Consider the following 57,671-nt stretch of genomic DNA (forward strand, 5'->3'; position numbering starts at 1 on the left):
ATTGTGTTCATTTCGCCGGAGCGTCATGTCAGCGGATACGACTGGTTGCCGGGGTATGAGCATGAGAAAGGTGACCTGGTGAATTACGATATCGTGCTGGACCAGATTCATAGCCAAAATATAGAGCATGTCATCTACACCGTATCCGGGTTTACGTTTTTGAAGATGTTTTTACCGAAGAGTGTATTGTTTCCGCATAGTTTCCCTGATCCCGCACTGACGGGATATGAGATGATGAAGCCATTTTATACGATGGTGGATAAAGCGATTGTACAGACTGAGTTTTTGAAAACAGAACTGGGCCGCAATTTCGGCGTACATGACGTGAACGTCATCCCGATTGGTTTTAGCGAAGAGCTGGCGAATCGGCACTATGACCCGAGCCAGGTTGTGCATAATCGGGTGCTCTGGATCGGTCGGGATGAAGCAAACCGTCGACCGGATCTGGTTTTGGAATATGCTCGGCAGAACCCGGACAAGGAAGTATATATGGTGTTTGGCGGTGTTCGCTATAAGGAAACCATGAAGAAGTACGACATTCCTGCCAACGTGAAGCTGAAGTTTGCGCTCACACAGGATGAGATATTTACGTTGATGAACTCTGCCAAGGTGTATTGGAACTGTTCCGCCTTTGATACGTTTGCGATGCCACTGACCGAAGCGATGGCGATGGGCAAAATGGTCGTGAAACCGGAGCATGCCTGCTACGGGCACATTCGATCCACACATGCCTTTGCAGGCAATGAGGACAATTGGTTCGAACTGGTGAACATGGCTGCGGCTGCGCCGCGCAGTGTGTCGGAAGACAACCGCGAGTATGCGTTTGGTGCCTTTTCGCGCACGAAGATGAAAGAAGGGTACCGGAACTTTTTCTCCGATTGGTTGAAGTAACGTTAAGGTCTGTAACAAAAGGGCTTAATCCATCCAGCAACAGGAGGGGAACCTTATGGAAGTATTGATCTTGTGGACATTGGGAATGTGGGCGGTGCAGCTGCTGATTGAATGGCTTATCTACCGGTTGCAAGGACGCCGAATGACGTGGGTACAATATATATTGCCATGTGTGGCCTTGCTTGGCGGTGCCGTTGTAATCATGATCAGCATCGATATTGGCGGGTGGAACGGCATCGGATATGCCCTGCTCGGTGCATCACTGGGTGCCGCGGGAATGTTAACACTTATTACGGTGGCGATTAGGGATGTGGTGCTTCGGCGACGGGGCAGGAACTAATCAGAGCAGTAGCTACTGTACAGGTAAGGGTGAATTGGGCGATGGGCTGGTTGCAGGAACGCATCCGTCTGTGATATATTGACATTAATTATGACAAGGGAGGTGAAGACAGGTGAATCACGAGATGCTTAACAACCGTATTAGCCAGCTGCCGATTGCTATGGCTGGCATTGTTCATACTTTTCTGACCAACGGGAGAAGTCTGTCCAATTTTGAATATACGGAAGTTAACATTTGCGAGAAGATGCCTGCCTTGACCTCATTCGGACGATAAGCGATATTGCTTGAATTCTGAAGGGCCGCGGAGCTAACCTCCTGCGGCTCTTTTTGTGTTGCGGTCAGGATCTTCCATACCATAGGAGGAACCTTATTATGATGATTATTAGCGCGCAACAACTGACTCAATACCACGGAGCACATCTGGTGCTGGATGGCATTACGTTTGAAATTATGGAAGGTGACAAGGTCGCTCTGATCGGCCGCAACGGAAGCGGAAAGACAACACTTATGCGCCTGATGGCAAGGCTGAATAAGCCGGATGAAGGGCAATTGATGATAAAAAAAGATACACGGACCGGTTACGTGGCACAAGTTCCAGAAGGACTGGATGACCATACCGTTCTGGATGTGCTGAGCCTTGGATTCAAGGAGCTTATGATATGTCGCACGCAAATGAAGGAAATGGAGCAGCAGATGTCCGATCCGGCATGTGCAGCAGACCCTAATCAATTGGAGCGCCTGTTGAAACGTTATGCAGCGCTGCAAGACCAGTTCGAGCGTGAGGGTGGATACGAAATGGATGCCCGCATCGATCAGGTGGCGGACGGTCTGGATATCGCTAAGGCTCATTATGAATGGCGCTTTGGTTCACTGTCCGGTGGGGAGCAGACCCGGGTGGTGCTGGCCTCGCAGCTGATCGTAAAACCTGATCTTTTATTGCTGGATGAGCCAACGAACCATCTCGATCTGGAGCGGGTCGAGTGGCTGGAAGGATTTTTACGAGAATACCCCGGCACCATTGTCCTGATCTCGCATGATCGCTATTTTCTGGATCGGGTGGTGAATCGAACACTGGAGCTGGAGGATGGTGAGGCGCTAACGGCAGCGGGTGGCTATACGGAATATATGGCAGTGAAAGAACAACGGCTGTTGCAGCAATTCGAGGAGTTCAAGGAGCAGCAGAAGGTTATCAAGAAAATGAAGGAAACGATCCGCCAGTTAGAGGAGTGGGGCCGAGTTGGTGGGAATGAAAAGTTCTTCAGACGGGCGGCTTCTATGCGTAAAGCCATCGAGCGGATGGAACAGGTGAAGCGTCCTGTACTGGAGCGCCGCAATGCCGAGTTCGATGTGCGCCCTACGGATCGAACGGGGAAGCGGGTAGCGGTATTGGAACAGGTCGAGAAGAGCTATGGTGAGCGTGAAATCCTGCGCGGAGTCTCGGGTCTGCTGGAATATGGGGATAAAATTGCACTCATTGGCCGCAATGGCTCCGGCAAGACGACCCTGTTCAAGCTGTTGCTTGGTGACGAGCAGCCCAATGCGGGCAAGCTGGAGTGGGGGGCGCGTGTAGATGTGGGGTATCTGGCTCAACAGGAGGAACCCACGAATCCAAAGCTGAATGTGCTTGAATACTTCCGTCTGGAAGCAGGCGTGGAGGAAGGAGAGGCTCGCGGAATTCTGGCCCGATATCTGTTCTATGGAGCGGATGTATTCCGCTCTGTCGGGCAATTATCTGGCGGGGAATGGACGCGCCTGCGGCTGGCACTGTTGGTGCAGCGCAAACCTAATGTACTGCTGCTCGATGAGCCGACGAACCATCTGGATATCGCATCGAGAGAAGCGCTGGAAGAGTCGCTGGTTGATTTTGAAGGTACCGTACTTGCCATCTCACATGATCGGTACTTCGTCAATCGCCTCGCTTCCCGTGTCTGGGAACTGGAGGACGGACAGATGACCGCTTATCTGGGAGACTATGAGGCGTATCGCGAGAAGAAGCTTGATTTGCAAGCTCGTGTTGCGGCGACAACTCAGGCTACAGCAGGAGGGGGAGTTTCTTCTCGTGGGAACGCCAAGTCAGAGATGAAGTCAGGCTTAACGTCCGCGTCGAGCGGGGCTGTCCGATCAGGGGAGAAGCCAGAAGCTACCTCGACAGCAAATGCATCGAATTATAGAAGTGGCAATGGCAACAAACCGTCTGCGGAGAAGCTGGAACAGACGTTGGCTCGTCTTGAGGCACAGATTCAAGTGCTGGACCAACAGTTGGAAGTTGTGCAAAACAATCCGCTTGAACTGGAACAAATCTGGAATGATCGGGAGCAATTGTCTGCTGAATACAATGATCTATTGGCCCAGTGGGCTGAGTTATAAGTCCGAATGGCATAAGCATAAGATTGAACAAGCGAGGTCGGAGAATCTTCTCCGGCCTTTTTGGGACCGGAGATACATACTAAACGCGGAATTTGCTTGTTTTTTCAAGCTTTGTTGATCCGAGATCGGGCGATAACCTGTTCTTATTTTTACATGTCATGGGGAATAGTGTAACTTTTTACCTCCACGTGCGTTAAATACGTTTGTATGAATTGAAACGGCTCACCTAAGAGCTCGCAAAAAGGGAGGTTATCGGTATCTATTATTCATTGACGTATCGAAGTTGGTCGGATGATCGACAGGCGGAGACGGGGGTGCTGGAACAGACTTCAGTCACACGCGATGAACTGTTCATGCGCAAACTGGTGGATGCCACTCTGGTGAAAAACAAACTCTGGGCGCACCTGTCCAATGAATGCCAGGATGGGCGGGAACATGCGGTATACGTGACGGCGTATGACAAACAGATGCCGGACGAGTACGGTGCAGCTATTGCGGATGCTGCGCTGGCGATGTGCAAAATGTCTTCCATGTACAGTGCAGAGTATATGTTGTGGAATGGACGTTCATTTCAGGAGTTGGAACTCACAGCGTCATCCACCTATACGATGGAGCTTGCCGAGCAACTGCTGGACCATTACATGGTTCGCGATGGCAAGACGTATGAATTCCTGTATTCCGTGCTGGATGCGGATCGCAAGAAAGTATTGTTTTATATGAAAGAGGTGGATCTGTGATGAGTGACCAAGAGCGGGGGCAAGCATCGAAACCCGGATCAAAAGCAAAGCTGGTTGCTTTCTCCCTGATGCTGGCGGTTCCTGCCGTGTTATCCGGTTGTGGCAGCAACAATGATGAATGTGACCCCGAGTATGATACCGGATGTGAATATGATTCCAGCAGTGGGCACTATTACTACGGTGGGTCGTCGTATCGAAGCAATAAGGACAGTAACAGCTCATATAGCAAATCCAAGTCCAAATCAAGCGGCTTCGGTAGCTTCTTCCGCAGCTCGGGAGGATAACCGGATGAGGCAAGTGGTTCAACTGCCGTATAGTCACGAAGAGGTATTTCAGGGTGAAACGGAACAACAGATTCCATATCATCGAATGTATGGGAAGCAGTATTGTGTGCCTGCATTGACGGTCTATTCTCCCACGGAGATACAAGAGCTGCGTAGTGCAGCTGAGGCGGTAGACGGCATTTACTGTAAAGTGATGCGATTTATCCAGCAATATATGCCGGATTCTTTTTTGGAGCATCAGTTGGGTATCCATCCCGGGCTTATTCCGACGGCACGTATGGAGATGGTGACTGGAGGCATTACCCGTCAGGACTGGATTATTGGAGAAGCTGGACCGAAGTGTATTGAAAATAATACGGACACCCCTACGGGTATACCGGAGGTTGCAACACTGGAAGATATTCTGGTCGGTCTTGCTGAGGATACTACGCTAACTGGGCCATCTGCCGAGATGGATACACGTATTCGGGAGTGTTTCAGGATGTGGCTGGAATTCTATGCAACCCAAGGATTGCAGGGTCCGGTGACATTCACTTCTTTTGGCGAACATGTCGAAGATCGAACAAATACGGAATACCTGATGAGACGTTGTCAGGAAGCGGGATACGAAGTTTTCTATGCTCCACTTGAGGAACTGGAGATTGTTCCGGGAGAGGCGCTTTACCATAAGGGGCGGGAGATTAACCTGTTGTACCGTCTCTATCCGCTGGAGTATCTGATTGATGATCGGGATGAGACGACAGGGGTGGAGATTGGTGCTGCGCTGCTTGATCTTGTACAGGAGGGACGACTAGGCCTGATGAATCCGGTTCAGCATGTACTGATGCAGAGCAAAGGCTTCATGGCGGCAATCTGGTCGCTCTACGAGCGGAACGAGCAAACCCCGGAATATTGCGGGTTTACCCTCTTTGATGAAGCAGAAATGGATGTGATTTCCCGATATCTGCTGCCCACCTATTTTTCGGCTGAGCCATTCGAACTGGACGCCATACCATATGTAGCCAAAAGCTACTGGGGGCGCGAAGGCAGAGGAACTCTTTTGCTGGATGGAGGAACGAACAATGCCTTTGGAAAGCAGGATATGGAGCATCCTCTTAACGAGGCGCTGGAATCCAATCTTGCAACTGGGGCAACAGACGAGGATGAAGAGATTGCAGCATATTACGAAAACCAACCCAAAATCTATCAGCAGCTGGTTCCGATGGAACAGGCTGTGATCGAGACGGAAGATGGGGCGTACAGCGGTTATCTGCTTACAGGGGTGTTTGTTATCGCTGGGCGTTTGGCTGGGTTGTTACCACGGGTCGGGGAGAAAGTAACTGGAGATATGGCCTATTATTGCGCGGCTACAGTTCGTGAACGGATGAATGATGAGGAGGAGAAGAAGGAATGGAGAACTTGGGATTAAACCTCGTGAATGTGGCGGTGGGTGTAGGCATTTTGCTGGTGGTATTGGTATGTGGATATTTCGCTTTTAGCAAATTAACCCGGTATAACGATAGTGAGGAGATTGCCAAAGGAAACGAAGCGGCGGGCATGTACATGGGCAGCAAATTGTTGGGACTGTGTATTATTGTGGGAATGGTATCTTTCTCAACGCATTCGTGGTTGGATATGCTGCTGTGGTCGGCGTTTGGAATTATTGTGCTGTGCCTGGTCTATATTATATTTGATTTCCTGATTCCGAAAATGCGGGTATGCGACGAAATCGCACGTGGCAATATGGCAGTAGCACAACTGCTGCGTTCGATTATCATCGGCGTTTCCATCGTCATCGGTACATTTTTGATGTAAAATAAGACATAGTGTTTTATGGAGTTTACTATCAAATGGAAGAAGGAGCGCGGCATCATGAGAAGAGTCATCATCGATACAGATACAGCAGGAGACGATACGATTGCGATCCTGACGGCATTGCATCACTTTCAGGTGGAAGGCATCACCATTACGGGCGGTAACGTACAATTCGACCAAGAGGTTGAAAATGCCCTGTACACGGTACAGGTTGCTGGACATGGCGGCAAGGTGCCTGTATATAAAGGTTGCGAGCGTCCGCTAATGGCCTATGGAAAGGCTCAGCACCGCACAGTGGAAGATGTGCATGGCGATGACGGCATGGGCGGCGCGCATTTTCCCAAGGCGGATCAACGTCCCGAGAGCGGGCACGCGGTTGATTTTATCATTGAGAAGGTGCATGCACATCCAGGTGAAATTGAACTTCTGGCGATTGCCCCGTTGACCAATATTGCAATGGCGATCCAGAAAGACCCAACCATTATTCCGGAGATTGCTCACCTGTACATCATGGGCGGAACGAATAATGCACTGGGCAATATCACACCAGCGGCGGAGTATAACTTCTACGTGGACCCGGAAGCAGCGAAAATTGTACTTCATGCGGGCATTCCGATTACGATGGTTGGCTGGGAGATGTGTACCCAATATTCAGTGATGGACGATGACGATCATGCAGAGATTGCGGCTCTCGGAACATCTGGTGCGGATTTCTTCACCGCTATTAACAAAGTGGTTATGCAGTTCAACAAGTCGGTACATAAGCTGAATGGCACCACTCATCCGGATACGTTGTTGATGGCTGTTGCGGCAGATGAATCCATCATGACCAAGTCGGGTCAATATTATGTGGATGTAGAAGCAGCAGGAGAACTGACACGCGGATACAGTGTGGTTGATATCAACGGACGTTTTGGCAAAGAGCCCAATGTACGCGTCTGTGAGGCCATTGATCGGCCGAAATTTAAATCGATGCTACTGGACGTTCTCTCAGCGATTCAATAAACGCAGTAATTTAACTACAGGAAAAAAAAGAAAATCCGTGCCTATCCCAGGTACGGATTTTTTTATGCCCATTTTAATTTAATTTAATTTAATTTAATCTAATTTAATCTAATTTAATCTAATCTAATCTTGCTGCAACAAAAACGAGCGGATGCCTGTCGTGACCAGATCATGGTCTTCCTCATCAGGCAAACCCGATACCGTAATGGTGCCGACCTGTCCCTCATTTTTCAGAATCAGCGGGAAAGCGCCACCAGCCAAAACATAGTCAGCTGCAGGCAGGTTGAAATCCTGCTCAAGCGTTTGGTCCTCGTTTCTCAACCGCAGGGCGGTATGCCAAGAGCTGAAAGAGAAATGATTCACCACGTTGTTCTTGCGTCGAATCCAGTCTTCGTTGTCGGGATGAGTGCCTTCCATAGCATGCAAAAAGAGACGATGTCCTTTCAGGGTAATGTCGATGGTCACGGCTTGGGAACGACGCTTCGCTTCTTCAACCAGATGCAGGCCAAGGTTAAGTGCCATTTCAGAATTAAATGTGCCAAATACCAAGTCATTTTCTTCCTGCTGCATTTCCTTTAATTTCTCTGTCATGATCAGGTTCAAATTACAGGCAGCCCCTTTACATATATGATTGATGTCTACATTCGACATGAATGGGTATAGTACCTTCCAAATGCGGACTGAACGATGTTAGTGCGTGTTATAGGCGTGGTTGAAGACGGCTCATTTGGAGAGCGTACATCGGCTGTGTTAAAGTGAAAGGAACCTAATATACTCAAAACTCTTAAAGTTAAAATAAGTTATCGCTAAGTAGGCAGGAGGAGAAGCACGATGCTGTTTTATTTTGTAGCACTGCTGGTGACTTTGGTGGATCAGGGGACCAAGATCGCAGTGAGGATGTATATGGAAGTTGGCGACGTCATGAGACTGGGTAACTCAGGCATGCAGTTACAGCATTACGAGAACAGTGGAATGGCGGGCAGCATGTTTCAGGGAAATGCACGGCTGTTCGGTGTGATTGCTGTTCTGTTCATAGCGGGCATGCTGTATTACCGGAGTAAGGGTGAGATTCGCGGTTTCTGGATGCAAGCTGGCGCGGGTTTTATGGTCGGTGGGGCTTTAGGAAATGCGATCGATCGATTTATCTATGCCCGGGTAACGGATTTCCTCGTATTTCCGTCAGGACGCGGGATTTTGAATCTCGCTGATGTCGCAATTAACATCGGCGTGGTCATGATTATCATTGGCATGTTGATTCGTGCATATCAGAGTTATCGAGCCAAGCGTTTACGCAATGCTTTGCCGAAGGTTGAGCGTTCGTAATAGGTTGGATAAAAGCGTTACAGTGGCTGAATATAAGCTTATTGAATGAGGGACATTGGATATCATCCAGTGTCCTTTTTGTTATGCCCGATTCAGGTCATGGGAAGAAATGTCTTGATTCATTTTTATCGAAACCGTTTTAGGAATAATAAAGGCTTATATCATCCATTCAGATTGAAGTTAGTTTGGAAGGATTAACCAAATGGTTATTTCGCCATTTGGATGGGTAAATCTTTACGTATATAAAGTGAAACTAAGATATACACGAACACGGAGAGTGCAGAACCAATCTGAAGAAGTGCAGCTAAAAGCTTTCTGAAAGAAAGCTACTTCGAAAGCATACGCTAAAAACCGGATTTTCCCTTTTAGGAAGGGAATCAAAAAAAATCTGGGGATAATAACGATCGGAAGATGGTACTGCAATCAGAGTGACACTGTGTAAATCACATTAGTTCAATTTATAAAGCTGAGGGAGGTACAACATGAGAACAACGCTTACCAAGGCTCTCGGGACAATGTTGCTGTGTGGAACGATGGCTGTACTTTTATCTTCCTGTACCAGTGGAGATAGCGCGAATGGCAAAGTGCAGATTGAATTTTTCCAGAACAAGCCTGAAGCCAAAACAACCTTTGATGAATTGATCAAGACGTTTAACGCGGAGCATGACGATATTCAGGTGACACAGGTGAATCCGCCAGATGCGGAGACGGTATTGAAGACACGTGTTGTCAAAAATGATATACCGGATATTATGGCCATGGGGGCAACGGATACGTATTCAATCCTGGCCCAGAGTGATATTTTCACCGATCTGACGGATAGTTCACTACTCCAGACGATTGATCCAAACTACATACAAATGCTCAACGATCTCACAGGCATGGACGAAGTGACTGGTATTCCTTACGCGACTAATGCAAACGGCATCATGTACAACAAAACGTTGTTTAAGGAAATGGGATTGGACGTGCCCAAGACGTGGGATGAACTCATTGCGACCGCCCAAAAGATTAAGGATGCAGGTGAGATTCCATTTTACTTCACATACAAGGATGACTGGCAGACGAGCCTGCCCTTCAATGCACTGGCCTCCAATCTGGTCGGTATTGATTTCTACCAGGAGCGGCGCGATAACAAAGTGACGTTCAAGGAGAAGTACCGCGAGGTAGCTGAGAAGCAACTGGAACTCATGAAATACGGTCACGGCGATAACTTTGGTAAAGCTTATTCGGACGGTAACCGTGCTTTTGCTAACGGTGAAGCCTTTATGTACATCCAGGGAACCTGGGCAATCTCGGAGATTCGCAAAGCGAACCCAAATGTTGACATCGGTTTCTTCCCATTCCCAACGGGCAACGATGCAAGCGAGATCAAGCTGGTGAACGGGATCGACTCTCTGTTTACCATTGCGGCGGACACGCCTAATCGCGAGCAGGCAGAGACGTTTATTGCGTTCCTGTTAGAGCCTGAAAATATCGGAAGATATATTGACGAACAGACGCTATTCTCTGCGGTAGAAGGCGTGAAGCAGGATGATCCTGCCGTACAGGAATTGATGCCATACATTGAGCAGGGCAAGGTTATTGACTTTCCCGATCACTATATTCCGGCTGCGGTGCAGCTGAATTCCATTGTACAGTCCTTTTTGCAGAACCAAAACATCGACAACTATCTAGATACACTCGACAAAGAATGGGACAAGGTTGCTAATCGGCGCTAAGCCTTGTCTGAAGGAGGATGGAGTATGAACAAACGTATCGCACCTTATTACTGGATGACGGTTCCGGCGGTAGTATTGTTCTTTGTATTTATGACACTGCCGGCCCTCCAGGGCATCTATTATTCATTTACGAATTATAACGGATTCGGGAAAGAGTATGATTTTGTTGGTTTAAAAAACTATTTCAACTTATTCCAAGATGACAACGTGGGTAACGCCTACTGGTTTACATTCAAATTTGCGATCGTGGTGACAATCCTGACCAATATCCTGAGCCTGCTCATTGCACTCGGGCTGAATGCCAAGATCAAGTTCCGTAACTTTTTCCGGGGCATCTACTTCCTGCCCAATATTCTGAGTGTGCTGATCGTAGGTTACATATTTAACTACCTGTTCTCCAACGTATTCCCAATCTGGGGACAAAATCTGGGCATCAACGCGTTATCCACCAACATTCTTGGCAGCGAGAGTCTGGCTTGGATTGGTATCGTCATTGTTGCAGTATGGCAATCCGTGGCCCTGAATACGATTCTGTATTTGGCTGGTCTGCAAACGATACCAACGACACTATACGAGGCATCCAACCTCGACGGTGCAGGCAAATGGCGTGAATTCTGGAGTATTACATTCCCGCTGATTGCACCTTTCTTCACCATTAATATGGTGCTTGCGATGAAAAACTCGCTTATGGTCTTCGACCAAATCGTAGCCTTGACCAACGGTGGTCCCGGACGGGCGACGCAGTCCATCTCCCATCTGATCTACACCGGAGGATTTGAAGGCGGCGAATATGCATATCAATCTGCGAACTCGGTTATTTACTTCATCGTTATTGCGGTGATTTCAATTCTGCAAATCCGGTTCCTGCAAAGAAGGGAGATGGATCTGTAATGAGAGGTCGTACACGAATCAATTGGCTCGTTATGCTGCTCGTTGTGCTGGGTACCCTGTTTATCCTGTTCCCACTGTATATGACCGTTACGATTGCTTTGAAAAATCCGGAGCAGATGGCCCAATCGGTCTTTGCCATTCCAACAACGCTTCACTGGGAGAATTTCGCGAGGGCCATCGACATGACAAACTTTTTCCAATCGTTCCGTAACAGTGCGATTGTTACTGCATCAACCGTACTTTTGACGTTGCTCAGTAACTCGATGGTGGCCTATGCCATTGCGCGAAATATGGAGAAACGCAAGTTTTTCAAAGGGCTGTATTATTACTTCGTCAGCGCGATGTTCATTCCGTTCCCAATCATCATGCTGCCGATTGTTAAGCTGACCGCATCCTTGGAGATGACGAATCTGGTAGGTCTAATCCTGCTGCACACGGTCTATGGTCTGGCATTCAACGTATTTGTATACGTTGGATACATCCGGTCTATTCCGGTAGCGCTGGAGGAAGCGGCTTTTGTAGATGGGGCGACAACCTGGGGCACGTTCTGGAAAATCATTTTCCCACTCATGGCACCCATCAGTGCCACGGTTGGTATTCTGACCTGTCTGTCCACGTACAACGACTTCTTGCTGCCACTCATTATTATCAGTGATCCGGGACAGTACACGTTGCCGCTGGTACAGTATGTATTCCAAGGACAGTTTAATACCGAGTTTAACCTTGCATTTGCATCATACCTGCTCGCGTTACTGCCGATGATTATCATCTACCTGTTTGCACAGAAGTGGATCATCAACGGGGTGACTCAAGGGTCTGTGAAATAACTGAAGATGTGTCACAGAAAAGGATATGTTGTGAAGGGATATGAACAAAGAGAGGTGGACTTTAAAAGTCCCCTCTCTTTTTTTGATCCTTGTCATTTAACGTTTGGGAACTCTTCGGAGGATTGATTAACCTGTAAAACTATGCTATTTTTTAGTCGTTAGTTTAATCGGTAAACAAAGACTAAGAGAGAAGAAGAGTAAGGTTCATTTCTGCAAGCGCTTTAACTATATAAATGAACTAAACATTTACACGAGAACGGAGAGGGCAGAAATAACCTGAAAAAGCGGAGCGTTCGCCTTTATCCCCGGATTTTCCCCTTTAAAAGGAAATCAAAAAATCTGGGGATAACAGCGATTGGAAGGTTAATCTGTCATCGTAGTGGCTAGTGTAAATATTCTTTCGTTCATTTTATATGAGGAACTGAATACGTAGATAAATCCGGCATCGTTTGTACCCAGTCTTCAAGAGCACGGGCGTAAGGTGGTGGGTTCTTTTACATGCCAAAAAGAGAGGAGATTGGGGAAGTTGCACGGGAAAAAAGGACATTTTAACTCACTTCGGAATCAGATCTTCATTGGTTTTGTTATGGTGATGCTTGTTGTTCTGCTGCTCGCAGGCATATCGGCCTATGATCGGGTAGCTGCTCTGCTGAAAAGCAATGCGGAGAAACATATTCACCAAACCGCCGTCCAAGCCAGTGGCAGATTGGATGCACTCATTGCACAAGTGAATTCGCTGACCGCCCAGGTGGCGGATGATTCATACGTGCAGCGTCTGCTTAGCGATGAGAAGCAAGGCAACCCAGCTACCTTTAATCAGCGCCAAGCTCTCTTGCAGATTGCAGGCAGTTATCAGTCTTTCATCAACGGAGCGCAAAGTATGGAGATATACACTACGGGTTATAACCGCATATTTCCGATGGATGACCGATCCCTCGATCTCAGAGTGGAGCGCAACTGGATCAACCTGGCGGATGAAGGAAAAGGCAGACTGGTATGGGCAGGCGCTGACCCTGAAGATCCGGGTGTGCTTCTGGCTATTCGTCGGATTAACCTGCTGGATCATTCTTTCGAACATGGAGGTTATGTGGTGGTACGGATGCAACGCAGTTTTTTTCAACTCAATGATTCGAATGGGTCAGATGGTTCGCAGGACTCTATCATGCTCTTGGATGGTGCAGGAGAAGTGGTGACTTCCGATCTGGAGATAAATCTCGATCCCAAGGCCATATTGGACAGCGGATCAGTCGTGCAAAACGGGGAGGAATCCTACATCGTCGTCCGGCAAAAATCGGAGTTAACGGGATGGACACTTGCTGTCCTGACCCCGCTGCGGGAGACAACGGAAGGTGTATCCATCCTGAGGACGGCGCTGCTCGTCTCGGGAATGATTGGTGTTGTTCTGTTCCTCATCATGTCCTTCTTTCTGTCCACGATGATTACACGTCCGCTCATACGCCTGATGCGGGCCATGCGCAGTGCACAGCCGGGAGCAATGAGACCTAATCTAATGGTCAGCTTTACTATGGAGATCAATGAACTCAACGACGTGTATAACCAGATGGTCTACAGGCAGAACGAATTGACCCGTGTGGTTCATGAGAAGGAAGTCATGCAGTCCCGGGCCGAGCTGAAGGCGTTGCAGTCTCAGATTAATCCCCATTTCCTATTCAACACCCTGGAGGCGTTCTATTGGTCCCTTGAGGAAAAGGGAGACGAGGAGATGGCACGTATGGTTGTGGCGATGTCCCGATTATTTCGCTACATTATCTCCAGTTCGCAGCAGGATGAATGGGTTACGATGGCCGACGAGCTGGAACACGCCGAGCGTTATCTTCAAATTATGCAGATGCGGTTGGGAGAGAGAATGCAATGGGAGATTCAGCTGAGTGATATGGTGCGTAAGGTCGCAATACCGAAACTTCTTATACAGCCCTTGGTCGAAAATGCGATTCTTCATGGGATTGAAAGTAAACTGGGACCGGGAAAGATAAGCATCCATGTGGATGCTTCGACCGAAAAAAATCTGGTTCGCATTGAGGTTCGGGATGATGGTCCCGGTATGGATGAATTACGGCTTCAATCTGTCATTCATGCTTTACATGGCGGGCCGGCTGTGTCCAAGAAGGGGACAGGTGTAGGTCTAATCAACGTACATCGGCGACTGATGCTTTACTTTGGCAGCCAACTTGGCGAACGTTGCAGGCTTTCCATAACAAGTAAGGTTGGGGAAGGAACTGTCATTTGCTTTGAGATTCCCATGGGAACGGAGGGTGCATATGATTCATGACAAAACAATTCTTATCGTGGATGATGAGCCGCGTACAAGAGAGGGTATTCGCAAAACACTGGAAGGATGGTCGGCAGGACGAAATCACATTCAGACTGCAGAAAGTGGCGTCGAGGCTGTCGAATGGCTCAAGAAAAAGCCGGCAGACCTGTTAATAACGGATGTTCGCATGCCGGAATTCTCTGGCTTGTCTCTGATTGAAGCCATTCAACATTTTTCGAACAAGCCTGTTGTCCTGATTATGTCGGGACATGCCGATTTTCAATACGCCCAGCAGGCCATTAAGTTGGGTGTTGTGGAGTATATGTTGAAACCGATTGATAAGGAACAATTGCTGCAGACCGTCGAAAAAGCCCTAAAGTTCGGCGAACAACAGCGACGTATTCAAACAATGCAAGAAATGGTTGACCCCAAGCTGCTGGATGTTAAGGAGCGAGGGGAACAAAGGCTCAATAGCCAGATCAGTGAAGCTTTGACCTATGTGGATGCTCATCTGGGTGAACATGTGACCATGCGTGAAATCGCTGATTTACTCCATCTCAACTCCAGTTACTTCAGTGTATTGTTCAAGGAACAGATCGGCATCAATTTTAGTGAATACCTTACCCGCAAACGCATTCAGCGCGCGAAGGAGTTGCTTGTGCAGACAACGATGCCCATCTCGGAGATTGCGGAACGGGTGGGTTATCAGACGGATAAGTATTTTATCACGGTATTTAAAAGCCTTGAGGGGCTAAGTCCAAGCAAATATCGGCATTCTCTATCTGAACGAGATAACAAATAACCTCAAAAAAGTGGAGTTTTTCCAAATTACTCTGGTCTTATAGGTGTGATAGGCCCGTGCTACAATTTGGTTAAAGCGGTTACATTAACCGAACAAACCAAGGGGGTTGGAATAATGAGCAAAAAGACGATGGCCATTCTTCTGTCATGGACGCTGGTTCTCGCCATAATTTTATCCGGATGTAACAGTTCAAGTTCGGATCAAGAGGGTGAAACAGGCAGCAACGGCACAGATGGGAAAGTAACCCTCAAATTCATGCACCTCTGGCCAGCAGGCAGTTCCGCACAGCAAAACAAACTGGTCAACGATATCATCAAGCAGTATCAGACGGATCATCCCAATGTGACCATTAAGCAGGAAGTGCTGGAGAATGAACAATACAAGAACAAATTGAAAATCCTGTCGGCATCCAATGAACTTCCCGATGTTGGTGTAACTTGGGCTGCTGGATTTCTGGAGCCTTATGTGAAGGGGAATCTGTTCGCACCGGTCGATGATCTGCTCAGCGGCTCGCTGGGCGACAAATTCATAGCCGGAACAACAGAAGCCTATGCCATAGACGGCAAAACATATGCGCTACCAATCGAGTTGAATATCTCCCCCATTTATTATAACAAAGCCATTTTTGCGAAATATAATTTGCAGCCGCCAGCAACATACGATGAATTCCTGAGTGTGCTGAAGACACTGACAGATAACGGTGAGGTTCCGATCGCACTGGGTAATAAAGACCGCTGGACTGGCTCACTCTGGTATATGTATCTGGCGAATCGGTTAGGTGGAGATGCACTGGAAAAGGCGATCAATGGCTCCGGCAAGTTTGACGATCCTGCGCTGACTCAAGCTGCTGCCGAGGTACAAAAGCTGGTGGATATGAATGCCTTCAACAAAGGCTTCAACGGGTTGTCCAACGATGAGGGCAAATCCGAATTCATGAACGAAAAGGCGGCCATGTACCTGATGGGCACCTGGGAACTGCCAAACTTCACGACTAACCCGGACATCCCGCAGGAATTCAAGGACAAGATCGGATTTTTCAAATTCCCAACGATGGAAGATGGCAAGAGCGATATTAACAGCTGGGTAGGTGGACCAGGCGTAGGGCTGTTCGTGGCCCAGAACTCCAAAGTGAAGGAAGAAGCGGCGAAGTTCGTGCAATACTTTGTAGAAAAATGGGGTGAGAGTTCGGTGACTGAAGCAGGCGTCATCCCGGCAACCAAAGTGGATACGGCTGCAGTACAGCTGCCACAGCTCTATATTGACCTGCTGAACGAATTGAATCAGGCCAGCAGTCTCACACTCTTTGCAGACGTACAGATGAAACCGGCAGCCGCTCAGGCTCATCTGGATATGATTCAGGCGTTGTTTGGCAAAGCGGTAACACCGGAGGACTTTGTGAAGAATCATCAGGCTGCGATTGATAAAGGCAATTGACGTACACACGTTTGAACGCTTGAAGGGAGGATAATGTGATGGACAAAGTCATGTCCAACCGTCTCGTTGCTGCGTTGTACGTGCTTCCTGCACTGCTTCTGCTGCTGGTCTTGGTTTACATCCCGATCGTGCTCACCGGGTATTATGGTTTGATGCAATGGGACGGGATCGGTGCAATGACCTATATTGGATTGGATAATTACGCCAGACTGCTTCAGGACGGAACATTCTGGCAGAGTGCGGGTCATACTTTTTTGCTTGCTTTGTTCTCTGCGCTGAGTCTGATCGGTTATCTGATGATTGCTTTGGTGCTGTCAGGCAAAATCAAGGGTGCCAATCTGTTCCGCAAAATATATTTGATCCCGATGCTGCTGTCTTCGGTCGCGATCGCCCAGTTATGGCTGAAGATCTATCATCCCAGCAATGGTGTGCTGAACACTTTTCTGGAAGCGATCGGCTTCAGCAATCCGCCAGCCTGGCTGGCGGAACCATCCCTGGTGCTGTATGCATTGTTTGTACCGATTCTGTGGCAGTATGCAGGCTTCTATATTTTGATCTATTATGCGGCCCTCAAAAATATTCCGGAATCTCTGGTGGAAGCAGCCCGGATTGATGGAGCAAGCCCTTGGCAGATCGCTTTTCGAATCAAGTTGCCCCTTATTACAGAAGTCATCAAGGTGACTGTGGTACTGGCTGTGGTAGGCTCGCTCAAGTATTTTGATCTCATCTACGTGATGACCGATGGCGGACCGAATGGTTCCAGCGAAGTGATGGCCTCCTATATGTATCGTCAGGCGTTCCGTAGCTTCGACTTTGGTTACGGCAGTGCTGTAGGTTTCTTCCTGCTCTTGATCTGTCTGCTGGTTACCTGGCTGCTTCGAAAAGCGACGGCATCCAAAGATACGATCCAGTATTCCTGACGTAAGTGAAATGAAAGGAGGTCCATCCCGGTGAAGACGGATACGGCCGTTAGATTGCCAACGTACCCGGGGACAAGCCGAGGTTCGGCATGGTTAAGGAGATTCGGATATGTTCTGCTGTATTTCCTCTTGTCCCTGGTAGCTTTGCTGCAAATTTTGCCCTTGGTATGGCTGCTGTTGTTCTCGCTTAAAAATAATCAGGAAGTATTCGACATGGCGCCTTTTTCCCTTCCTGCTACTCCACGTTGGGAAAACTATGTCAAGGTATGGACAGAGGGAAATATCAGCTTATACTTCTTCAACAGTGTATGGATTACGGTGGTCTCAGTTGTGTTCACCGTGCTGTTTGCCAGTCTGGTGACCTTTGCCATTACACGTATGCGCTGGAAGGGTCGTTCGTTGGTATTGGGGTTATTCATGGTGGGTCTAATGATCCCTGTACACTCCACGTTGATTCCGCTGTTCAGCTTGTTCCTGAAGCTTCATCTCACCGATCATCCTTTGTCAGTCATCTTGTCTTATATTGCCTTTAATATGCCAATTACCATTATGATTCTACTCGGATTCTACTACGCCCTTCCCCGTGAAGTGGAAGAAGCCGCAGTGATGGATGGCTGCTCCGTGCATCGGATTTTCTTTCGGATTGTGCTGCCGATGACGTCTTCGGTCATTTCAACAACGGCGATCATCAATATGATCTATAACTGGAATGAATTCATCTTTGTTAATACGTTCATCAGTACAGATTCGTACAAGACCTTAACTGTTGGGGTACAGAACTTTATCGGTCAATATACAACAGATTGGGGAGCCATTGGTGCGACGCTAATGATTAGTATTTTGCCGATCCTCATTGCATTTCTCATCCTGAGTAATCGAATCGTGGAGGGAATTGCTGCGGGTTCTGTTAAAGGTTAAAGGGCTGAGGGTCTAAGGTCCTTCCATTACTTGCTTAAAAGCGAGTTGGGAGGGGCCTTTTTTGTCTTCTACAACCTCTGGCAGGTGTACAGACACGGAGCTTGATGAAAACACTGAAAATACCTATTTATGGAATTGCAAAAAACTTTCAACTATTTTCGCAAAACTACTGCATTTTCAAACTACCTGTGCTAACATACCCTAAGAATTAAAGCCCACATGGGAAAGGTGAGAAAATGACAGCAATATCCTCAACCAAAGAGTCCCTTCGTTCTGATGCCAAGGATCTGAATCTGATTCGACTGACATGGCCTATTTTCTTGGAACTCTTCTTATTTATGTTGATGGGGAGCGTGGATACGCTCATGCTCAGCTCGGTATCCGATAATGCGGTCTCCGGCGTTGGAGCAGCCAATCAGATTATTTCTATCGCTATCCTTGTACTGGAAGTCATTGGACATGGTGCTGCGATTGTAGTCGCACAATATATCGGATCGAAAAAGTTAAGTGAAGCAGCACAAGTTACAGGTAATGCGATCACACTGAATCTTATCGTAGGTCTGGTCCTGAGCGGGATCTTCCTTCTGTTCGGAGGACAATTGCTAACACTTCTGAACATTCAAGGCGAAATTTATGATTTTGCCCGTTCGTATATAAATATCGTCGGTGGCGGTATCTTCCTCCAGGCACTCATTAATGCGCTGGCTGCGACGATTCGTACACATGGTTACACCAAAGAAACGATGTATGTTGCTGTATTCATGAACGTGATTCACGTTGTTGGTAACTATGCATTGATCTTTGGTCACTTCGGCCTGCCGAAGCTTGGGGTGGAAGGGGCGGCCATCTCCACGGTGGGAAGCCGGTTTATCTGCCTGCTGATCTTCTTCTGGTTGTTGTATCGTGTGAGCGAGGTACGGGTGGATTTCGAATACTACATTAAGTTGTCCAAACATTTTATTGGCAAAATTCTGCGGATTGGCATTCCGTCTGCGATGGAATCCATGGTATATCATTCCTGCCAACTCGTGTTCACGCTGTATGTGACCTATCTGGGCGCAGAAGCTATGGCAACCAAACAGTATGCGGGTAATATCTCCAGCTATATCTACTTGTTCAGCATGGCGATTGGTATGGGGACATCGATCATTGTAGGCCGGCTTGTGGGTGCGCGGCGCAAAGACGATGCGTACAAACGTGTTTTTGACAGTGTAAAATGGGCCCTTCTGGCCACGGTTATCATTGATGTAATCATCATTTTTTTCCGTGTGCCTCTGATGAGCATATTTACGGATAATCCGGAAATTATCAAGCTGGGGGCTCAAGTAATTTTGCTCAGTCTTTTGCTCGAAACCGGACGTACCTGCAATATTGTAATCATTGGTTCCCTGCGTGCGGCAGGGGATGCAAAATTCCCGGTATACATGGGGCTGATCTCCATGGTCTGCATGAGTCTGCCACTGGGGTACCTGCTCATATTCCAGCTTCATCTGGGGCTCGCTGGTGTGTGGCTTGCCATTGCGGCGGATGAGTGGACGCGTGCGGTCATTATGTACTTCCGCTGGAAGAGTAGAGCTTGGGAGAAACATGAATTGGTGGAGCATGATGACGAAGAGGTTGGTGCACAGCCGGTACCGGCTGTCTGACGAAGAATGTTGTGCGAATAGATAAATGGAGAGTCAATTACGGATAGGATTCCTTCCGTGATTGGCTCTTTTTTGCGTTCCGGGATAGAGGCAATCCGAAGTGAAGATAGCAAAAATGATCAAAACGGTGACGACATCATTCACGTATAGTAAGGATATGGAAGGGGGCTTTACCTCAGTTGAGCCGTTACCGTGCAATGATTCAGCAAAGTTTGTTCTATATTGAGACTCATCTGCATGAGCAGATCGGGCTGGAAGAAGTGGCATCCGAGGCGTTGTTGTCGCCATATCACTACCACCGGGTTTTCCGTAATGAGGTGGGCATGACCGTGGTGGATTATATCCGCAATCGCCGGATGAGTCTGGCGTCCACGACTCTCCGATCGACGGAGACGGGCATTTTGGACATCGCTCTGGCATGTGGCTTTGAGAGTCAGGAAGCCTTCACCCGTGCATTTCGTAAATTATATGGCATGCCACCAGGACGTTTTCGCAAATTGTTCGATCTGAAATTATTCGAAGGAAGAACCAGAGGAGGAGAACTACAGATGAATCAGACGTCAACGATTACAGGTTGGATGTTAACCGGAAGTCATCCGCAAAATTATGAGATGGGCATTGATCCGGCCGAAGTGCATCAGGGGAAAGCTTCAGGATATTTGAAGGCAGTTACGCCGATGGAGCCTAACGAGTTCGCAACAATGATGCAGCAGTTCAGAGCGGACAAGTATGTGGGTAAGCGGATGAAGTTATCGGGATTTGTGAAGACCGAACGTGTGGAGGCGTTCTGCGGATTATGGATGCGTGTGGATAATAACGTCCATGACGTACTTCAATTTGATAACATGCATGATCGGCCAATTACGGGTACGCAGCCATGGAATCAGTATAATATTGTGCTTGATGTGCCGGAGGGCAGCGCAGTCATTTCATTCGGGGTTATTTTAAACGGTAAAGGAAAAGTGTGGGTCGACAGCTTCCGCTTCGAGGAGGTTGATCTGAACACACCGCTGACACATATGGAGACAGAGTACGAGATGTCGGACAAGCCGCTGAATCTGTCATTTGAGGAGTAAATGCAATATATGTGCAGATCCATTATCAAGCTGAGGCTATATGGGAACTATGATATAATGCTGGTGAGAATGGAGCTGATGCTGAGTGAAGGAATTACTCGATCCACGAGTAGATTTTGTGTTCAAACGCATTTTTGGAAGTGAGCAAAACAAAGATGTTTTGTTAGCTTTTCTGAACAGCACGTTTATAGAGACCGGCGAATCTCCTCTTACGGAGATCAATGTGGTTAACACGTATACAGATAAGGATAGCCCAGAGGATAAACAATCCATTCTGGATATTAAAGCAAAGACGGTAGAAGGCAAACTAATTAACATTGAAATGCAGCTGTTTAACCCGTATAACATGGAGAAAAGGACGTTGTTTTATTGGAGTGAGATGTACTTTCATCAGATAAAAAAGGGCGAAAACTATAGTCTACTCAAAAAATGCGTGACTATTAATATCCTCAATTACTCCTGTTTGGATAATGAGCGATATCACAATGTTTTTCATTTACGAGAAGATCATACAGGTATTGGTTTGACAGATGATATCGAAATACATGTGATGGAACTAACCAAATTAGATCAGTATTCTGTTCCGATGGAAAAAGGCGGACTCGTGAATTGGTTATTATTCCTGAAGGGAATAGATACATCAAACTGGGAGGTGTTGGCCATGAATGAACCGATGTTGAAAAAGGCGATGGATACGCTGGAATTTCTGAGTCAGGATGCGTCCACCAGAATGGCCTACGATGCTCGAATGAAAGCATTGAGTGACGAAAAATCGATGATTGAAGGCGCACGAGCTGAAGGTGCAGCCAAGGGTAAGTTGGAAGGCAAGAGAGAAATGGCCCGTGAATTACTTACACTTGGCGTAGATCTCTCTGCTATAGTTAAAGCATCTGGACTCTCCGAAGATGAAATTAAGAAGTTGTTGCCTAAACAGTAACATGAATTGAGAATCTATAGATTAAGGGCTGATCCAAACATGGGTTGGCTCTTTTTGTTGCCTTTAGGGTATAAAGAAAGTAGAGCCAAGTCCAAGCTGAGAAGATGCAAGTCTCTCATACAAATTGCAAACTCATCCATAGATAATTCCCACGGACCTTGCTAACATAGACCCATAAACTAACTCATGACATAGATAAAGAGGATGAATCCCATGAATAAAAAAGTGCTCGTGGTAGATGACGAATCAAGTATCGTCAGTGCCATTGCTTACGCGCTGCGGCGCGAAGGATATGAAGTAGATACTGCGAGTGACGGTGAAGAGGCCTTGGTTAAGGTCGCATCGTTTCACCCACAGGTCCTGATTCTGGACGTGATGATGCCAAGGCTTGATGGATACGGCGTATGCCGCAGGCTGGAGGACCGCGAGGATATCGGCATTATTTTGCTGACCGTCAAAAATGATATCGTGGACAAAATCGTTGGCCTGGAAATGGGCGCCGATGATTACATGACCAAACCATTCGAGATCCGTGAACTGCTCGCAAGGGTGAAAGCGCTCATGCGCCGTGTCGAGAAAAGCAGTCCACCACCTGACGATTCGAAGAATCAGGCCATCGTGAATGGCACACTGCGTATTCATGTTGCTCACCGCACAGTGACCGTGAATGAGGAGAAGCTGGATCTGACACCAAAAGAGTTCGACCTGCTGACCATTCTCATGTCCAATCCCGAGCGTGTGTACACACGAGACGATCTGCTGGACCGGGTCTGGGGCATGGAATATGCAGGTGGGACACGGACCGTGGACATTCACATCCAGCGTTTGCGCAAGAAAATCGGGGATACAGATCAGCAAAAATTGCAGACCGTGTACGGGATTGGTTACAAAGCTTCTGCGCCTGAAACAGGCGGGGCCATATGAGAGTCAGCATCAAGCTGAAGTTCAGTGTTTTTCTGGCAGCCTTGCTTATCCTGACCGTGGTTGTGCTTAGTTCACTGGTTCTGCGCGGTATTGAACGCAATCAGCAGTCACAGATTGAGGGTATTCTGTCCCAACAGACACGGCTGGTCAACTTGAACGTGAGACAAGCCTACTATACGGAGTCCGTTCATCTCGAACAGGACGTTTTTTTACAACAAAACGGCCGCAGGCTTGCACAGGAACTAGCCAATTCTACCGGATTGCCGATAGCGCTCTATGATATGAATGGCCAGCAAGTCGGTTCATCGATCAGCTCCGGGGAGAGTGCGATTGTTCAGGATACGCTTAACTATGCACTGCAAAATAAAATTGCCTATCATGAACAAGGGGATACCTTGCTCTATGCCGCACCACTGGACGGTCCGGATGGACAGATGGGTGCTGTATGGATGCAATATCCGGTCCAAAGCTACCATGAATTCTATACTCGCATCCTTCAATTGTTCATATGGGCCGGAATTACTGTTGTTGCGCTGAGTTTCATATTAGGTTATCTGTTCTACAATCGGTTTGCCGTTGCGATTACCCGGCTGAAGAGGTCCGCAGATTTCATTCGAGAAGGGAACTACATTACGGAGTCTCCTGTAAGGCGCAAGGATGAATTGGGAGAGCTGGGGCAGGGCATTTATTATATGAGTACATCCATTCAGCAAAATATCACAGCCATGCATGCGGAGCAGCAGAAGCTGCAACTGGCGATAGAGAAGTTGCAGGCGCTGGAACAGCAGCAGAAACAATATATCGGTAACATCAGCCATGAGTTCAAGACACCGCTGACATCGATCAAAGCTTATGTGGAGCTGCTCGACATGTATAAGGATGATCCGCAACTGCTTGATGATGCCACGAGTAACATTGGCAAAGAAACGGAGCGGCTGTACGAGATGGTCGAGAAAGTACTACATTTATCTGCTATGGAGAAGTATGACTTCGAGAACCAGGCCGAAGATGTTGAGGTCAGTGCTCTGCTGGAGGATGCCTGTGGCCGGATGCGTGGAAAAGCGGAGAAGTTCGCGCTGAATATGGAACTGGATCTTGAACCGGCGGTGATCCGCAGCGATCGGGAGAGTCTTATGCATATTTTCATCAACATGCTGGATAATGCGATCAAATATAACGTTCCGGATGGTGTGATCCGGGTGGAGAATGAACTGCGGATGCAGGAGCGTCAAGCGGTCATTCGCATCTATAACTCGGGTACGCCGATTCCGGCAGAGGCGCGGGAGAAGATTTTTGAACCCTTTTATACTGTGAACAAAGACAGGGCCAGAAAAACCGGTGGAACCGGACTGGGACTATCTCTCGTAAAGCAGTTTGTTGAAAAACAGGGCGGTACAATCACCTTGTTACCAAGCAATCCGGGCGATTCAGAGGATAGTGAAGGTGTGACGTTTCAGCTCATTTTCCCTTTGGCTGATTCAAGTTTACAAGTTCGAAACAAGTCTGAATAACTTTGGAAGTATGCCATGTGTATGCTTGGTCTTATAGAAGAGAAACCAGGGGGGGACCATGATGAATTGGAAACAAGCAGCTTTGGGGACGTTCGGGGCCATTGCTCTGTTAACAACAGCAGCATGTGGGGGAACAACAGAGCCGGGGGGCAATGCACAAGGCGGGAAAACGGGCACCGATATTACAGTAAAAGATAATACCAACACGTCCGTGTACCAGAGCTTCAAGTTGGAGAAAATTGATAAATTGCCGAATATGCGTGGAATTGCATGGCTTAGTGATGATTGGATTGTATCCGACAAGGAGAACAAGTCCTTGAAACCCGTCACGGTTGAAGGTCAGGAAAGATACCCGCATAACTTATATATGTATGATCTAACCAAAGGTACAGATACGCCGCTCAAGGAAAGTGAAGTCAGCCTGGGTGCACCGCTGGTGTCACCGGATGGTCAGTACCTGTTCTACCGGGAGCCGGAGGAAAATACGGGCAAAGGCTACTTCCTGAACCTGCATAACGGGGAGACAACCCCTGCTGGTAAGGAGGATGGCTTCATTCAAGAGGGCGCGTGGCTGGATAATGAACATGTCGTTTTCCCCGATATGAAGGGTGATCTGATCTCTGCAAGTGTGGACGGTACAACGAAAGTACTGGTGGAGACGGGCAATTTCAATGTGCGGAGTATCAAAGTGTCAGGCAATATGCTCTATTATATTACGGGCGAGGACGGCCAGTTGAATGCATACGATGTGAAGACGGGTGACGTGAAACAGGTGCTGAAAAGTGTGGAGTGGGTCATTCCTTCTAATGATGGAACAAGGCTTGCGATTGTGAAAAGAACAGCGGATACCAAACGGGCGCTGGTGCTCACCGATCTGGAAGGCAATGAAAAAGCCACGCTTGCCAGAGGCACGCAGATCTTCGGCACAAGCTGGTCGGGTGATGATTCCAAGATTGCGTATACGATCAATTCTGAGAATGATAATGAGAAAGGACTATTTGTCTCCAACACGGAGTCGGCAGAACAGTTCCAGATCTCAGCGGATATGGATAACGCCTCTGACCCGCTCGCCTGGAGTCCGGAAGGCAATAAAATCCTGTTATCGCAGGCGGTATTGGAGAATGAATCGTATCACTTTGTAACCTCGGTCATTACGATCTCGGAATAAAACAATCAGAAAAGCCTGTTCCCGGAAGGAACAGGCTTTTAGATATATGCACTAATTTTTTGCGTTCAACAGTAGTTTGACTGCTTCTGCACGCGTGGTTTTATCACTTGGAGCAAATGTATTCAGCCCTTTACCGTTCAGTATTCCGGCTTTTTGCATGCCAGCGACAGCTGCTTTGGCCCAAAGCGGAATCTGTGCGTCGTCTGTGCTGTCCCCTCATTAAAGGTGATGGTCGGGCTTGCATCGTATATTCCATCATTGATGACACCCGTTACAACAGGAGGGACCGTATCAATGGAAAAGTGGACTGTTGTACTGCCAATGTGGTTGGTTACCACCAATGTGTAATCTCCATCTTCTGTAACCGGAGTGCCGCTAGTGAATGCAGAACCATTCAGGAGTGCTGTACCGCTATTAAATGTAGGCGTGACCGTTTGATTATATATACCCTCGTCTGTTACCCCGCTGACGATCGGCACCAAGTCCTGCTGAACTGTTATGGTAACTAACGCAGGATTACTCGTACCCCATTGATTGGTGGCACTATAAGTAAAGCTGTCATTACCCACATAATTGTTATTCGGCGTGTATACAAACGAACCGTTAGCATTAAGGGTCAGAGTACCGTTCATGGGCGCACTTCTCAGTACGGCAGCAGAAGAATCACGATCATTTTCTAGTAGACCCGGAGAGTTGATGGTCAGCGGGGTGTTCTGCTTGGTTGTGTAACGATCCTCTACTGCATTGGGCAGGGGATTATTGCTAACCGAAGGGAATACGCCTGTCTTGGAAACGTAGTAGACCAATGGCGACTGGTCACTATTTAATTGAGGCAATTTAAAGTCGGTTAAACCATTGCCTCCAAATTTATTGCCTATTAGGCTAAACAAGGGTTGGTTATTGGTGGTGGCAAGTAAGGATCCATCCGCCAATGCCCAGTTGTCTAGTGGGATCTTTACCAATAAGGGAATGATTTCACCTATATATTCATAGTAGTCAGTTCCCCTATTCTCGGCATGGTAAGTCGGATCAACAGATATGGCATAATGGATGATATCACCCTTGATTTTGGGTAACGTGGGTAACCGGAATGTCTCCAGACCGTCTCCACCGAAGGTTGTACCAATCATCTGATACAAATCGTTGTATTGAGAGATAGGGAGATATTGACCATCGGCAGCCAACCAGCCGCTGGGGGTAAAGTAATACGGGAACAGGCGAACCTCACCAAGCACAGCATTTCCTGCACCGTACATACCCTCTTCACGGGAAGGGAACTTCTCTCCATTAATGGATATGTAATAGCCCATTCCCTCGGGTGCGGCGTCTGTAAGGTCAGGTAGTGCAAATGTGCTTTTGCCGTCCCCGCCATAGTTGACGCCCAGCAACGAGAAAAGGGCCGTATTCTGAGTGATAGACATGTTCTGTCCGGCAGCATACATCCAACCGGAGGGAGCCCCATTGTAAGGGAATAACTGAATTTCACCAATATAGGGTTTTGCTCCTGCTGCATCGACCTTTTGGACAAGGTAGGAGTTGGTTCCCAACCCACTCAGTCCAATTAGAACGACCAGACATATCATGCTTACTTTTCTGAACAGTGTTAAACTCACGTTCTCATCCCCATTTTCCTCCTAATATGTTCACCGTATGCTTGCTCCCATCCACTTCTTTTGCTAGTCGGTGTGGGTAAGCCATATAATGATGAGCATAGTTTAATGGATATGAAAGCAAAAATGAATACGATTTTAGTTCAAATTCGAAATATTTTTTTTGATTTTCCAGAGACAAATCATTTATGGTTGAAATGTTCCATATCTTTCATCCCTTTCTATACATTTATATTGACTAAGCTATTCCGCTTCCGATAAACTAGAATGCAGGAATAAAAGTCGAATGTCAGGCAGCAGTTCGAGACGATGTTTCGGGCGGCTGTTTATTTTCTTTTTAACAGTAAGGGTGCAACGTAGTCGTCTTGCCGGATGATCCGGCTAATAACAACATGGAATAGGAACAGGTGATATACATGTGTAACAGCGCGTACCGCGTGCTTTTATATTATAAGTTCGTGAAGATTGAAGACCCTGAGACGTTTACACAAGAGCATCTGCAATACTGTAAGGACCTCGGTGTGAAAGGCCGTATTCTGATCGCATCCGAAGGCATTAACGGTACGGTATCCGGAACTCCTGAACAGACGGAACAGTATATGAAAGACATGCATGCCAACCCGCTGTTCAGCGATATGGTGTTCAAGATTGATGATGTGGAAGAGCATGCGTTCAAAAAAATCTTTGTCCGTCACAAAGCAGAGCTGGTTACGTTCCGCGTGGACGAAGACCTTGATCCAAATGTGATTAGTGGCAAACGCCTTTCACCGAAAGAGTTCCATGAACATCTGCAACGTGATGACGTTATCGTTATCGATGGTCGCAATGATTATGAATACGAAATTGGTCACTTCCGCGGGGCTATTCGTCCAGATGTTGAGTCATTCCGTGAGTTTCCAGAGTGGATTCGGGAGAACCTGGGTGACATGAAGGACAAAACGATTATTACCTATTGCACGGGCGGCATTCGCTGCGAGAAGCTGACTGGGTTCATGATCAATGAAGGATTCCAGGACGTGGCTCAATTGGACGGCGGTATTGTCACGTACGGTAAAGATCCTGAAGTACAAGGCCATCTGTTTGATGGCAAGTGTTACGTGTTTGACGAGCGAATCTCTGTACCGATTAACCGGACAGACGAGGATATTGTCATTGCCAGCTGTTATCACTGTGGAACGACACATGACCGATATATTAATTGTCCAACCTGCAACCTGCAGCATGTAAGCTGTGAGGATTGCGAAGAGACGCATAACCGCTTTTGCTCGGATGCCTGCCGGGAGGCAGCACCGGTACACGCATAAGCAGGAGAGCAGGTGCTGATCGTGAAGCGCGAAGAGGAACGAACGACGCGTGAACGGATTTTGTTCATGCTGAAGCAGCAAGGTACATTGACCGCGAGGGAAATGACAGCTGATCTGGGTCTGACCGGCATGGCCATTCGCCGTCATCTGACGGCACTGGAGCAGGACGGATGGATCGAGGTTCGGGAGGCCCGGGCTACGGCCGGACGTCCGTCCTCGGTGTACCAATTGACGGTACGCGGGGACAGCTTTTTTCCAAAATCATATTCGTCCCTTACGCTGGAACTTCTTGAAGAATTGTCTGACTCTGCCGGTAGCGGTGTGGTGGATGCATTGTTCGAGAGTCGCCGGGACAAGCTGCTTCGTAGCGGATTGCCACAGATGGAGGGCCAGGATCTGGCCGGACGGGTGGAGGAACTCGCGCGAATCCAGAATACCAACGGATATATGGCGGATGCGTCCAGAGATGCAGATGGAACCTACGTCATTACGGAAATGAACTGCCCGATTGTACAAGTCGCGAGTGTCTACAAGCAGGCTTGCCGCTGTGAACTGGAACTGTTTCGCTCGCTACTTCAAGCTGAGGTAGAGCGTACCGAATGTTACGCCGATGGCGGCAAAAGGTGCAAGTATGAGATTCGCGAAGCATCAGGGAATTAATAGGGTGAAAGTTTGAAAAAAAGATAATAAAAGATATTCAAAGTGTAAAGAAGAAGAGATGGTATCGAGTTTCGTCGAGGCCATCTCTTTTTTTATATCCTGCGTTACGTGAAACTGTATGAAAGGAATTTCTCTAACGAACCCTGTAGACGCTATTTTCCTCTCCAAGGATCTTTTCGAAATTTAACGAATCGTAAAGGCGTTATTTTGCTTAATTTGGCCGATTCTCGGTATAAAATCCTAATATTAGAATGAATAACGATTCTGAGGTTCGTTGGAATTTGTATACCGTGATTTTCTCCCAAATAAGATGTCTCGGGTTCGTTAGCGCTTGAAGAAATGGCAATTCTATTGTTTGGTGTTAACACGTTGGCTTGGTACAGCTGGTCAACGTGAAGCGCTAAGCTCATTACAGCTTCTTGACGAGCCATTCGCATAACTTGCGGGTTGCTTTTTTGCCGTTATGTAATGTTTTCTATCACAACCATACGATGAAACTAAATTGGAAGCGGTTCAACCATTGACGGATATCGGGACGCCCCTTAATATTAGGGGAACAATAAAACACCAACACGGGTCATGGACTTCAGTCGCATGAGAAAAGTCTATATTTGTCTGCTTTTGTCGATCAAAGCAACAATGCGTTGAAGCGTTTGTTTTGTCCCGCCCTATCGTGTCAATGGAATCTCGATAAGGGTAACCACATTTTATAAGATGGAGAGGGGTTCTCACACATGAAAAAGAAATTTTGGATGTCACTGATGATGGTTGCTTCAATGATCGTTGCGGCAGGTTGCGGAAATAACAGCGGTACAGGCACGGAATCCGAAGGATCGGGAAGTACAACAGGTGGAGGCAGCGAGGAAAAATCATACCAGATTGCCATCTCGCAGATTGTTGAACATCCATCCCTGGATGCTACACGCGAAGGTTTCATCGCAGCCCTGAAGGATGCGGGCATTGAAGAAAACAAGAACCTCAAAATCGATTACAATAACGCGCAGGGTGATTCGACGAACAACCTATCCATTTCACAGAAAATCTCGGGTGATTCCAAAAATGATCTCGTACTCGGAATCGCAACACCATCTGCGCTGGCTCTGGCTCAACAAGTGAAGGACAAGCCATTGCTGTTTGCAGCGGTAACGGACCCGTTGGGTGCCAAACTGGTGACCGATATGGACAAGCCGGGCGGCAATGTTACAGGTGCATCCGACACGAATCCGGAGGCTATCGTACAATTGGCTGACTTTATCGCTAAAAATCTGCCGGATGTGAAAACGGTAGGTTTGGTCATTAACGAAGGTGAACCAAATGCGGTGGTTATGGCAGATAACGCAGAAAAAGCGCTCGCAACACATAATATCAAGCTGGTGAAAGCACCAGTTACGAATACATCTGAAGTAAAACAGGCAACGGATTCTCTGGTTGGCAAAGTAGATGCCTTCTACATTACACTTGATAATTCTGTCGTGAGTGCGGTTGATACGATCATCCAAACGGCGAACAGTAATAAAATTCCGTTCTTTTCCAGTGATCGGGATACCGTTGAAAAAGGAGCTTTCGCAACGGTTGGCTTCAAATATTATGACCATGGATATCAGGTTGGTGAGATGGCCGCGGACATTCTGAAAAATGGTACGAATCCTGGTGATATGAAAGTCACCGTTCCGGACAAGCTGGATCTGATCCTGAACCTGAAAGCGGCTGAAGCCCAAGGTATCACGGTTACGGATGAGATGAAAGCGGAAGTAAAAGACCAGGAAAACAACATTATTCAATAGAATCTGAGATTGATTCAATAATCTGACCGGAGTGTAAACCGGCTGTATGGATGCGAGGCGAACATGCAACGGGTTCGCCTCATTCTTTTCGATAGACAGGGAGGAAGTAGCGTGAGTATAAGCTGGAATTCAATTGAAGGAGCAATCGAGCTGGGGCTTTTATATGCACTGATGGCACTTGGTGTATATATTACGTTCCGCATACTCGATTTTCCTGACCTTACCGTAGACGGAAGTTTTACAACAGGAGGCGCAATCGCGGCGGTTATGATCTCCAATGACTTCTCTCCTTGGCTCGCCTGTTTGGCGGCAATGGCTGGCGGCATGGTGGCCGGGGCTTGTACAGGTCTGCTTCATACCAAAGGCAAAATCAACGGATTGTTATCCGGGATTTTGATGATGATCGCGCTTTACTCCATTAATATGCGTATTCTTGGCGCACCGAATAAATCCATTATGGGCATGGACAATCCATTCTCGGGTGAACATGTCATGGTACTAATTATCATCGTGGTGCTGGTGTTTAAAATCATGCTCGATCTGTTCATGAAAACAGATGTTGGACTGGCACTCCGCGCGACAGGTGATAACAAACGCATGATTCGCAGCTTTGGTGCAAATACGGATGTGACTACGATTGTAGGTGTCAGCTTATCCAATGGATTGGTTGCCCTGTCTGGTGCATTCATTGCACAGCAATCAGGTTTTGCGGACATCACGATGGGCATCGGTATGATCGTTATCGGACTGGCTTCCGTGATTATCGGTGAGGCCATTCTTGGTGCAAGAACGGTATTCTGGGCTACACTTGCAGCGATCGTTGGTTCAATCATTTACCGGATTGTGGTCGCGCTTGCCCTTCAAGTCGAATGGTTCGATACATCTGATCTGAAGTTGATCACCGCGGTGATCGTCATTATTGCTCTTGTATTCCCAACGATGCAGCGCTCCATGAAGCAGCGAAGTCTGGCTCGCAAACGAACAGAAGAGTTGATGCGATCCGGGGGTCATCAGGCGAAGGGAGGTATGTGATCATGCTGGAGATTACGCAAGTAACCAAGCTGTTCAACCCAGGCACAACGGATGAGAAGACCGCGCTGGTTGGCGTGAATCTGACGATGAATCCGGGAGATTTTGTGACGGTGATTGGCAGTAACGGAGCCGGTAAATCCACGTTGATGAACATCATTTCGGGTGTGATGAAGCCGGATATGGGCGATGTACTGATCAATGACCGCTCCATTAAAAATCTGCCGGAGCATAAACGCAGCAGCTGGATTGGCCGGGTGTTTCAGGACCCGATGGCAGGTACAGCACCACATATGTCCATTGAAGAAAATATGGCGATGGCATATAAACGTGGCAAAGGACGCGGACTGGGCTTCGGAGTTACCCGTGCCAGACGTGAGATTTTCAACACGCAACTGGAGAAGCTGGGAATCGGACTGGAGAAGCGTCTCAATGCAAAAGTGGGGCTTTTGTCTGGCGGGGAGCGGCAGGCACTTAGCCTGTTGATGGCTACGTTTACCCAGCCGCAGATTTTGCTACTGGATGAGCATACGGCAGCTCTTGACCCTTCACGTGCCGAACTGATCACGGAACTGACGGAGACACTTGTGCGTGAGATGAGACTGACTACATTGATGGTGACGCACAATATGGAGCAGGCGATTCGTCTGGGGAACCGTCTGATTATGATGGACAAAGGACGAATTATTCTGGATGTCAGCGAAGAGCGCAAACGTACGTTAACCGTGCCTGAGTTGCTTGGTGAATTCGAACGGATTAGCGGCAAAAAAATGGCAGATGATCGTGTCGTACTGGGTTAAGGCAAGGTAATACTTGTTGGAAGAACAGATATACGTAGCGTCTACAATTTAGCTATCTATAAGATAAACGATAAAAAAACCTTTTGCGTTCTCGCAAAGGTTTTTTTTGTGGTATGTTGAACACGTTGAAGAAAATGGAATGAATCTATATTATTTTGGAATAGCGAATTATACATAGTAGGAGGACCCTGACATGTCTTTGCAATGGGATGAAGGGACATATACGGTCACGCGGCGAACGGAATCCATTCGCCTGCTCGCCAAGGAATTTGCACTGCTGCATTTTCTGTATGAAAACAAGGAAAAAGCCTTCACCCGCAGTCAACTGCTGGATCGGGTATGGCCGCTGGAATATCCGGTTGAACGCACCGTGGACGATCATATCTATCGCCTGCGCAAGAAATTGAAACGCTGGGATGAGATCAGTCTGGACACGGTACGGGGCTATGGATACCGGCTTGCTGTGCAGAAGAACAAGTCCGCTCTACCCGCTAGCCCTTCTGCTCAGGACCCAGAAATGCAGGAAGTCATTCACGGATTACTTCGTAAATATCACTTGTTTGGGCAGGGAAATGCCATACAGACCCTGGTTCAACAGCAAGAAGCGCTTGGCATTCAGATTGTCCCGTATTATCAGTTGTATATTCATTTTATACAGGGAGATCTGGAATGGCTGATTACAACGAAAGAAATCGCTTTTGAAGAGCGCTTATACTGGTTATTGATCTTTGTTCATTCGCTAATTGAACCATCAGAAAGCTTACCTTTGTATGAGCAGGCATTGAGTTCATCTGCATTATCTGCCGATCAGCTTCGCGAACTCCGCATTCTGAACATCGTTGAAGTCTATGTAGAGGTGGGCCAGTATCAACGTGCCAAAACGCAGCTTGAAGAAACGTATCGTGTAATAGAGACTGACGAGCTCAAGAATTTCAGACTGCCTGTAGCACTTGCAGCGTTGTATGTGGAACTGTGGGGTGGCAGCGGTGAAGCTATTGAGGCCCAGATGGCAGTCCTGCGAGCGGGATTGAAGGATGCCCCGTATCTGCGAGAGATCGGACGTTTTCAGGTGATGGAGGGCTTATGGTTACTTCGGCAAGGACGAGTTCGTGAGGCAGAGTTAAGAATGGATGACGGTCTGGATGTATTGAAAATGTCGCTGAACGCACCGCTATATCTGAATGCTGCATATCAGATTCTCCTATTCCTGGGTCATCATCGAATCGAAGGCAGACTTCGGAGTAAGTATCGTCAAGTGTACGCTGAGATCGGCAAAAGTTACGGTGTTCCCTTATATGGACAACAAATTGCAGATGAAGTACGTAACTTTTTATCTCCTACCTCCCCATCCTCTGATCTTCCTCTGATATAACTCCTTTATGATTACAGCCAAGGAACATACAGACCACAAGCGGCTGTAATCAAGGGAGGAAATACAAGTATGACCGTCATTTCAAATGAACCCACATCCAATGAACCCACCGAATCACCCGCCTCATCTGCGCAATCTTCCAAAAGCTTATGGACCAACTTCCGGTTTGTCCGCATGTTTATCGCATACTCGCTGGCTACGTTTGGAGATTGGTTCGATGCACTCGCCATCCAGGTGATGGTGGCCTACCGTTGGGGCGCCGATCCGCTGATCATTGCGCTTATTCCTGTATGTATGGCTGTCCCGGGTATACTGCTGGGCTCCTTTGCTGGTGCCCTTGCTGATCGACTGCACAAAGTGAAAATCATGATCCTGTGTGATGTGATCACCGTGGGATTAACCGTTGCTATTTTATTCGCACCAAGCCCGGCATGGTTGCTTCCGCTTCTTGCTCTGCGGGCCATGATGGGAGTTTTTCACGTTCCAGCTCAGCAGGCGTTAACCCGTCAGGTGGTGGCAGAGGAGCATCTGTTTCAGGCATCGTCCCTAAACGGTTTTGTGAGCCAGTGTTCGAAAGTGGCGGGACCACTTCTGGGTGCAGTCATTTTGGCCTTTTTCTCACCACAAATCTGTATTGTCATTAATGCCTGTACCCGCCTGTTGTCGGGTGTGGTATTATGGCCCTTGCGGCGTTTGGTGGAGAAGTCGGAGTTCGTTGAATCAGACGGAAGTGCTAATAGTGAAAAGGATGGATCGGAATCCTTGTTCTCCCAATGGAAGCAAGGCTGGCATTTTATACGGAGCACTCGCACCGTGCTGAGTACGATTTTGTTCGGCTGTTTTGGACTGATGGCCATTCTTATGATTGATTATCAGTTTACGACCCTGTTTCGAGAGATCAAGCCAGGTAACGAATCACTGCTCGGCTGGTTGGGGTCGTCGGCAGGAGCAGGGGCAGTAGTCATCATTTTGTTATTAAATCGTTTGCCGAGAATTGGGTATGGGTGGGGACTGGGTGGAGGATATCTGTTCGTGGGTGCCGGAATTGCTGCGCTGGGGTGGATCGGCCCACAAACACCTGAAATTTGGGTTATTATCTGGGGCCTCTGCATTGGGCTGGGTAATGGGCTCTTTATGGTAACTCTGAATTATTTGTTGCAAAAAGAGACCCCTCCTGCCTATGTAGGGCGCGTCTTCGGCATTCAAAATTCACTATCCAGTGTTGTACTGGTCGTAGCTCCACTTGCAGGTGGAGCGCTCATCCGAGTTGCAGGGCCGAGCCCTACCTTTCAATATATCGGTCTCGCTACGCTGGTGATTGGTCTTGCCGGCATACTGCTGCAACGCATTTTGTGGGAGGGAAAGCAACCTCTCGTGTCTGAAGCCAAAGAGATCATTCCGCAGGAATCGGCCTGATAGCCTTTGCCCGGACATTTTTAAATATCATTACATCTACAATATAACGAACAGCCGCTTTCGGTACTCATCCGAAGGCGGCTGTTTGCACATTGCATTGTTAAGCACGATTGAGCGAATTACACTTCCCACCAAGCAAAATAAGCAGTAGAGGCCATCAGTCCACCAACCGAAAGTGATCCGCTGACAGAGAGGTTAATAGCTTGACCCGGAGGAACCACGTAACGGCCAAATTCATTGGATAGAAACGGCCCTGCTTGAAGGGGCATAGCCATCAATGGGGTCGCTCCTGAAGGCGCAGCAGCAGAGAATCGTACGATGGCTACGCTGGTATTGCTGCTGGAAAGATTGCTGTTTACCGGCGTGAGTGTGGTGGGCGATGTCAGTGTTCCATTAGCGCTCAGACTCATGGAACCGCTGAAGGATGACAACAGATTCAGTGCAACCGTGATTCCACCGGAGAGTCGTGATACGTATAGGGTTTTCCCACTCCCTGCTGGATTGGCCAATTGTACGGTGGCGATAACCGTTCCTCCCAGCAAGCCCAGTGTTGTGGAGTTGGTGGAACCCGCATTGTACAGATTGCCTGTACTGCCAGCATTATTCTCCGGAGGTGCAACAATGCCTGGAGAAATATACGTGTTTGTGTTGGACGTATAGACGGGCTGGCTTAACGGGTTGAATACATTATTGTTTGGCAATGTGTGCACCTCCTTTTATCAGGATCAAACTCAGAATTCCCACCAGAACAGATTAATGGCTGCCGTCTGATTCCCCGTGCCTACGCTAATGGATAATGTTTGTCCCGGTGGCACAATAATGGAGCCATTCAGATCCAGTGAAAAAATTCCTGCGGTGAGCGGAATACTTGCAATACTCGTGAAGGTTCCCCCCAGAGTACCAGTATTTTGCCTTGTGGTAACTACACTGGCATTGGTATTGCCCAGTAATGTATTGACGGGCACTGGTGTGCTACCAACAGTCACGGTTCCTCCTGAATAGATAACAAGAGTAGCCGCCGCTGTTGTGCCTCCTGTGAGGCTGGATATGCGTATTGTTCGGCCGCTGCCGGCCGCATTCAAGATCTGTAGAAGAAGGTTCTGGTTGGAAGGAATCGAGGTATTGTTGGTCGTCAGGGCAAAAAAGCTGCCTGCAGCAGCTGCACCGCTGTCTGGTGACGCTTCAATGCCGGGGGCTGAGAAGGTATTGGTCAGTTGAGTAAACAGGGGACGATTGGATTGGTTGAATACATTATAGTTGGTCATCTCATCCACCTCCCATAGACCAGTTCATTTGAGCAACATTCCGATTGATTCGCATTTCATTGTACTTGCAGTGTATGTGAAAAGAAGCAAAATGGATTGGGGACTGAGCCGTATATCTGGAAATAACGGCAGATGCCGTGCCCGCATATACAAACCGGGCATACGATGCGTAAGCACATTTTTTAAGGGGAAATCGAGATGAGTCGAACAGCGAAGCGAAGCAAGAAGAGAACGAAGCAACCAACTAAATATGTCAGTCGCCGCCGCTCCCGTCATTCCTGCCGCGCTAAATTGCTGAAACCCCCTTGTTCCCGGATTACTCGTCCCCGGTTCAAGCAGGGTGCTTCCTCACGCACGAAACTCCCTGGTGCTATTCATTGTTTTACAGAGCATACGTATGTCGGAGCCGAAACCAGTAGCAGCATGGATTCACTCCCGGCACAAGACACCTCATCACTCAGCATGTATACCTATGGCGTTGTGAATCGGGGAAAACATCCGGCTCTTGTACAGATCCAGATCAGCCCCAATGCCGTAGATTATGCTGTGGACAGCCAGGAGGTGGTCGCGGGAGGCCAGACCAAAGCGCTGGTACCATTGCGATTTTTGCACTATACCCGGCTTGCAATTCGATCCGTTGAACCGGATCAACCGACCCGGCTCGATGTTTACTTTCAGGCACAGCGTATGCCATAAGGGAGTTATGATCTCACAGATTTGACCAGGGAGGAGGACGAGGCACATGCCTAACTTTACAACGTTTAATACGAATCCGGATAATCTGAGAACGTTGATTTTCGGCCAGGATAGTACAGGCACAGCCCAGCCTGTCAGAACGGATACGAGCGGGAACGTGGTTGGTATTATTTTGGACGGAACCATCAGTAACATCTCAGGTCTGACCACGGTTACAATTAACGCCGGAACCATTACCAACATTCTGAACGGAACCATCACAAGTGTACTTGGAGCGACGATCACGGCAGGTACGATCAACAGTGTGCTTGGAGCCACAGTTACAGCGGGTACATTAACGAATTTGCTAAATGGTACGATCACCAGTGTATTGGGTGCAACGATTACGGCCGGAACGATTACCAGTGTACTCGGGGCAACCGTAACAGCAGGAACACTCACGAACTTGCTGAATGGTACCATCACGAGTGTACTCGGAGCCACGGTGACCGCAGGAACACTGACGAACTTACTGAATGGTACGATCACAAGTGTACTTGGGGCGACGATCACAGCTGGAACGATCACCAGTGTACTCGGAGCTACGGTGACCGCGGGAACACTGACGAACTTGCTGAATGGTACGATTACCAGTGTATTGGGAGCGACGATTACCGCCGGAACGATCACGAGCGTGCTCGGGGCCACGGTGACCGCAGGAACGCTGACGAACTTGCTGAATGGTACGATTACGAGTGTATTGGGAGCGACGATTACCGCCGGAACGATCACGAGTGTGCTCGGGGCCACGATTACAGCGGGTACCATCACAGGTATACTCGGAGCGACAATAACCGCAGGAACACTGACGAACCTGTTGAACGGAACCATTACCAGCGTACTCGGTGCAACGGTAACAGCGGGTACGTTGACGAACTTGCTGAATGGTACGATCACGAGTGTATTGGGAGCAACGATTACCGCAGGAACACTTACAAACTTATTGAACGGAACCATCACAAGCGTACTTGGCGCAACGGTAACTGCAGGGACGTTGACAAATCTGCTGAATGGTACAATTACCAGCGTGCTCGGTGCTACAATAACCGCGGGAACACTTAGCAGTGTTACGTCCATTTCACAGAAGAGTTTTCAGGAGTCCCAACTCATAAGCACCCCGACCGCAAACACCTTCACAGCGCTCCCGGCGGTTACGACCAGTGTATTTGGCACGTATTCTTTCTTTGTATATAACCGGGGGCCGGGTGTGAACCGGGTAGATGCTCTTGTTGAGATTAGCGCCAACGGAACAAACTGGTACACGGATGTGACGACAGTAACGGGCATTTTGTCCGGGTCAGTGGATGTATTGGTACCGCAGCGTTTTCTCAAATATACGCGTCTTTCCTACCGCTCCAGCCTAATCGGCGCACCAAGCACGATTGATGTGTTCTTCAATGGACAAGGCACATAACCCATTTATTTGTCATATAGGTACATGGAGTTCCTTTGGTGGACTTCATGTACTTTTTTGTATTGGAGGTGGTTGGATTTGAAGAACCGTTTACTTGGAATTCATATGATTGTGCAAAATGAAGAACATCACCTGCCCCGCTGTCTCGACAGCTTGAAGCATATCAGCACGGAATGTTTTATCACCGATACTGGCTCATCTGACCGTACACCCGAGATCGCCAGAATGTACGGAGCAACGGTGTTGCACGCCTGTTGGGAAGATGATTTTGCCCATGCACGAAATATCAGTCTGCCTCTGGCGAGCACGGAATGGGTCCTGTGTTTGGATGCGGATGAGTACGTTACGCAGGGATTGGAAGAACTGCTGAATTATTTACCTAAAGTCCATAAAAGCATTTCGAGATTACGTATTGCCATAGAGAATCGATACGGTGAAGGGGTAGAAGAGAGCGTTATCTCTCAGCCAGTGAGGCTGTTCCGTGCTCATCAGGGATATCGATACAAGGGGCGTATTCATGAGCAATTGGTTCGTAGTAGCCCAAGCAGGCTTGGCCAGGATGAGGCTATTGATATGAATAAGAGCGAGACCTATACGGATGAACAAAGCCAATTGATCGAGACTGAACCGCTTGCTCCACTATGTCTGGTTCATGATGGATATCTGGCCTCAACGATTGCGCAAGAGCATAAGCCAAGACGTAATTTGAAACTGATTGAACGTGAATTACAGGATGACCCGAAACCGCCTTTTCACTTGTACAATCTGGGAGTAACGTATTGCCAGCTTGGTCAGGTCGAAAAGGCAATTGAAGCGTTCCGTGAATCATTGCGCCTGACAGAGTCGCTCGCGCCATATCGTTCTACACTGGTTAGAGATTATGCAAAGACCCTTGTAGGATCGGAACATTTTGACGAGGCACATGCCATTCTGGCGGTGGAAAGGCAGCGTTATCCATCCTATGCTGATCTGCACCTGTTGTATGGGGAGACGTTGGAGCAGCAAGGTTTGGAGGAACGTGCATATCAATCCTATGCACGAGCAACGAACTGCCGGGAGGGAATAGACCGTGTTGGACACAGTGATGGCAGTAGCGCGGTAGGCACGTCATACGTAACAGAAGCAGGTTCAGACAGTTACAGAGCCTATACCGCCATGGCAAGACTTGCGCAGAAACGGGGATTCCTTAATGAGTCTGCACATCTGTACGGGCTGGCTCTGGACAGCATGTTCACATATGCCCCGGCATGGGCAGGGTTGGCAGATGTGCTGCAACAATCCGGTGAAACGGATGCGAACATAGCAGAAACATTGCTTGCCAGATGCCGAGGAATCAAGGAATCGGGCCGCGGTGATTCGATTCGTGGTGAAATGCCACATTCATATGCAGTGAAGAATGAGGATCATCTGGTGTATGTGATCTATGTTCTAGCAGGCTGTGGAGCATATGAACAGGCATTGAAAATACTGGATGCAGATGCGCGTACTGCTCGTATACATGTAGCGGATCGAATACATTGGATGTTATGTGCGAATAGGGTTTCCGAAGCACTACAACTGGCAGAAGAACACTGGAGCGTAGGGTGTGTAAATGAAGTCAATCTGCCGGCTGAGCACAGAATGGATTGGGCACTGGCTTGTTGGACCAACGGATTACGATTATCCGAGGCGTTCCTCGCAACTACGCTTCCACAAGAAAAGAACGTATGGAAGGTCATGGATCGACTGCTGAATCAGTTAACCAAAGAGCCGCGAAGCATAAAACCTGCTTCACAAGAACAAAAGCTTATGCAATGGGGTCCGCAGGCAGAGATGGTAGCAGAAAAGGTTGTGCAGCAAGCCGTAAAGACAGGACAGCTTACACTTGCTGAGCAACTGCATGAGTTGCGGGCCATGATGATGCGTGACCATTGGGGAACGGCTATAACTTTACGACGGGAGTTTGCAAGTCTACTGTATCGTCAGGGGTATACCATGGTAGCCGCGAACATCCTCATTCAGTGCATGACCGAGAGTGAACTGGATGCTGAAGGTTTATTCTGGCTAGGTGAAACGCTGTATGCCAAAGGCCACAATGATCATGCGCTGTCTCTGTTCGAGCAGGCTCTGGAGCAGAAGCCTGATATGCGGCAGGCCCGAGCTGGAGCTGCTGTATGTTACATGCAATTGGCAATGGAGGAGATTCGGCAGGAATTGGTTCGTTCTCCGTCGGTAGGGTCACTCGCGGCACAGCATGCTGCACTGGAAAAAAGGCTGCGAACGACCGAAGGCATCCCATGGCGTACGCTTTTCCATGCAAAGGAAAGGAGGAATCAGCTTGCGAGCGGAACGAATTTCCCTATGCATGATCGTGAAGGATGAGGAAGAGTTGCTGCCTCATTGTCTTGCCAGTGTCCAGGGAGCGGTGGACGAAATTATTGTGGTGGACACCGGTTCATCGGATCGCAGCGCGGAGATTGCGCAGCAATATGGAGCGGTGGTTGTGGGGTTTGAGTGGTGCGAAGATTTTGCCGCAGCACGGAATGCTGGCCTGGAGCGCGCTTCCGGCGACTGGATTCTCTTTCTTGATGCGGACGAGGCGCTCGATAGGGCTGCGCGGGAGCAGATCAGGAGCTGGACGGCGGTCAGCGGATGTGACGGATTGTTTTTAAACATTCATAACTATACAGGTACGGGTCAGCAGGGGGTTACCGTGAATCCGGTTTTGCGTCTCTTCCGTAATGCCCCGGAGCATCGGTTCGAAGGTCGAATTCATGAGCAGATTGCGGCGGCGATTTGCCGTAGGAATTCAGAGGCTGCTTTTCATGTGACGGACATGGTCATCCATCATTATGGGTATCAGACGGCGATTGTGGAGCGCAAAGATAAGGTGAACCGTAATGTTCGCCTGCTGCAACAGGCAGTGGAGGAAGAACCGGATCAACCGTTCCATCATTATAATCTGGGTGTCGAGTATCTGCGTGTGGGGGAAGCGGAGCAGGCATTGGAGACGTTTGGTGTGGCTCGGACGGGAATTGATCCTGCGGTCACCAGTTACGCGCATCTGCTGTTTAAATATGAAATTCGTTGTCTCCAGCACCTGAATCGCTGGCAGGAGGCATTAGATCGCATCGATGCTGCGCTTGAACTCTTTCCAGAGTACACGGATCTGATGCACCATCGCGGGGTGTGTGCAGACGCATTGGGCGATGCAGATCGGGCAGAATATTCGCTCCGTGAAGCTGTTCGCATGGGACCACCTCCACCCATATATCATACGGAAGAAGGCATCGGCACTTATCAGACGTGGTATACGTTAGGGCGATTGCTCGAAGGAAGGGCAGATCTGGAGGGTGCGGTGGATGCTTACGTGGAAGCGGTACGTGCCAAATCGAGTCTGTTACCGCCGCTCTATCGGATATTCCGAATTATGCGAGTCTCCGGGCAGGAACATCAGATTCCAGAGCTGGTGAGGGAGCGCTTTGCGCTCAGTTCGGAAGAGGCTACACACAAAGTATTGGGCATTCTGGAGCAATCTCGTTGTTATGATGCGGCTTTGCAATTGTTATCGGTTATATCCTCACAACCTTCCGCAGAGATGAGGGAGCGTTTATCTGTGGCGGAGGCGATGCTCCAAATCCAACAGGGAAGATGGAACAAGGCGCGTCTGAAACTGGAACCTGTGCAGCGGAAAAAAGGGCTGCTCGCGATCTCGTCTGCTCAATGGCTCGAACGTTTGGAGTGGATAGAAGGCAAGGAAGTCAACGGAGATGATCCATTAACCTTGTGGTTGAAGCTTAGTTCGCAGGTGGGTGAAGGAACGAATGAGGAATCTGCTGTGCAGACAGGGAGAACGGTTGGTCTGAGAGCGACAAAGAAGAAGGATATGAACTCCAGCATGGACGTAACGGTTGCGGGAGCAGAGTATGATGGCTGGCAGGCGCTCGGACTGTTGATGGAAGGATGTGTACAGTCAGGGAGATGGAAAGAGCTGCATAGCCTGATTCAGATGTGTCGACAGCAATTGGCGGGAGAAGGGTTATCGGTGGGAGAGAGCGTTCGAGTGGGAGAGAAGGAGAAAGAGATGGAAGGGAAAAAGGAAAAAGGGCAGATGAGTGACATTGAGTCGTTCCCCGGGGCTTCGGATACCCTGACGGGAACAAGCTGGCTGGTGAAAGGATTGGTCAGTGCTGCGGATCATCATCTGGAGGTGTTCGCTCAGCATGCAGATGGACAGAAGCACCGTTGTTGGCCTGTCGTTCAGCATATTCGGCTGGAGTTGCCGGGAGCGGACGGGTTTGAGAGCTGAGAGGGTATCAGGCAGGTCCGGGAGTTCAACTTAATTCAGCGGGCTAATGGGTGGGGCTGAACTTCGTTGGTGAGGGGTGGTGATGAATATGGGCATAGGGATTAGCTTGTGTATGATCGTGAAGGATGAAGCCGGGTCACTCCAGCGGTGCTTGAATGCAGTCAGGGATGTTGTGGATGAGATCATCATCGTGGATACTGGATCGGTGGATAATACAATCGAAATTGCCCGCCTTCATGGTGCCGTTGTAATCCGAACGGAATGGAACGGAGATTTCAGTGAAGCCCGTAATCTGTCGCTGGCCGCTGCTACGAAACCGTGGATTCTGGTGCTTGATGCGGATGAAGTATGGGCACAGACTCCGCAGATGAAGACAGAACTCATGCAGTTGTTAGCGACAAGCAGGGACGACGTATGGGGGTACTGGATACAGGTCACAAGTCTGCTGGGTGTGTCCGGTGAAGAGCGTGTGACGGATGCGGTATGTCGATTGTTCCGAAACGATCCCCGAATTGCCTTTCAGGGCAGAATTCATGAAGAGATCGCTTCATCTATCATGGCACTGGCTCCGCAAGGTGTGCTTCATTCTGGGCTTGAGGTCATTCATTACGGATATCTGGAGCAGGCGATTACCGCTAAAAATAAAGGTGCGCGGAACATGCAGTTGATTCGTTTCGCGTTGAATCAGGAGGGCGATCAACCGGAGCTGTTATATGCTCTGGCCGCCGAATGGTTTCAGCAAGCGAAGTATGATGAAGCACTCCGTTTGTTGCAACCATTATTGGCACAGCTTATGCCGGAGTGTGGATATCACTCAGATCTGGTGCTGAAAACGGCTTACGCTTGGCGAGAGAGTGGTAGCCCGGAACGGGCGCTTGCTGTGGTGGAAGCATGGGCGCCCGTGTATGAGGATTTCCCGGATTTGTTGGAGCTTGGTGCTGTACTAGAACTGGATCAAGGGAGAGAGGATGTGGCCTTGAACTGGTTAAAACAGGCTAAATCAGCTGCTTCTACAGCCAGCAGGTATACATCAGTCTCTGGTGCTGGGACCTATCGCAGCCTGACGCTGGAAGGCATGGCATATGAGCGGGCTGGCCGTTGGGCAGAGGCAGAAGCTGCGTACATAGCGGCGCTGGGCATGCAACCCGGCAGCATGGCAGCATGGCAGCGGCTGTTGTTGCTGGCCGCAGCGACAGGGCGGCCGCATGCCATCGCCAGCGCCGCCGCTCGGGTAAGCTTGCCGCCTGCGGCATGGCAAGCGTTGATCCCGGCCGCGCTTGCCGCGCATCGGCCGGAGTGGCTGCTGCGCCATGCGGCGGCGCTGGCTGCACCGCTGCGGGCCCAGCCGCTGGCCGCCGGGCTAGCGCTGGCCCAGCTGGGCGAGGACGCCGGGGCTCGGGCGGCTTTGCAGCCCTGGGCGGCGCATGCGCAGCACGGGCCAGAGGCGGCCCTGGCGCTGTGGGCGCTGGGCCACAAGCAGCCCGGCGGGCACAACGCCCGAGCGGCGGCTCGCCATGCGGCAGCACTGCCCGCAGCGGCCCACGCCGCCGAGGCGTTGCTGCAGCGCGGGGCCTTGGCCCGCGGCAGCGGCAGGGCATGCAGCTGCGGCAGCCTGCCCTGCGGCGCAACGCCCGGCGGCTCGCCCGGCGGCCGTGCCGCGTCTGCGCCGGGCTGCGTGCTCGCCGCTGCGCAAGCGCTCGCCGGCGTAGGCGCCTGGGCCGCATGGCTGCGCCTGCTGCAAGCCCTGCCGCCCCGCGGCGCGCTGGCGTTGCTCGCAGCGCTTCCGCCTGCGGCACGCTGCGGGCTGCTGCGCGCACCCGCGAGCGTCCGCGAAGGGCTGCTTGCGCTGTGCGGCACGCCTGATGGCGCGCAGCAGCCCCACGCGGACGAAGTGCCCGCCCCAGAGCGCATCGCTCACGCGCTCCTCGCGGGCACGCTCGCGCTGCTCGCCGGGCGGCAGAACCTGGCGCGTGAATGGGCCGAATCGGCCCAACTCACTGCGCGGCAACCTGCCGCCACAGGTCGCCCGGCGAAGACAATCCCGCCGGGCCTGCACACCCTGCTGCGCCTGACAGCACCCGGCGCAGCCTCTGCCAAAGAGTACACCAACCAGTGCAACATGTTACTGGTACACCTATAATTTCCTTTAATCTTTAATCTTTAATCTTTAATCTTTAATCTTTAATCTTTAATCTTTAATCTTTAATCACTAATCACTAATCACTGATTTCTAGTCTCTAGTCCCCAACCTCCATCCCCATATATTCCCGAACTAGCCCATCCGATTGAAATTGCAAAAGCAACGGAGCTACCGGTAATCGGAGCATTGCCCGAACCGTGTATATTTCCGTTGCTAATGGGTCGAACCCTCAAGTCTGCAATTTTCCACTCTGCTCTTAACTCAACGTAACCCAATTTGTCTCAACCTTTGCATATCACCGCTCGAAAACAGCGGATCGGCGTGCCGTACATGTCAGACCAGATGGCATCATCCGGCTCCTCCACATTCAGCTTATTTTCAATGGTTAAGCCAGTGACAGCCATGATTGTCTCCAGCAGATCAGGCCGCATCTCGGGTACATCGAAGGTAGCGATCAACTGTCCATTTGGCTTCAGCACCCGGGCGAATTCCCGAAACGCCCGCAGCATTGTGCCTGTATCCAGATGCTCCAGTACAGAGATACAGAACACCCGATCAAACTTACCCGACTCATACGGAAGCTGGGCCAGATTGGCCTGCGCACGGTGCAATCTGACGAGAGTTGATTCCGGCAGATCCTGGGCGGCTTGCTCGCCAAAATCAGAAACAATATCCAGTCTTATCGCCTCTTCAGACAAAATGCGTTCATCCCAGTCACAGGCGTGAACCTCGCGGCAGTGTTCGGCAAGCCAGAATTTGAACGGATGGGAGATGCCGCAGGCTGCATCAAGGACCACATCGTCCGGACGTGCAAACCGCCGGGCCCATTCATATTCGTAGGGACGGCTCCACCATGCCGGATGCAGCGGGAAGACCAATGTGTCCGTTTTAGGGTCACTTTGCCGAATGTATCTTGATTCCATGAATTCCGTTGCCTTGGGCGTATCCATCATCCCCGAATTCCCTCCTTTAATCCTGTCTCTGCCAAAAAAGATTCCAACACCGTGCTCCACCGGCTCCGCCACCTGGCTAGATCATAGGACAGTGCAGTCTCTCGCGCATAGATTCCTAGTCGTTCTCGCTCGGCCCGATCCTGTACAAGACGCACCAGTGCAGCGGTTAGTTCCTGCTCACCAGGAGGTACCAATAGCCCGTTAAACCCATCCTGAATCAGATCATTCAATCCGCCAACATTGGAGGCAATTACCGGAAGTCCACAGCTCATCGCTTCCAGACAGGCATAGGAGGTGCCTTCCGAGAACACAGTTGGAATCACAGCGATATCTGCCTGATGGTAGGCCTCCCGAATATCCCGGAAATCATACGTGCACTGGTTAATTCGCTCCGCATGTGGATGAGTACGATGCCAGTAACGAAAGACTCTCCCGACCGTGCTGCCTTCGACCAGTTCCCCGGCAAATTCAACCTCCAGATCCGGAAAGGCTCCAAGTAGTTTATCTGCCGCCAGCATCATTGGAATAATACCCCGTTCCATGCTGATGCGGCGTGGATAGATAATGCGAATTGGGCGGGGAGAGGTCACACGGGCCTCCACAGTTTTCTTTTCAACCTGCCCTTGAATCGGACCATTAACCTGATGCTCAGCATCTGCTTCTGCTAGAATATCTGTAGCCCAATCCTTTGAATATAGGTGGTTATGAGCAAACCTATACGTTTCGCCATCTGCCCCGACTTCTTCCAGTTTCGATAACTGCAAATGGAGATCTACCGTTTCTTTCCCCTCTGGTTCTTGATCGCTATCTGTATCCCCACCTCCATCTCCGTTAGCCTTACCACTGTTCGCTCCAGGACAACTCGTTCCGCCCTGGCCTTTTACAGCTTGCACCCCTGATATAACTGCACCAGCATTCTCCTCATAACTCGCCAGATCATTCTTCCATGCGACAAGCCATTCGTCTTCCTGTTCTTGCTCAAAGGTTCGCGTTGGTGGGGCAGGTGTGAAATAGGAAGTATCCACCGCATTGGGAATCAGGACTACCTGTCTTGGATCGGTATAGGTGCACGCAGCTCGGCAAAAGGTCTGGAAATGTGAATCCACGGATACAATGCGCACGAGTCCATCCAGAGCCAGTTGAATATGTTCCGCCACTTGTTGTTTGGTCTCCAGTGGAAGTCCGGGACGATCCCAGTTAATGCCGTGACAGATGCCAAGACTGCCGGGTTTGTAGGTGATGGGTTGCCACAGACAGCTGGCATAGATCACTGGGCCGCGCGCTGCTGCTGCCATCCGGTCAAAGGCTTCCGGTACATTATCCATGTCGTACGAATAACCAAATACGTCAATCTGCTCCGTCCGAGTCTGGAATGCTTCAAAATAGGACAGCTGATGAACCTCGGGAATATGCCCGAGTCCTCGGATGACACTGCACAGATCCAGAATGTAGCGTTCCAGTCCACCCCCAAATACACGACCGAATTCCCGGTTGTACCCGTCGGTGAAACTATGCGTCAGAATACTCACCACGCCCATCTCACGGTCCCTCCTTCCAGGGAATCAGCCGAGGTTCCGGATCAAGGATCGACTCGTAATGTGCAAGATTGCCCCACTCACCGCTAGGATCAATGCGCTTGTAACGCAAATATTTACGAACCCGGTCCTCCAGACTGCCGGCCCAGCCGAGATGCTGAACCTTCAGTTCCGTGCTGACCCCAGGCAATACAGTGCAGGACAAGGGAAGACGAGGAACGTGATGATTCTGTTGTGGATAAAAATAAGGATATCCAGGCATATACCGTACAAGTGAAGCGGTATGCCGTTTGTGCAGAGACCAGAGATCATCTTCCCGGTAGTGGGTCCGGCCACCCCACATGTCGTAGAATCGAAATGCAAACCAGTCCGCATACTCCTGATTAATCAGAGTGCGTATGGCTTTCTTGGCCTCTGAGCTGTACAGCTCATCCGCATCAACCGAGAGCAACCAGTCGGGACATGTTCCCGCAGCCGCTTGCCATAAGGTGTTGCGAAGCCGCCATTCCTCGGCGAACAGCGGTTTCTCCAGTACTTCCAGACGGACCACCTTTGGATAGGCTTTGCATATGTCCGGTGTTCCGTCTGTGCTGGCATCGTCCACAATGACGATCTCATCCACGAACTCACTCAGATCATGCAATACTTCTTCAAGGTATCGGCCACGTTCATTGCGAACCTGGAGCATGGCGGTTAGCTTGTTGCCTTTGCTTTTGCGAACCCGACGAATGGAGAAGGGCTCTTTGAATACACTTGTTTCCTCTTGTGATACAGCAACATCCTGTTCTCCCTGACCTTGTGAATCATTCCAGTGATGCACTTGGCTTCGGATGTCCTGTGTTGGTTGTGCATGATCCGGGGTGTGATCTCCATTTTCCAATGCGTCTGTATGTGTTCGATCGACTGTTTCGGTTGGCGTGTAAGTGGTTTCGGTTCGGATATCCCTGTGCACCATTGGCCCATTCAACTGTTGTCTACGCTTCTTCGGGTCCAGCATCATGGCACCTCCCCAAGCAATTGCTGTACAGCATGATCCAACAACTCCAGTTCGACAATCCGGGCGAGCGCATCTTCATCCTCCAGTGCCGTTTCGAGAAAATGTCGGACTGCCCCGTGCCGTTCCCCTCGCAGTGCCAGCGCACTGCCGGATAATTGCTGATAATCCCGGCGACTGGCATCATCCTGAATATCGACTGCATGCACCAGAGCCAGTGCCTCTTCCACACGTCCTGTCTCCTGATAAATGCGGAATTTCCAATGTCTCGCCGTTTCTCCGCCAAGTTCGTCCAGGATACGCAGGGCGTTTCCGTAATCATCGTTCATACGCAGTAGTTCCGCTCGTACAAGTTGTTCTTCTCCTGCCTCAAGCCAGCGACATAACTGTTCATAATGATGCCGTTCTTGTTCATCTGCTGCACTAATTCCGTACACCCGCAGGGCGTCCTCCAACTGTCCGGCCCGGGCATGAATGGCAGACAGGAATCGATAATGGGAAACCACACAATCACTGCGACCGTTCATGACCGCCTGGGTGAAGGCCTCTTGCAGCGAATGGACGGCCCGCCGATCTTCAAGCAAGTACTCATAGGCTGCCAGCAAAAAGGATATCGTCTCATGTGGGCCTGCTTTGGCTCGGAGCTGTCGGTAGAAGTCGGCACGTACACTGCATTGAAGCAGGCTGACGCTATCCGAAGTGCCTGACAAGACCTGCCGCAGCGCATGCAGGAAGAACAGTTCGTAGTCCCGGAGAGGGACTTCGAGATCATCCTTTTGCATCGTACCCGCAGGTGCAGGGTCTTCGCCGCCCAGCCAGATAACACGTACGCCTTGGAATAACAGCTTCATATAACGTGTCTCGGAGGATGTGCCTACCAGATCGGCGATGCCGACCAGTTTGGAAATACTGCTCTCCCATAGGGGAGAAGATGATTCTTCCCCAGCAGGCTCAGGGAGCAGGGCGATACATAGCTCCGGCTCCAGCGAGGCTGTAGCCATTAGCCAGTAGGGATGGGCGACTACGGCTACGGTGCGAGGTTCCAGCAATAGCTGCTCGGCTTCAGGGAGGGAGATGACGGTAATGACCGGAGGTACATCTTCTGTTTGCGTCAGGCTGCTGACATAGTATACCTCTCCCTCGATTGACAGCAGTGCAGCAATATCGGGATAGGGAAAGGATGACCAGCCCCCTTTGCGAGGGAAGAGAACATATCGGACAGGGGGCTGTGTTGTACTGGCCTTATCCTGGCTGGCTTCGGTGTCTTCACCTGGTAGTGGTGCAGGTTTTTCCATGAATAGTTCACCTCACCTTGACTGTAATATGGAGCGTCATTCGCTCTGCATGTACTGCATGCTTTCACTTCATATGTAAAGCCCTCACGGTACTTCGCATGATATGCCTGAGACTAACATATGGGCATTCCGTCCCAAACATGAGTATCTTCCATGAATAGATGAAGTTGGCAAGCTATGATAATAGGCTGAATTTTATCTTTTGTGTGACCAGGATCACTTTTTTTTGCTCTAGAGACGAAGATTGTGATAATTCTCACATGTATAAAATAGGTATTCTGGCACAATACGTTCATCAACGTATTTGGCGGACAGACAGCGAAGGTGCAGCTTCAATGCCAAATACGCATACTGCGAAGTGAACAGAAAGAAGGGGTAACGGTATGGATCCGATTATGTTATCGCGTATCCAATATGCACTTACAACGATTTTCCATTTCTTTTTTGTCCCGCTATCCATCGGTCTTGTACTGTTGGTTGCAATCATGGAGACGTTGTACGTTGTTAAGGGTAAGGAGATCTACAAAACGATGGCCAAGTTCTGGGGCAAGCTGTTCCTGATTAACTTTGCCGTCGGGGTAGTCACAGGTATTTTGCAAGAGTTCCAGTTCGGTATGAACTGGTCCGAGTACTCCCGATTTGTCGGGGACGTGTTCGGTGCGCCACTGGCTATTGAAGCGCTACTGGCGTTTTTTATGGAGTCTACATTTATTGGTTTGTGGATATTCGGATGGGATCGTTTGTCCAAAAAAGTGCATCTGGCCTGCATCTGGCTGGTATTTGTCGGCACATTCCTGTCCGCGCTGTGGATTCTGGCAGCCAATTCGTTTATGCAGCATCCGGTCGGGTTTGAGATTAATAACGGCCGAGCCGAGATGAATGATTTCTTTGCACTCATCACGAATGGTCAGCTTCTCGTCGAATTCCCACATACGATTTTTGGGGCATTGATGACAGGGGCTTTCGTCGTAACCGGGATTAGTGCCTACAAATTGATGAAAAAGCAAGATGTGGAGATCTTCCGCAAATCGTTTAATATTGCGATCATTATCGCTCTTGTTTCTTCATTCGGCGTCGCATTCTCGGGTCACTTCCAGGCGCAATATCTGGTGGAGACACAGCCGATGAAGATGGCAGCCAGTGAGGGCACATGGACAACGACAGAAGATCCGGCGCCATGGACGGTGGTCGCTTTTATTGACCCGGATAAACAGGAGAGTACGGGTGAGATCAAAATCCCTGGATTACTCAGTTACCTGTCCTACAGCAAGTTCTCCGGTAGTGTCAAAGGCATGAAGGAACTGAATGCTGAGTATCAGCAGACATATGGACCTGGGGATTACATCCCGCCGGTACGGACAACGTTCTGGAGTTTCCGCATTATGATCGCAGCGGGTGGTTTGATGATTGTGCTGGCGCTGTACGGTACGTTTCTGGCTATGCGCAAGAAGCTGGAGGTCGCTGGAAAGTGGTTTATGCGTCTGATGGTATTTGCCATATCCTTGCCGTTTATCGCCAATACATCAGGTTGGATTATGACCGAGGTTGGCAGGCAGCCGTGGACGGTATTTGGCTATATGACCACCGAAGCCGGGGTCTCACCGAACGTATCCGCAGGAATGATCCTGTTCTCGACCATTGCTTTTACCGCTGCGTATACGGTTCTCGGAATCGTGATGGTATACCTGTTCGTACGTGAGATCAAAGCAGGACCGTTTGCGGTCGAGAAGCCGGAAGATCACGATGAATCGGCCGATCCGTTCGGCGTGGATGGAGGTTATTCCGTTGTCACTAAGTGAGTTGTGGTTTTTGCTGATTGCCGTATTGTTTGTCGGTTTTTTCTTTTTGGAAGGTTTTGATTTTGGTGTGGGGATGTCTACAGGCATTATTGCCAAAACAGATCGTGAACGCCGGACCCTGATCAACTCGATCGGTCCGTTCTGGGATGGTAATGAAGTATGGCTGATTACAGCAGGGGGAGCGATGTTTGCTGCCTTCCCGCACTGGTATGCGACGTTGTTCAGTGGTTTTTACCTGCCACTTGTGGTGGTGTTACTCGCCTTGATTGGCCGCGGAGTTGCTTTCGAATTCCGCAGTAAAATGAAACAGCAGCGCTGGCGCAAAACGTGGGACACCATCATTGTTGTCTCCAGTGCACTCTTGCCGTTCCTGTTCGGCGTGGTCTTTGCCACGTTGATGAAAGGTCTGCCCATTGATGGGGAGATGCAGTTGCGTGCAGGATTCCTCGATATTGTTAATCCGTACACCGTGATTGGTGGCTTGAGTGTAACCCTGCTGTGTCTGGTTCATGGATTGCTGTTTGCATCACTACGAACAGTAGGTGATCTCAGAGAGCGTGCCTTGAAGACAGCGCAAAAATTGATGCTGCCGCTGGCTGCACTGCTCGCCGTTTACGCGTTAATGACGTATTTCATGACCGATGTATTCGCCGTACGCGGCTGGGCTCTTTGGATCATGGTTGTACTTGGCGCAGTTTCGCTTGCACTTGCGGCATACTTTGTTCGTCAGAAGCGTGAAGGCTGGGCTTTTGGTATGACTGGGGCAGTGATTGCAATTGCCTTTGCCTCGGTCTTTATTGGACTTTTCCCAAGAGTGATGGTGAGTTCCTTTGGGGCGGCATATGACCTGACTGTATACAACGCCGCATCCGGCGCTTATTCATTGAAAGTAATGACAATTGTAGCTTGCACATTGCTGCCGTTTGTTCTTGGCTATCAGATCTGGAGTTATTATATCTTCCGCAAACGTCTGAACGAGCAGCACCACCTGGAGTACTGATATGGGACGGGGGCTGCTGAAGCTGCCGGGCATCCGGCCTGTACTCGCGCTGGCATCAGCGCTGGTGCTGCTACAGGCGATGACGATCATGATGCAAGCCAAATGGCTGGCACAGGCCATCACGGCATTGTTCGAAGGTTCATCCGTAACGGAGCAGTATCCTGTACTGCTGCTGTTCCTGGCTGCTTTTGCCGCCCGCTACGCCCTATCCTTCTGGTTACAACTCGTGACTTCACGATATGCGGAGAGAACAGGGACCGATCTGCGCAGACAGATGGTGGAGCAGTGGTTTAGGCTCGGGCCGCGTTATGCCAAGACAGAGGGCACAGGCCATCTGGTCACACTGGCACGTGAGGGGACAGCTCAATACAAGACGTATCTGGAACTATTCATTCCTCGTATGCTGGGCATAGGATTCACACCCATCGTCATTTTGCTGTATGTGTTCAAGCTGGATCTGATGTCCGGGGTTATTCTGATGCTGACTCTCCCAATCCTGATCGTGTTCATGATTCTGATTGGTCTCGCAGCGCAGCGTAAGATAGACGGACAATTCAGATCCTACAAAGCACTTGCTAACCATTTTGTTGATACCCTGCGGGGGCTGGAAACGCTGAAAACGTTGGGACAAAGCAAAACACACGAAGGGTCCATTCTGCGGGTCAGTCAGCGGTATCGGAAGGCAACGATGTCCACCCTGCGCATGGCTTTTCTTTCTTCGTTTGCACTCGACTTCTTCACGATGCTGTCCGTTGCTTCTGTGGCAGTTGGTCTGGGATTACGTCTGACGGAAGGGCATATGCTGCTTGGCCCTGCGCTGACGGTACTCATTCTGGCACCCGAATATTTCCTGCCTGTACGTATGCTCGGCGCTGATTACCATGCCACATTGGACGGTAAGGAAGCCGGAGCGGCTATCAACCAAGTGATTGAACGGGGGAAAGTCGCCGAACAGAAACAGAAAGAAGCCTATGCAAATGTTGTTGCACATCCCGTTACGGCAGAGGACGAGGCTGGATCTACACCATCATTATCTTTGGGTAAAAGGAAAGCCAGCACTTCGACCATACGTGTCGTGTTGAACGATAAAATGGCTGCGGGGCATCTTGCTCCTGATCCTGCTTCTGTTTCTACTATTCCTGAGCTTGTTTCTTCCGCTTCCTCAGTGTTCTCCTGGAATGAGAATAGCAGATTGGCTCTAACGGATGTACAGGTACGGCATGATGATGAAGGTCCTTATTCGCTAAAGGATGTCACATTTCAGATCACGGGTCTTGGCAAAATCGGTATTATTGGCGCCAGCGGAGCAGGTAAATCCACGTTGATTGACGTATTGGCTGGATTTCAGCTTCCTACTTCAGGCCAAGTATTAGCCAACGGACAGCCTGTGACACAGGATATGCTTGAATCCTGGCGAAGACAGACGGCAACTATCCCGCAGCATCCGTATATTTTCAGTGGAAGCCTGGCCGATAACGTTCGTTTCTATATGCCGGAGGCTTCGGATGCGGAAGTGGCCAAGGCCATTAGCGCAGCTGGATTAACCAAGCTACTGTCTTCATTATCCGGTGGACTGCATGAACTTATTGGGGCTGGTGGCAGACAGCTAAGTGGTGGGCAGGAGCAACGGGTGGCGCTGGCAAGAGCTTTGCTTAGTAAACGAAACATCCTGCTGCTTGATGAACCGACAGCTCATCTGGATGTAGAGACAGAGTATCAACTGAAACAGACGATGCTGCCGCTGTTTGAAGGAAAACTTGTATTTTTGGCTACCCATCGCCTGCACTGGATGCTGCATATGGATCGAATTATTGTCATGGATGGCGGCACAGTGGCAGAGACGGGAACACATCAGGAATTACTGGCACGACAAGGTGTATATTATAAGATGATTCAGGCCCAGATGGAGGCGATATAAAATGAAGTCCGGATATGAGCATATGGAGACCGTCCGTAACGGAAAAGAAAAAAATAGCTGGATTGCTCCGTATGTGGCACAGTACCGCTGGAGATTCCTTGCAGTCATTGCGCTAGGCACTTGTGCTGCCTTGTGTGCGGTATTGTTGCTGTTTACCTCCGGATTTCTGATCTCCAAGTCTGCGCTGCGTCCTGAAAATATTCTGATGGTGTATGTACCTATTGTTGGGGTACGTGCATTTGGGATATTCCGCGCCGTGTTTCGATATATCGAACGATTGGCAGGACATGATGCCGTACTGCGTGTGTTGGCTGATCAACGGGTGAAGCTATATCGCATTCTGGAGCCACAGGCCCTGTTCCTGCGCTCTCGTATGCAGACAGGAGATGTACTCGGAGCACTTGCCGATGATGTGGAGCGGTTGCAAGATATCTATCTGCGTACCGTGTTTCCTGCCGTTACCGCGCTTGTGATGTACGGTGCAGCTGTGAGTGCTTTTGGCAGTGTGGATCTGGGATTTGCGGTGTGGATGGGCTTGTATATGTTATTTCTCGTTGCCGCGCTACCTGCGATCTCGCTGAAAGTGACGTGGAAATGGCGTGTGCGGCTGAAAAAGGAAAACAGCAGGTTGTATACCCGTCTGACTGACGGTGTGCTTGGACTGGGAGATTGGCTTGCAAGTGGACGAGCAGCGGAATTTGTTCTGCAGCAGGAAGAGGCGGAAGAACAGGTCGACGCGGTTCGCCGCAAGTTGCGGCGCTGGACACGCTGGCGTGATCTGATGGCCCAGTGTGTCATTGGCCTGATGGTAGTATCGGTTACGTTATGGGCTGGAAACGCCGCTTCTGTCGGACAATTACCTTCCGTAATGATTGCTGCTTTTGTGCTGGTGTTATTTCCGCTCACGGAATCACTTCTGCCAGTAGGGGATGCTGTGGAGCATCTTCCACAGTACCGGGAATCACTGGATCGCTTGAAGCAGCTCGAAGGGAAAGATAATCTTCCGTTGCAGAATGGAGCCGGTGATGCGGATGGAACGGGCGAATCGATCTCTGTAGTAAAAAACGGCAACGTGATGGCTGGACAGCCATCCGAGTCCTTGCCATCTGCGAATGATATCCCGGACAGACGAATTCGTCTTCGCATTCCACCCAAACTCAGAGCAGACATCGAGATCAATCACGTTAGTTACCGCTATGCATCTGATGATACTTATGCCGTACAGGATGTATCCCTTCATCTGCCACAAGGCAAACGATTAGCTATTCTTGGACGAAGCGGCGGCGGGAAATCGACATTGTTGAAGCTGATTCAGGGGGCATTAATTCCGTCTGCGGGGAAAGTTCTGATCAATAATATGTCTGTGCAGACCTTGGGTGAGAGTGTCACTGATGTTGTCGCGGTGCTGAATCAGAGTCCTCACCTGTTCGACACCACGGTAGCCAATAATTTGCGGATTGGTCGTCCACATGCAACGAATGAGGAGATTCGTCAGGTGGCCGCGCAAGTAGGGTTATCCGGTCTGATCGAATCTTTACCGCAGGGGTATGATACGCCGATGCTGGAGACAGGTCTGCGTTTCTCCGGTGGGGAAAGACAACGAATTGCACTGGCCCGGGTACTGCTCCGGGAGACACCTGTTATTATATTGGATGAACCAACCGTTGGGCTTGATCCTGTGACTGAACGCGAGCTTATGCGGACCATTCTGGATAGTTTGCAAGGCAAAACGATGATCTGGGTTACCCATCACCTGATTGGTGCGGAACAGATGGACGAACTTATTTTTATGGAAAATGGAAAGATTGCCATGCAGGGTTCTCACGAACAATTGCTGGCTGGGGAAGAGCGATACCGCCGTCTCATTGAACTTGATCGGCCGGGATGGACAGGTCGGCAGCAACAAGAACAACCGTTGCCACCCGTAGCTTCCAGATAAGTGTGAGAGTCTGTGAGCGCCTGCGGTTCCAGACGTGTGGATTTTGCATACCAGTCCAGATGGTCGAACTGAACTGATATACATGAATTATCAATTTAGCGAATGACACCGAATGAGTGCGTAATGAGCACTTAACCATATAAGCATAACAAAGAGACGAGCCAAGAAATCTTGGACTCGTCTCTTTTTACATTCCGATATGACCGCTTTTGTTGCGGATACTTACATCTCTACCAGCATCAATATAATGGAAGACAGACACAGGCAGGTACTAACCAGATAGAGGACAGCAACAACCTGTTTGTGATTCAATCCGGCACGCAGCAGTCGATAGTGCGCTTGACTCGCGTCGGCCTGATAGATTGCTTTACCTTGAATGAAACGTTTGATAACGACAAAGATGTTGTCGAAGATCGGTACACCCAGCGCCAAAATCGGAATGAAGATGGACAACATGGTTGCTTGTTTGAATGCACCATCCAGAGCGATAACCGCCAAAATGAAGCCAAGGAACGTTGCGCCTGCATCACCCATGAACACTTTGGCAGGAGCTTTGTTGTACTTCAGATAACCAATCGTCACACCGACCAGAATGATCGACATGAGTGCGGAATCAGTTTGACCTTTGGCAAG

Annotated in this window: 50 protein-coding genes (2 of these 50 running past the window's edge); 40 read left to right on the plus strand and 10 right to left on the minus strand. The window is 49.4% G+C overall.

Annotated elements, in window-relative coordinates; all coding sequences use genetic code 11:
- The 9 genes from MHI14_RS01530 to MHI14_RS01570 form a co-directional block, all read left to right on the plus strand.
- Nucleotides 1-891: the 3' portion of a glycosyltransferase gene (locus tag MHI14_RS01530; RefSeq protein ID WP_215078711.1), read on the plus strand. Its footprint begins 108 nt before the window's first position; only the last 891 of its 999 coding nucleotides appear in the window; its start codon lies beyond the left edge, outside the window; it ends in the stop codon at nucleotides 889-891.
- 55 nt (nucleotides 892-946) lie between these two features.
- Complete coding sequence (locus tag MHI14_RS01535; protein ID WP_133386238.1) at nucleotides 947-1,231, plus strand: hypothetical protein; 285 nt, start codon at nucleotides 947-949, stop codon at nucleotides 1,229-1,231.
- Between the two features lie 112 nt (nucleotides 1,232-1,343).
- Nucleotides 1,344-1,505, plus strand: a complete 162-nt coding sequence (locus MHI14_RS01540; RefSeq protein WP_017691697.1) for a hypothetical protein — start codon at nucleotides 1,344-1,346, stop codon at nucleotides 1,503-1,505.
- 98 nt (nucleotides 1,506-1,603) lie between these two features.
- Complete coding sequence (gene abc-f, locus MHI14_RS01545; RefSeq protein WP_341129750.1) at nucleotides 1,604-3,598, plus strand: ribosomal protection-like ABC-F family protein; 1,995 nt, start codon at nucleotides 1,604-1,606, stop codon at nucleotides 3,596-3,598.
- Between the two features lie 269 nt (nucleotides 3,599-3,867).
- Nucleotides 3,868-4,335: a hypothetical protein gene (locus tag MHI14_RS01550; RefSeq protein ID WP_133386236.1), complete on the plus strand. Its 468-nt coding sequence runs from the start codon at nucleotides 3,868-3,870 to the stop codon at nucleotides 4,333-4,335.
- Entirely contained in the window at nucleotides 4,335-4,619 is a 285-nt protein-coding gene (locus tag MHI14_RS01555; RefSeq protein WP_036671603.1) for a hypothetical protein, read from the plus strand. Before MHI14_RS01550 ends, MHI14_RS01555 begins: the two co-directional genes overlap by 1 nt.
- Before the next feature lie 4 nt (nucleotides 4,620-4,623).
- Nucleotides 4,624-6,027 (plus strand): glutathionylspermidine synthase family protein, encoded by a 1,404-nt coding sequence (locus tag MHI14_RS01560; RefSeq protein ID WP_341129751.1) that lies wholly within the window; start codon nucleotides 4,624-4,626, stop codon nucleotides 6,025-6,027.
- Complete coding sequence (locus MHI14_RS01565) at nucleotides 6,009-6,413, plus strand: DUF350 domain-containing protein (RefSeq protein WP_017691702.1); 405 nt, start codon at nucleotides 6,009-6,011, stop codon at nucleotides 6,411-6,413. Before MHI14_RS01560 ends, MHI14_RS01565 begins: the two co-directional genes overlap by 19 nt.
- A 57-nt stretch (nucleotides 6,414-6,470) precedes the next feature.
- Entirely contained in the window at nucleotides 6,471-7,418 is a 948-nt protein-coding gene (locus tag MHI14_RS01570; protein WP_036671600.1) for a nucleoside hydrolase, read from the plus strand.
- A 123-nt stretch (nucleotides 7,419-7,541) separates the two neighbouring features.
- Here the strand turns inward: MHI14_RS01570 and MHI14_RS01575 are convergent, their stop codons facing one another.
- A complete protein-coding gene (locus MHI14_RS01575; RefSeq protein WP_341129752.1) occupies nucleotides 7,542-8,009 on the minus strand; it encodes a heme-degrading domain-containing protein in 468 nt (155 codons plus the stop codon).
- Between the two features lie 240 nt (nucleotides 8,010-8,249).
- Between MHI14_RS01575 and lspA the strand changes: the two genes are divergently transcribed.
- The 15 genes from lspA (at nucleotide 8,250) to MHI14_RS01650 (ending at nucleotide 25,788) form a co-directional block, all read left to right on the plus strand.
- Nucleotides 8,250-8,741, plus strand: coding sequence for a signal peptidase II (lspA, locus tag MHI14_RS01580; RefSeq protein WP_307541401.1), 492 nt, complete (start codon nucleotides 8,250-8,252; stop codon nucleotides 8,739-8,741).
- 533 nt (nucleotides 8,742-9,274) lie between these two features.
- Nucleotides 9,275-10,462 (plus strand): ABC transporter substrate-binding protein, encoded by a 1,188-nt coding sequence (locus tag MHI14_RS01585; RefSeq protein WP_445670359.1) that lies wholly within the window; start codon nucleotides 9,275-9,277, stop codon nucleotides 10,460-10,462.
- Between the two features lie 24 nt (nucleotides 10,463-10,486).
- Nucleotides 10,487-11,353, plus strand: a complete 867-nt coding sequence (locus tag MHI14_RS01590; protein WP_310339238.1) for a carbohydrate ABC transporter permease — start codon at nucleotides 10,487-10,489, stop codon at nucleotides 11,351-11,353.
- Nucleotides 11,353-12,180, plus strand: a complete 828-nt coding sequence (locus MHI14_RS01595; protein ID WP_133386229.1) for a carbohydrate ABC transporter permease — start codon at nucleotides 11,353-11,355, stop codon at nucleotides 12,178-12,180. Before MHI14_RS01590 ends, MHI14_RS01595 begins: the two co-directional genes overlap by 1 nt.
- A 526-nt stretch (nucleotides 12,181-12,706) precedes the next feature.
- A complete protein-coding gene (locus MHI14_RS01600; RefSeq protein ID WP_341129753.1) occupies nucleotides 12,707-14,470 on the plus strand; it encodes a cache domain-containing sensor histidine kinase in 1,764 nt (587 codons plus the stop codon).
- Nucleotides 14,460-15,254, plus strand: coding sequence for a response regulator transcription factor (locus tag MHI14_RS01605; protein WP_341129754.1), 795 nt, complete (start codon nucleotides 14,460-14,462; stop codon nucleotides 15,252-15,254). The genes MHI14_RS01600 and MHI14_RS01605 overlap by 11 nt, the downstream gene beginning before the upstream one ends.
- 114 nt (nucleotides 15,255-15,368) lie before the next feature.
- On the plus strand, nucleotides 15,369-16,688 hold the full coding sequence (locus MHI14_RS01610) for an extracellular solute-binding protein (RefSeq protein WP_341129755.1): 1,320 nt from the start codon (nucleotides 15,369-15,371) through the stop codon (nucleotides 16,686-16,688).
- A gap of 38 nt (nucleotides 16,689-16,726) precedes the next feature.
- Nucleotides 16,727-17,608: a carbohydrate ABC transporter permease gene (locus tag MHI14_RS01615; RefSeq protein ID WP_338589132.1), complete on the plus strand. Its 882-nt coding sequence runs from the start codon at nucleotides 16,727-16,729 to the stop codon at nucleotides 17,606-17,608.
- 54 nt (nucleotides 17,609-17,662) lie between these two features.
- Entirely contained in the window at nucleotides 17,663-18,526 is an 864-nt protein-coding gene (locus MHI14_RS01620) for a carbohydrate ABC transporter permease (RefSeq protein ID WP_341131664.1), read from the plus strand.
- A 236-nt stretch (nucleotides 18,527-18,762) separates the two neighbouring features.
- Complete coding sequence (locus MHI14_RS01625; protein ID WP_249913758.1) at nucleotides 18,763-20,172, plus strand: MATE family efflux transporter; 1,410 nt, start codon at nucleotides 18,763-18,765, stop codon at nucleotides 20,170-20,172.
- A gap of 179 nt (nucleotides 20,173-20,351) precedes the next feature.
- The gene (locus tag MHI14_RS01630; RefSeq protein ID WP_341129756.1) at nucleotides 20,352-21,248 is read left to right on the plus strand and encodes a helix-turn-helix transcriptional regulator; all 897 of its coding nucleotides are present in this window, start codon (nucleotides 20,352-20,354) and stop codon (nucleotides 21,246-21,248) included.
- An 85-nt stretch (nucleotides 21,249-21,333) separates the two neighbouring features.
- Complete coding sequence (locus tag MHI14_RS01635) at nucleotides 21,334-22,185, plus strand: Rpn family recombination-promoting nuclease/putative transposase (protein WP_341129757.1); 852 nt, start codon at nucleotides 21,334-21,336, stop codon at nucleotides 22,183-22,185.
- Nucleotides 22,186-22,398: 213 nt separating this feature from the next.
- Nucleotides 22,399-23,109: a response regulator transcription factor gene (locus MHI14_RS01640; protein ID WP_047840845.1), complete on the plus strand. Its 711-nt coding sequence runs from the start codon at nucleotides 22,399-22,401 to the stop codon at nucleotides 23,107-23,109.
- Nucleotides 23,106-24,620, plus strand: coding sequence for a sensor histidine kinase (locus MHI14_RS01645; RefSeq protein WP_341129758.1), 1,515 nt, complete (start codon nucleotides 23,106-23,108; stop codon nucleotides 24,618-24,620). The genes MHI14_RS01640 and MHI14_RS01645 overlap by 4 nt, the downstream gene beginning before the upstream one ends.
- A gap of 61 nt (nucleotides 24,621-24,681) precedes the next feature.
- Nucleotides 24,682-25,788 (plus strand): hypothetical protein, encoded by a 1,107-nt coding sequence (locus tag MHI14_RS01650; RefSeq protein ID WP_341129759.1) that lies wholly within the window; start codon nucleotides 24,682-24,684, stop codon nucleotides 25,786-25,788.
- A 51-nt stretch (nucleotides 25,789-25,839) separates the two neighbouring features.
- On the opposite strand, the gene MHI14_RS31085 is transcribed toward MHI14_RS01650, so the two are convergent.
- Together MHI14_RS31085 and MHI14_RS01655 are read right to left on the minus strand one after the other, a co-directional pair.
- Entirely contained in the window at nucleotides 25,840-25,947 is a 108-nt protein-coding gene (locus tag MHI14_RS31085) for an S-layer homology domain-containing protein (RefSeq protein ID WP_445670321.1), read from the minus strand.
- The gene (locus tag MHI14_RS01655) at nucleotides 25,926-27,401 is read right to left on the minus strand and encodes a tail fiber protein (protein ID WP_341129760.1); all 1,476 of its coding nucleotides are present in this window, start codon (nucleotides 27,399-27,401) and stop codon (nucleotides 25,926-25,928) included. The genes MHI14_RS31085 and MHI14_RS01655 overlap by 22 nt, the downstream gene beginning before the upstream one ends.
- Nucleotides 27,402-27,814: 413 nt before the next feature.
- On the opposite strand from MHI14_RS01655, the gene trhO reads away from it, so the two are divergent.
- The 7 genes from trhO (at nucleotide 27,815) to MHI14_RS01690 (ending at nucleotide 35,763) form a co-directional block, all read left to right on the plus strand.
- Nucleotides 27,815-28,702 carry an oxygen-dependent tRNA uridine(34) hydroxylase TrhO gene (gene trhO / locus MHI14_RS01660; protein ID WP_062836769.1) on the plus strand — a complete coding sequence of 296 codons (888 nt, stop codon included), beginning with the start codon at nucleotides 27,815-27,817 and terminating at the stop codon, nucleotides 28,700-28,702.
- Nucleotides 28,703-28,723: 21 nt separating this feature from the next.
- Entirely contained in the window at nucleotides 28,724-29,362 is a 639-nt protein-coding gene (locus MHI14_RS01665) for a helix-turn-helix transcriptional regulator (RefSeq protein ID WP_341129761.1), read from the plus strand.
- 734 nt (nucleotides 29,363-30,096) lie between these two features.
- The gene (locus MHI14_RS01670) at nucleotides 30,097-31,146 is read left to right on the plus strand and encodes an ABC transporter substrate-binding protein (protein ID WP_133386212.1); all 1,050 of its coding nucleotides are present in this window, start codon (nucleotides 30,097-30,099) and stop codon (nucleotides 31,144-31,146) included.
- A gap of 171 nt (nucleotides 31,147-31,317) precedes the next feature.
- Complete coding sequence (locus MHI14_RS01675) at nucleotides 31,318-32,178, plus strand: ABC transporter permease (protein WP_051154091.1); 861 nt, start codon at nucleotides 31,318-31,320, stop codon at nucleotides 32,176-32,178.
- A gap of 2 nt (nucleotides 32,179-32,180) precedes the next feature.
- On the plus strand, nucleotides 32,181-32,975 hold the full coding sequence (locus MHI14_RS01680; protein ID WP_100528246.1) for an ABC transporter ATP-binding protein: 795 nt from the start codon (nucleotides 32,181-32,183) through the stop codon (nucleotides 32,973-32,975).
- Nucleotides 32,976-33,168: 193 nt separating this feature from the next.
- On the plus strand, nucleotides 33,169-34,347 hold the full coding sequence (locus tag MHI14_RS01685; protein WP_339311288.1) for a winged helix-turn-helix domain-containing protein: 1,179 nt from the start codon (nucleotides 33,169-33,171) through the stop codon (nucleotides 34,345-34,347).
- A gap of 69 nt (nucleotides 34,348-34,416) precedes the next feature.
- On the plus strand, nucleotides 34,417-35,763 hold the full coding sequence (locus tag MHI14_RS01690; protein ID WP_341129762.1) for an MFS transporter: 1,347 nt from the start codon (nucleotides 34,417-34,419) through the stop codon (nucleotides 35,761-35,763).
- A gap of 119 nt (nucleotides 35,764-35,882) precedes the next feature.
- Here MHI14_RS01690 and MHI14_RS01695 read toward each other — a convergent pair whose 3' ends face one another.
- Complete coding sequence (locus MHI14_RS01695; RefSeq protein ID WP_133386209.1) at nucleotides 35,883-36,464, minus strand: hypothetical protein; 582 nt, start codon at nucleotides 36,462-36,464, stop codon at nucleotides 35,883-35,885.
- Nucleotides 36,465-36,494: 30 nt separating this feature from the next.
- Nucleotides 36,495-37,028, minus strand: coding sequence for a hypothetical protein (locus tag MHI14_RS01700; RefSeq protein ID WP_249913767.1), 534 nt, complete (start codon nucleotides 37,026-37,028; stop codon nucleotides 36,495-36,497).
- Between the two features lie 198 nt (nucleotides 37,029-37,226).
- Between MHI14_RS01700 and MHI14_RS01705 the strand changes: the two genes are divergently transcribed.
- The 5 genes from MHI14_RS01705 (at nucleotide 37,227) to MHI14_RS01725 (ending at nucleotide 45,605) form a co-directional block, all read left to right on the plus strand.
- On the plus strand, nucleotides 37,227-37,724 hold the full coding sequence (locus MHI14_RS01705; RefSeq protein WP_133386207.1) for a DUF6385 domain-containing protein: 498 nt from the start codon (nucleotides 37,227-37,229) through the stop codon (nucleotides 37,722-37,724).
- Nucleotides 37,725-37,770: 46 nt separating this feature from the next.
- Complete coding sequence (locus MHI14_RS01710; RefSeq protein ID WP_235200712.1) at nucleotides 37,771-39,177, plus strand: DUF6385 domain-containing protein; 1,407 nt, start codon at nucleotides 37,771-37,773, stop codon at nucleotides 39,175-39,177.
- Between the two features lie 78 nt (nucleotides 39,178-39,255).
- On the plus strand, nucleotides 39,256-41,538 hold the full coding sequence (locus MHI14_RS01715; protein ID WP_341129763.1) for a glycosyltransferase: 2,283 nt from the start codon (nucleotides 39,256-39,258) through the stop codon (nucleotides 41,536-41,538).
- Nucleotides 41,522-43,465, plus strand: a complete 1,944-nt coding sequence (locus tag MHI14_RS01720; protein WP_341129764.1) for a glycosyltransferase — start codon at nucleotides 41,522-41,524, stop codon at nucleotides 43,463-43,465. Before MHI14_RS01715 ends, MHI14_RS01720 begins: the two co-directional genes overlap by 17 nt.
- Nucleotides 43,466-43,577: 112 nt before the next feature.
- Nucleotides 43,578-45,605, plus strand: coding sequence for a glycosyltransferase family 2 protein (locus MHI14_RS01725; protein WP_341129765.1), 2,028 nt, complete (start codon nucleotides 43,578-43,580; stop codon nucleotides 45,603-45,605).
- Nucleotides 45,606-45,886: 281 nt separating this feature from the next.
- Here MHI14_RS01725 and MHI14_RS01730 read toward each other — a convergent pair whose 3' ends face one another.
- Genes MHI14_RS01730 through MHI14_RS01745 form a run of 4 tightly spaced genes read right to left on the minus strand, consistent with a single transcriptional unit; the run spans nucleotide 45,887 to nucleotide 50,382 of the window.
- Nucleotides 45,887-46,558, minus strand: a complete 672-nt coding sequence (locus MHI14_RS01730; RefSeq protein ID WP_339311278.1) for a class I SAM-dependent methyltransferase — start codon at nucleotides 46,556-46,558, stop codon at nucleotides 45,887-45,889.
- Nucleotides 46,555-48,096, minus strand: coding sequence for a glycosyltransferase family 4 protein (locus MHI14_RS01735; protein WP_339311276.1), 1,542 nt, complete (start codon nucleotides 48,094-48,096; stop codon nucleotides 46,555-46,557). The genes MHI14_RS01730 and MHI14_RS01735 overlap by 4 nt, the downstream gene beginning before the upstream one ends.
- Nucleotide 48,097: 1 nt before the next feature.
- Nucleotides 48,098-49,090, minus strand: coding sequence for a glycosyltransferase (locus tag MHI14_RS01740; protein WP_341129766.1), 993 nt, complete (start codon nucleotides 49,088-49,090; stop codon nucleotides 48,098-48,100).
- Entirely contained in the window at nucleotides 49,090-50,382 is a 1,293-nt protein-coding gene (locus MHI14_RS01745) for a tetratricopeptide repeat protein (protein WP_339311274.1), read from the minus strand. Before MHI14_RS01745 ends, MHI14_RS01740 begins: the two co-directional genes overlap by 1 nt.
- A gap of 383 nt (nucleotides 50,383-50,765) precedes the next feature.
- On the opposite strand from MHI14_RS01745, the gene MHI14_RS01750 reads away from it, so the two are divergent.
- The 4 genes from MHI14_RS01750 to cydC are packed head-to-tail and all read left to right on the plus strand — an operon-like array spanning nucleotide 50,766 to nucleotide 57,038.
- Entirely contained in the window at nucleotides 50,766-52,181 is a 1,416-nt protein-coding gene (locus MHI14_RS01750; RefSeq protein ID WP_017691731.1) for a cytochrome ubiquinol oxidase subunit I, read from the plus strand.
- Nucleotides 52,126-53,181: a cytochrome d ubiquinol oxidase subunit II gene (gene cydB / locus MHI14_RS01755; RefSeq protein ID WP_339311272.1), complete on the plus strand. Its 1,056-nt coding sequence runs from the start codon at nucleotides 52,126-52,128 to the stop codon at nucleotides 53,179-53,181. Before MHI14_RS01750 ends, cydB begins: the two co-directional genes overlap by 56 nt.
- Before the next feature lies 1 nt (nucleotide 53,182).
- Nucleotides 53,183-55,099 carry a thiol reductant ABC exporter subunit CydD gene (gene cydD, locus MHI14_RS01760; RefSeq protein ID WP_339311271.1) on the plus strand — a complete coding sequence of 639 codons (1,917 nt, stop codon included), beginning with the start codon at nucleotides 53,183-53,185 and terminating at the stop codon, nucleotides 55,097-55,099.
- Between the two features lies 1 nt (nucleotide 55,100).
- Nucleotides 55,101-57,038, plus strand: coding sequence for a thiol reductant ABC exporter subunit CydC (gene cydC / locus MHI14_RS01765; RefSeq protein ID WP_339311269.1), 1,938 nt, complete (start codon nucleotides 55,101-55,103; stop codon nucleotides 57,036-57,038).
- Nucleotides 57,039-57,260: 222 nt separating this feature from the next.
- Here cydC and MHI14_RS01770 read toward each other — a convergent pair whose 3' ends face one another.
- On the minus strand, nucleotides 57,261-57,671 hold the 3' end of the coding sequence (locus tag MHI14_RS01770) for an MraY family glycosyltransferase (protein WP_062836785.1). Its footprint extends 549 nt past the window's final position; only the last 411 of its 960 coding nucleotides appear in the window; its start codon lies beyond the right edge, outside the window — the gene reads right to left on this strand; the stop codon is at nucleotides 57,261-57,263.

Source organism: Paenibacillus sp. FSL K6-2393 (assembly GCF_038002545.1).
Taxonomy (GTDB): domain Bacteria; phylum Bacillota; class Bacilli; order Paenibacillales; family Paenibacillaceae; genus Paenibacillus.

What these genes read in the sequence shown, in the direction of transcription:
- MHI14_RS01535 (WP_133386238.1), top strand. Translation starts at nt 947, where the DNA reads ATGGAAGTATTGATCTTGTGGACATTGGGAATGTGGGCGGTGCAGCTG.
- abc-f (WP_341129750.1), top strand. Translation starts at nt 1,604, where the DNA reads ATGATGATTATTAGCGCGCAACAACTGACTCAATACCACGGAGCACAT.
- MHI14_RS01555 (WP_036671603.1), top strand. Translation starts at nt 4,335, where the DNA reads ATGAGTGACCAAGAGCGGGGGCAAGCATCGAAACCCGGATCAAAAGCA.
- MHI14_RS01560 (WP_341129751.1), top strand. Translation starts at nt 4,624, where the DNA reads ATGAGGCAAGTGGTTCAACTGCCGTATAGTCACGAAGAGGTATTTCAG.
- MHI14_RS01565 (WP_017691702.1), top strand. Translation starts at nt 6,009, where the DNA reads ATGGAGAACTTGGGATTAAACCTCGTGAATGTGGCGGTGGGTGTAGGC.
- MHI14_RS01570 (WP_036671600.1), top strand. Translation starts at nt 6,471, where the DNA reads ATGAGAAGAGTCATCATCGATACAGATACAGCAGGAGACGATACGATT.
- MHI14_RS01575 (WP_341129752.1), bottom strand. Translation starts at nt 8,009, where the DNA reads ATGACAGAGAAATTAAAGGAAATGCAGCAGGAAGAAAATGACTTGGTA.
- lspA (WP_307541401.1), top strand. Translation starts at nt 8,250, where the DNA reads ATGCTGTTTTATTTTGTAGCACTGCTGGTGACTTTGGTGGATCAGGGG.
- MHI14_RS01585 (WP_445670359.1), top strand. Translation starts at nt 9,275, where the DNA reads ATGGCTGTACTTTTATCTTCCTGTACCAGTGGAGATAGCGCGAATGGC.
- MHI14_RS01590 (WP_310339238.1), top strand. Translation starts at nt 10,487, where the DNA reads ATGAACAAACGTATCGCACCTTATTACTGGATGACGGTTCCGGCGGTA.
- MHI14_RS01595 (WP_133386229.1), top strand. Translation starts at nt 11,353, where the DNA reads ATGAGAGGTCGTACACGAATCAATTGGCTCGTTATGCTGCTCGTTGTG.
- MHI14_RS01605 (WP_341129754.1), top strand. Translation starts at nt 14,460, where the DNA reads ATGATTCATGACAAAACAATTCTTATCGTGGATGATGAGCCGCGTACA.
- MHI14_RS01610 (WP_341129755.1), top strand. Translation starts at nt 15,369, where the DNA reads ATGAGCAAAAAGACGATGGCCATTCTTCTGTCATGGACGCTGGTTCTC.
- MHI14_RS01615 (WP_338589132.1), top strand. Translation starts at nt 16,727, where the DNA reads ATGGACAAAGTCATGTCCAACCGTCTCGTTGCTGCGTTGTACGTGCTT.
- MHI14_RS01625 (WP_249913758.1), top strand. Translation starts at nt 18,763, where the DNA reads ATGACAGCAATATCCTCAACCAAAGAGTCCCTTCGTTCTGATGCCAAG.
- MHI14_RS01640 (WP_047840845.1), top strand. Translation starts at nt 22,399, where the DNA reads ATGAATAAAAAAGTGCTCGTGGTAGATGACGAATCAAGTATCGTCAGT.
- MHI14_RS01645 (WP_341129758.1), top strand. Translation starts at nt 23,106, where the DNA reads ATGAGAGTCAGCATCAAGCTGAAGTTCAGTGTTTTTCTGGCAGCCTTG.
- MHI14_RS01650 (WP_341129759.1), top strand. Translation starts at nt 24,682, where the DNA reads ATGAATTGGAAACAAGCAGCTTTGGGGACGTTCGGGGCCATTGCTCTG.
- MHI14_RS31085 (WP_445670321.1), bottom strand. Translation starts at nt 25,947, where the DNA reads ATGCAAAAAGCCGGAATACTGAACGGTAAAGGGCTGAATACATTTGCT.
- trhO (WP_062836769.1), top strand. Translation starts at nt 27,815, where the DNA reads ATGTGTAACAGCGCGTACCGCGTGCTTTTATATTATAAGTTCGTGAAG.
- MHI14_RS01670 (WP_133386212.1), top strand. Translation starts at nt 30,097, where the DNA reads ATGAAAAAGAAATTTTGGATGTCACTGATGATGGTTGCTTCAATGATC.
- MHI14_RS01675 (WP_051154091.1), top strand. Translation starts at nt 31,318, where the DNA reads ATGGCACTTGGTGTATATATTACGTTCCGCATACTCGATTTTCCTGAC.
- MHI14_RS01680 (WP_100528246.1), top strand. Translation starts at nt 32,181, where the DNA reads ATGCTGGAGATTACGCAAGTAACCAAGCTGTTCAACCCAGGCACAACG.
- MHI14_RS01685 (WP_339311288.1), top strand. Translation starts at nt 33,169, where the DNA reads ATGTCTTTGCAATGGGATGAAGGGACATATACGGTCACGCGGCGAACG.
- MHI14_RS01690 (WP_341129762.1), top strand. Translation starts at nt 34,417, where the DNA reads ATGACCGTCATTTCAAATGAACCCACATCCAATGAACCCACCGAATCA.
- MHI14_RS01700 (WP_249913767.1), bottom strand. Translation starts at nt 37,028, where the DNA reads ATGACCAACTATAATGTATTCAACCAATCCAATCGTCCCCTGTTTACT.
- MHI14_RS01705 (WP_133386207.1), top strand. Translation starts at nt 37,227, where the DNA reads ATGAGTCGAACAGCGAAGCGAAGCAAGAAGAGAACGAAGCAACCAACT.
- MHI14_RS01710 (WP_235200712.1), top strand. Translation starts at nt 37,771, where the DNA reads ATGCCTAACTTTACAACGTTTAATACGAATCCGGATAATCTGAGAACG.
- MHI14_RS01720 (WP_341129764.1), top strand. Translation starts at nt 41,522, where the DNA reads ATGATCGTGAAGGATGAGGAAGAGTTGCTGCCTCATTGTCTTGCCAGT.
- MHI14_RS01725 (WP_341129765.1), top strand. Translation starts at nt 43,578, where the DNA reads ATGATCGTGAAGGATGAAGCCGGGTCACTCCAGCGGTGCTTGAATGCA.
- MHI14_RS01730 (WP_339311278.1), bottom strand. Translation starts at nt 46,558, where the DNA reads ATGATGGATACGCCCAAGGCAACGGAATTCATGGAATCAAGATACATT.
- MHI14_RS01735 (WP_339311276.1), bottom strand. Translation starts at nt 48,096, where the DNA reads ATGGGCGTGGTGAGTATTCTGACGCATAGTTTCACCGACGGGTACAAC.
- MHI14_RS01740 (WP_341129766.1), bottom strand. Translation starts at nt 49,090, where the DNA reads ATGCTGGACCCGAAGAAGCGTAGACAACAGTTGAATGGGCCAATGGTG.
- MHI14_RS01745 (WP_339311274.1), bottom strand. Translation starts at nt 50,382, where the DNA reads ATGGAAAAACCTGCACCACTACCAGGTGAAGACACCGAAGCCAGCCAG.
- MHI14_RS01750 (WP_017691731.1), top strand. Translation starts at nt 50,766, where the DNA reads ATGGATCCGATTATGTTATCGCGTATCCAATATGCACTTACAACGATT.
- cydB (WP_339311272.1), top strand. Translation starts at nt 52,126, where the DNA reads ATGAATCGGCCGATCCGTTCGGCGTGGATGGAGGTTATTCCGTTGTCA.
- cydD (WP_339311271.1), top strand. Translation starts at nt 53,183, where the DNA reads ATGGGACGGGGGCTGCTGAAGCTGCCGGGCATCCGGCCTGTACTCGCG.
- cydC (WP_339311269.1), top strand. Translation starts at nt 55,101, where the DNA reads ATGAAGTCCGGATATGAGCATATGGAGACCGTCCGTAACGGAAAAGAA.